The 57671-nt window shown below is 56.4% G+C and carries 48 protein-coding genes, 1 tRNA gene and 1 pseudogene (2 of these 50 cut by a window edge); 28 read left to right on the top strand and 22 right to left on the bottom strand.

What is annotated here, in order from left to right; translation table 11 throughout:
* On the top strand, window positions 1-204 hold the 3' end of the coding sequence (locus tag FHR87_RS00765) for a sigma-54 dependent transcriptional regulator (RefSeq protein ID WP_183164790.1). The gene continues 1266 nt to the left of window position 1, outside the view; only the last 204 of its 1470 coding nucleotides appear in the window; the start codon falls outside the window, past its left edge; it ends in the stop codon at window positions 202-204.
* Between the two features lie 102 nt (window positions 205-306).
* Here the strand turns inward: FHR87_RS00765 and FHR87_RS00760 are convergent, their stop codons facing one another.
* Window positions 307-750, bottom strand: coding sequence for a MarR family transcriptional regulator (locus tag FHR87_RS00760; RefSeq protein WP_183164789.1), 444 nt, complete (start codon window positions 748-750; stop codon window positions 307-309).
* 195 nt (window positions 751-945) lie between these two features.
* On the opposite strand from FHR87_RS00760, the gene FHR87_RS00755 reads away from it, so the two are divergent.
* Window positions 946-1572, top strand: coding sequence for a glutathione S-transferase family protein (locus FHR87_RS00755; RefSeq protein WP_183164788.1), 627 nt, complete (start codon window positions 946-948; stop codon window positions 1570-1572).
* An 86-nt stretch (window positions 1573-1658) separates the two neighbouring features.
* Here the strand turns inward: FHR87_RS00755 and folE are convergent, their stop codons facing one another.
* From folE to FHR87_RS00735, 4 genes are all read right to left on the bottom strand, one after another.
* Window positions 1659-2204, bottom strand: a complete 546-nt coding sequence (gene folE, locus FHR87_RS00750) for a GTP cyclohydrolase I FolE (RefSeq protein ID WP_183164787.1) — start codon at window positions 2202-2204, stop codon at window positions 1659-1661.
* Between the two features lie 109 nt (window positions 2205-2313).
* Window positions 2314-2874 (bottom strand): Smr/MutS family protein, encoded by a 561-nt coding sequence (locus FHR87_RS00745; protein WP_183164786.1) that lies wholly within the window; start codon window positions 2872-2874, stop codon window positions 2314-2316.
* A gap of 37 nt (window positions 2875-2911) precedes the next feature.
* On the bottom strand, window positions 2912-3235 hold the full coding sequence (locus FHR87_RS00740; RefSeq protein ID WP_183164785.1) for a hypothetical protein: 324 nt from the start codon (window positions 3233-3235) through the stop codon (window positions 2912-2914).
* A 138-nt stretch (window positions 3236-3373) separates the two neighbouring features.
* Entirely contained in the window at window positions 3374-3967 is a 594-nt protein-coding gene (locus tag FHR87_RS00735; protein ID WP_183164784.1) for a cysteine hydrolase family protein, read from the bottom strand.
* Between the two features lie 150 nt (window positions 3968-4117).
* Between FHR87_RS00735 and prmB the strand changes: the two genes are divergently transcribed.
* Window positions 4118-5041, top strand: a complete 924-nt coding sequence (gene prmB / locus FHR87_RS00730; RefSeq protein WP_183164783.1) for a 50S ribosomal protein L3 N(5)-glutamine methyltransferase — start codon at window positions 4118-4120, stop codon at window positions 5039-5041.
* Window positions 5042-5048: 7 nt separating this feature from the next.
* On the opposite strand, the gene FHR87_RS00725 is transcribed toward prmB, so the two are convergent.
* Entirely contained in the window at window positions 5049-5810 is a 762-nt protein-coding gene (locus FHR87_RS00725) for a hypothetical protein (RefSeq protein ID WP_183164782.1), read from the bottom strand.
* 174 nt (window positions 5811-5984) lie between these two features.
* Entirely contained in the window at window positions 5985-7463 is a 1479-nt protein-coding gene (murJ, locus tag FHR87_RS00720) for a murein biosynthesis integral membrane protein MurJ (RefSeq protein ID WP_183164781.1), read from the bottom strand.
* A 217-nt stretch (window positions 7464-7680) separates the two neighbouring features.
* On the opposite strand from murJ, the gene FHR87_RS00715 reads away from it, so the two are divergent.
* From FHR87_RS00715 to FHR87_RS00695, 5 genes are all read left to right on the top strand, one after another.
* Window positions 7681-9018, top strand: coding sequence for an MdtA/MuxA family multidrug efflux RND transporter periplasmic adaptor subunit (locus tag FHR87_RS00715; protein WP_183164780.1), 1338 nt, complete (start codon window positions 7681-7683; stop codon window positions 9016-9018).
* The gene (locus FHR87_RS00710) at window positions 9015-12155 is read left to right on the top strand and encodes an MdtB/MuxB family multidrug efflux RND transporter permease subunit (protein ID WP_183164779.1); all 3141 of its coding nucleotides are present in this window, start codon (window positions 9015-9017) and stop codon (window positions 12153-12155) included. The genes FHR87_RS00715 and FHR87_RS00710 overlap by 4 nt, the downstream gene beginning before the upstream one ends.
* 34 nt (window positions 12156-12189) lie before the next feature.
* Window positions 12190-15297 (top strand): efflux RND transporter permease subunit, encoded by a 3108-nt coding sequence (locus FHR87_RS00705; protein ID WP_183164778.1) that lies wholly within the window; start codon window positions 12190-12192, stop codon window positions 15295-15297.
* Window positions 15294-16868 (top strand): efflux transporter outer membrane subunit, encoded by a 1575-nt coding sequence (locus FHR87_RS00700; protein ID WP_183164777.1) that lies wholly within the window; start codon window positions 15294-15296, stop codon window positions 16866-16868. Before FHR87_RS00705 ends, FHR87_RS00700 begins: the two co-directional genes overlap by 4 nt.
* Window positions 16869-17006: 138 nt before the next feature.
* Complete coding sequence (locus FHR87_RS00695) at window positions 17007-17864, top strand: SDR family oxidoreductase (protein ID WP_183164776.1); 858 nt, start codon at window positions 17007-17009, stop codon at window positions 17862-17864.
* Window positions 17865-17904: 40 nt separating this feature from the next.
* Here the strand turns inward: FHR87_RS00695 and FHR87_RS00690 are convergent, their stop codons facing one another.
* The 3 genes from FHR87_RS00690 to dmeF form a co-directional block, all read right to left on the bottom strand.
* Complete coding sequence (locus tag FHR87_RS00690) at window positions 17905-19044, bottom strand: MFS transporter (RefSeq protein WP_183164775.1); 1140 nt, start codon at window positions 19042-19044, stop codon at window positions 17905-17907.
* A gap of 160 nt (window positions 19045-19204) precedes the next feature.
* On the bottom strand, window positions 19205-19369 hold the full coding sequence (locus FHR87_RS00685; protein WP_183164774.1) for a hypothetical protein: 165 nt from the start codon (window positions 19367-19369) through the stop codon (window positions 19205-19207).
* An 81-nt stretch (window positions 19370-19450) separates the two neighbouring features.
* A complete protein-coding gene (gene dmeF / locus FHR87_RS00680; RefSeq protein ID WP_183164773.1) occupies window positions 19451-20404 on the bottom strand; it encodes a CDF family Co(II)/Ni(II) efflux transporter DmeF in 954 nt (317 codons plus the stop codon).
* 71 nt (window positions 20405-20475) lie between these two features.
* On the opposite strand from dmeF, the gene FHR87_RS00675 reads away from it, so the two are divergent.
* From FHR87_RS00675 to FHR87_RS00655, 5 genes are all read left to right on the top strand, one after another.
* The gene (locus tag FHR87_RS00675) at window positions 20476-20751 is read left to right on the top strand and encodes a metal/formaldehyde-sensitive transcriptional repressor (protein WP_183164772.1); all 276 of its coding nucleotides are present in this window, start codon (window positions 20476-20478) and stop codon (window positions 20749-20751) included.
* A gap of 227 nt (window positions 20752-20978) precedes the next feature.
* A complete protein-coding gene (locus FHR87_RS00670) occupies window positions 20979-23000 on the top strand; it encodes an alpha-1,4-glucan--maltose-1-phosphate maltosyltransferase (RefSeq protein ID WP_183164771.1) in 2022 nt (673 codons plus the stop codon).
* A gap of 56 nt (window positions 23001-23056) precedes the next feature.
* Window positions 23057-26386: a maltose alpha-D-glucosyltransferase gene (gene treS, locus FHR87_RS00665; RefSeq protein ID WP_183164770.1), complete on the top strand. Its 3330-nt coding sequence runs from the start codon at window positions 23057-23059 to the stop codon at window positions 26384-26386.
* Entirely contained in the window at window positions 26379-28589 is a 2211-nt protein-coding gene (gene glgB, locus FHR87_RS00660) for a 1,4-alpha-glucan branching protein GlgB (RefSeq protein ID WP_183164769.1), read from the top strand. The genes treS and glgB overlap by 8 nt, the downstream gene beginning before the upstream one ends.
* 131 nt (window positions 28590-28720) lie before the next feature.
* Window positions 28721-29140 (top strand): hypothetical protein, encoded by a 420-nt coding sequence (locus FHR87_RS00655; protein WP_183164768.1) that lies wholly within the window; start codon window positions 28721-28723, stop codon window positions 29138-29140.
* 58 nt (window positions 29141-29198) lie between these two features.
* On the opposite strand, the gene FHR87_RS00650 is transcribed toward FHR87_RS00655, so the two are convergent.
* Together FHR87_RS00650 and FHR87_RS00645 are read right to left on the bottom strand one after the other, a co-directional pair.
* On the bottom strand, window positions 29199-29432 hold the full coding sequence (locus FHR87_RS00650) for a YgdI/YgdR family lipoprotein (protein WP_183164767.1): 234 nt from the start codon (window positions 29430-29432) through the stop codon (window positions 29199-29201).
* A gap of 221 nt (window positions 29433-29653) precedes the next feature.
* Window positions 29654-30073: a PH domain-containing protein gene (locus FHR87_RS00645; protein ID WP_183164766.1), complete on the bottom strand. Its 420-nt coding sequence runs from the start codon at window positions 30071-30073 to the stop codon at window positions 29654-29656.
* Between the two features lie 542 nt (window positions 30074-30615).
* On the opposite strand from FHR87_RS00645, the gene FHR87_RS00640 reads away from it, so the two are divergent.
* From FHR87_RS00640 to FHR87_RS00620, 5 genes are all read left to right on the top strand, one after another.
* Window positions 30616-31227 (top strand): paraquat-inducible protein A, encoded by a 612-nt coding sequence (locus tag FHR87_RS00640; protein ID WP_183164765.1) that lies wholly within the window; start codon window positions 30616-30618, stop codon window positions 31225-31227.
* A complete protein-coding gene (locus tag FHR87_RS00635) occupies window positions 31224-31841 on the top strand; it encodes a paraquat-inducible protein A (RefSeq protein ID WP_183164764.1) in 618 nt (205 codons plus the stop codon). Before FHR87_RS00640 ends, FHR87_RS00635 begins: the two co-directional genes overlap by 4 nt.
* Window positions 31831-33489: a PqiB family protein gene (locus tag FHR87_RS00630; RefSeq protein ID WP_183164763.1), complete on the top strand. Its 1659-nt coding sequence runs from the start codon at window positions 31831-31833 to the stop codon at window positions 33487-33489. Before FHR87_RS00635 ends, FHR87_RS00630 begins: the two co-directional genes overlap by 11 nt.
* Entirely contained in the window at window positions 33486-34097 is a 612-nt protein-coding gene (locus FHR87_RS00625) for a PqiC family protein (protein WP_183164762.1), read from the top strand. The genes FHR87_RS00630 and FHR87_RS00625 overlap by 4 nt, the downstream gene beginning before the upstream one ends.
* 625 nt (window positions 34098-34722) lie before the next feature.
* Window positions 34723-36027, top strand: a complete 1305-nt coding sequence (locus tag FHR87_RS00620; protein ID WP_183164761.1) for an NAD(P)/FAD-dependent oxidoreductase — start codon at window positions 34723-34725, stop codon at window positions 36025-36027.
* A 411-nt stretch (window positions 36028-36438) separates the two neighbouring features.
* On the opposite strand, the gene FHR87_RS00615 is transcribed toward FHR87_RS00620, so the two are convergent.
* Entirely contained in the window at window positions 36439-37161 is a 723-nt protein-coding gene (locus tag FHR87_RS00615; protein WP_183164760.1) for a carbonic anhydrase, read from the bottom strand.
* A gap of 889 nt (window positions 37162-38050) precedes the next feature.
* On the opposite strand from FHR87_RS00615, the gene FHR87_RS00610 reads away from it, so the two are divergent.
* Window positions 38051-38392 carry a YajD family HNH nuclease gene (locus tag FHR87_RS00610; protein ID WP_183164759.1) on the top strand — a complete coding sequence of 114 codons (342 nt, stop codon included), beginning with the start codon at window positions 38051-38053 and terminating at the stop codon, window positions 38390-38392.
* A 377-nt stretch (window positions 38393-38769) separates the two neighbouring features.
* Here FHR87_RS00610 and FHR87_RS00605 read toward each other — a convergent pair whose 3' ends face one another.
* The 6 genes from FHR87_RS00605 to FHR87_RS00580 all read right to left on the bottom strand — a co-directional run bounded on the left by FHR87_RS00605 (window position 38770) and on the right by FHR87_RS00580 (window position 43040).
* Entirely contained in the window at window positions 38770-39069 is a 300-nt protein-coding gene (locus FHR87_RS00605) for a cyd operon YbgE family protein (protein WP_183164758.1), read from the bottom strand.
* A 3-nt stretch (window positions 39070-39072) separates the two neighbouring features.
* Window positions 39073-39174, bottom strand: coding sequence for a cytochrome bd-I oxidase subunit CydX (gene cydX / locus FHR87_RS00600; RefSeq protein ID WP_183164757.1), 102 nt, complete (start codon window positions 39172-39174; stop codon window positions 39073-39075).
* Between the two features lie 77 nt (window positions 39175-39251).
* Entirely contained in the window at window positions 39252-40391 is a 1140-nt protein-coding gene (gene cydB / locus FHR87_RS00595) for a cytochrome d ubiquinol oxidase subunit II (protein ID WP_183164756.1), read from the bottom strand.
* A 10-nt stretch (window positions 40392-40401) separates the two neighbouring features.
* A complete protein-coding gene (locus tag FHR87_RS00590) occupies window positions 40402-42024 on the bottom strand; it encodes a cytochrome ubiquinol oxidase subunit I (protein ID WP_183164755.1) in 1623 nt (540 codons plus the stop codon).
* Window positions 42021-42245: a cytochrome oxidase putative small subunit CydP gene (gene cydP, locus FHR87_RS00585; protein ID WP_183164754.1), complete on the bottom strand. Its 225-nt coding sequence runs from the start codon at window positions 42243-42245 to the stop codon at window positions 42021-42023. The genes FHR87_RS00590 and cydP overlap by 4 nt, the downstream gene beginning before the upstream one ends.
* Before the next feature lie 705 nt (window positions 42246-42950).
* Window positions 42951-43040, bottom strand: a tRNA-Ser gene (locus tag FHR87_RS00580).
* 454 nt (window positions 43041-43494) lie between these two features.
* Here FHR87_RS00580 and FHR87_RS00575 point away from each other — a divergent pair.
* Window positions 43495-44715: an aspartate aminotransferase family protein gene (locus FHR87_RS00575; protein ID WP_183164753.1), complete on the top strand. Its 1221-nt coding sequence runs from the start codon at window positions 43495-43497 to the stop codon at window positions 44713-44715.
* 81 nt (window positions 44716-44796) lie between these two features.
* Window positions 44797-45075: a topoisomerase II gene (locus tag FHR87_RS00570; RefSeq protein WP_183164752.1), complete on the top strand. Its 279-nt coding sequence runs from the start codon at window positions 44797-44799 to the stop codon at window positions 45073-45075.
* Between the two features lie 376 nt (window positions 45076-45451).
* On the opposite strand, the pseudogene FHR87_RS19055 reads toward FHR87_RS00570, so the two are convergent.
* Window positions 45452-45658 (bottom strand): annotated as a pseudogene (locus tag FHR87_RS19055) (DUF2892 domain-containing protein); the annotation flags it as partial.
* Between the two features lie 94 nt (window positions 45659-45752).
* Window positions 45753-47789 (bottom strand): S9 family peptidase, encoded by a 2037-nt coding sequence (locus FHR87_RS00560; protein ID WP_183164750.1) that lies wholly within the window; start codon window positions 47787-47789, stop codon window positions 45753-45755.
* A 390-nt stretch (window positions 47790-48179) separates the two neighbouring features.
* On the opposite strand from FHR87_RS00560, the gene fadB reads away from it, so the two are divergent.
* The 5 genes from fadB (at window position 48180) to FHR87_RS00535 (ending at window position 55435) form a co-directional block, all read left to right on the top strand.
* The gene (gene fadB / locus FHR87_RS00555) at window positions 48180-50348 is read left to right on the top strand and encodes a fatty acid oxidation complex subunit alpha FadB (protein ID WP_183164749.1); all 2169 of its coding nucleotides are present in this window, start codon (window positions 48180-48182) and stop codon (window positions 50346-50348) included.
* Window positions 50345-51520 carry an acetyl-CoA C-acyltransferase FadA gene (gene fadA, locus FHR87_RS00550; protein ID WP_183164748.1) on the top strand — a complete coding sequence of 392 codons (1176 nt, stop codon included), beginning with the start codon at window positions 50345-50347 and terminating at the stop codon, window positions 51518-51520. The genes fadB and fadA overlap by 4 nt, the downstream gene beginning before the upstream one ends.
* Window positions 51521-51833: 313 nt before the next feature.
* Window positions 51834-54437, top strand: a complete 2604-nt coding sequence (gene topA / locus FHR87_RS00545) for a type I DNA topoisomerase (RefSeq protein ID WP_183164747.1) — start codon at window positions 51834-51836, stop codon at window positions 54435-54437.
* Window positions 54438-54527: 90 nt separating this feature from the next.
* Window positions 54528-55052 carry a DUF6586 family protein gene (locus tag FHR87_RS00540; protein ID WP_183164746.1) on the top strand — a complete coding sequence of 175 codons (525 nt, stop codon included), beginning with the start codon at window positions 54528-54530 and terminating at the stop codon, window positions 55050-55052.
* A 140-nt stretch (window positions 55053-55192) separates the two neighbouring features.
* The gene (locus tag FHR87_RS00535; protein ID WP_183164745.1) at window positions 55193-55435 is read left to right on the top strand and encodes a hypothetical protein; all 243 of its coding nucleotides are present in this window, start codon (window positions 55193-55195) and stop codon (window positions 55433-55435) included.
* A gap of 141 nt (window positions 55436-55576) precedes the next feature.
* On the opposite strand, the gene lexA is transcribed toward FHR87_RS00535, so the two are convergent.
* Entirely contained in the window at window positions 55577-56188 is a 612-nt protein-coding gene (lexA, locus tag FHR87_RS00530; protein WP_183165106.1) for a transcriptional repressor LexA, read from the bottom strand.
* A 225-nt stretch (window positions 56189-56413) separates the two neighbouring features.
* On the opposite strand from lexA, the gene FHR87_RS00525 reads away from it, so the two are divergent.
* A complete protein-coding gene (locus tag FHR87_RS00525; protein WP_183164744.1) occupies window positions 56414-57265 on the top strand; it encodes a Kdo hydroxylase KdoO in 852 nt (283 codons plus the stop codon).
* A gap of 130 nt (window positions 57266-57395) precedes the next feature.
* A protein-coding gene (locus FHR87_RS00520; protein WP_183164743.1) for a TetR/AcrR family transcriptional regulator crosses the window boundary here: on the top strand, window positions 57396-57671 show its beginning. Its footprint extends 432 nt past the window's final position; 276 of the gene's 708 nt are visible here — the first part of the coding sequence; it begins with the start codon at window positions 57396-57398; the stop codon falls past the right edge of the window.

Below are 57671 nucleotides of genomic sequence, written 5' to 3'. Positions count from 1 at the left end.
GCTACCCAACTGCCCGAGGAGGGCCTGGATCTGAAGGAGTATCTCGGCAATCTCGAGCAGAGCCTGATCCAGCAGGCTCTCGATGATGCCGGTGGTGTGGTTGCCCGTGCTGCTGAGCGCCTGCGCATTCGTCGTACCACGCTCGTAGAGAAGATGCGTAAGTACGGCATAAGCCGGCGTGACGGCGAAGACCATTTCGATTGATTTTTCCTCCATGCTTGCTGTGTCTATCTTGTATGTGCAGTGAGTGAATGGCGGAAGACCACTCTGCTCGATGGGTTCGTTACCGTCTGATCTTTTTCTGTTCTATTTCGTGGACTCCGCGAACGCCAAGGCGGCGTTTACCGCTATCCAGCCTTCCACTGCGGTTTCTCCGGCCTCGACAAAAGCCCGTTTGAGTAATCGAACCTGTTCGCGATGCAGCATCTGCTCGAGCCTGCCGCCTTGGGCAGTCAGGCGCAGCAGGCGCTTGCGCTTGTCTTCGGTGCCGGGAATGCTTTCTACCAGCTGCATATCCATCAACTGGCGCAATGGGTGATTCAATGCCTGTTTGCTCACCCCTAGGTAGCCAAGAAGGTCTTTGACACTCAGGCCCGGATAACTGGCAATGAAAAACAGCACCCGATGATGGACGCGAGATAATCCACGATATGCCAGCATCTCATCGGGTTTGGCAGTGAAGGCGCGATAGCCGAAAAAAAAGGCTTCCATCGTCGGGCGCCGGACGGTACTTCTCTTGATGTTGTTCATGTTGACGTATTTGCCGTGTCGAACTGGAGATGGCCGAGCAGTCTGCAATAGTTTCCCGGCTATGCGTTTCACTATAGACCGGAGATTGGCCTTCGATCCGTTTTCGACCGACTTTGTACAATTGATATATTAAGATATATAAGTATCGGGATTTATATCTGGATTTATCGACTTTACCGTAAGAGGACGAGTGTCATGTACAGGGTCCATGGAGATTACCGGTCAGGCAACTGCTACAAGGTGAGGCTGATGCTGCACCTGTTGGGCAGCTCATACGCCTGGGTGCCGGTGGATCCGCTACGTGGAGAAACCCGCTCCGCCGATTTTTTGCAAAAGAATCCGAACGGCAAGATTCCGGTGCTGGAGCTGGATGATGGCAGTTATCTCTGGGAGTCCAATGCAATTCTCAATTACCTGGCTGAAGGCAGTGAGTTTTTACCGAACGATCCGCGCCTGCGTACCCAGGTTCTGCAATGGCAGTTCTTCGAACAATTCAGTCACGAGCCTTATGTTGCGGTTGCCCGCCAGATAAAGATGCAGGGTTTGCTGGAAGCGCGTGGCCATGAATATGAAGGGCTGCGCAAGGAGGGCTACCGTGCCTTGTCCGTCATGGAGCAGCAGTTGCAACGAACTCCTTATCTGGTGGGAGACCGCTATTCCATCGCGGATGTGGCCTTGTATGCCTATACCCATGTGGCGGACGAGGGGGGATTTGAACTGGAACGCTATCCGGCCATCGTCGCCTGGCTGGCACGAGTCGCCAGCCACTTACGGCACGTTGGGATGCTTGAACTCGTGCCGCTTGGCGATGCGAAAACCTGAAGCGCGCGGTTGCACACTATTGCTCTGCCCGGGCTGCAATGGTTGACCGTCGAGTGGGGGCGGTTGTCCTTGCGCCAGGCCGGATCTCAGCGTACCAATGTCAGGAATTCGCTGCGAGTCGAAGGGTTGTCGCGGAACTGACCGAGCATCACCGAGGTGACCATCGAGGAGTTCTGCTTCTCCACGCCACGCATCATCATGCACATGTGCTGGGCTTCGATGACTACGGCAACTCCGGCGGCTTCAGTGACTTGCTGGATCGCTTCGGCAATCTCGCGGGTGAGATTTTCCTGGATTTGCAAGCGGCGGGCATACATGTCAACGATGCGGGCGATCTTGGACAAGCCCAATACTTTGCCATTGGGTAAATAGGCTACATGCGCCTTGCCGATGAACGGCAGCATATGGTGCTCGCAGAGCGAATATAGCTCGATGTTCCTGACCAGCACCATTTCGCTGTTGTCCGAGCTGAACAGTGCGCCGTTGGTGACTTCATCCAGGGTTTGCGAGTAGCCCTTGCACAGGTACTGCATGGCTTTCGCTGCGCGTTTCGGGGTATCCAGCAGGCCCTCACGGGTAACGTCCTCGCCGAGTTGCTCGAGTATCGCTGTGTAATGTTGTTCAAGGGCCATGTGTCGAACCTTTAAGACTACCTGAAAGCATTGGACCAGCAGGGTAGGGGGCTGGCGCCATGCTGGCAAGTATTTGGAAGATCGTCAGCCGTCGAGCAGGAGACAAACGTCATTCGTCACGGCCTTCCAGCATGGTGCGCTTGAGCATTACATAAACGGCCCCGGTGCCACCGTGCTTTGGCAGGCACGAAGCAAAGCCGAGTACCTGTGGATGCTGGCGCAGCCAGGTATTGACATGACTTTTGATCAATGGCCGACGGCCGTCGATACGTGCGGCTTTGCCGTGGGTGATACGGACACAGCGTATTTCATAGCGGCAGGCTTCGGCGATAAAGGCCCAGAGTTGTTCGCGAGCCTTTTCCACGGTAAGACCATGCAGATCGAGACTACCTTCGAAGGCGACTTGTCCGGCCTTGAGCTTGCGTATCTGGCTTTCCTGTACGCCGTCGCGTACCCAGTGCAGTGGATCTTCAGCACCTACATCGATCACGAACTGGTCAGATAGTCCGTCGACCTTCGTTTCGTTCGTCGCGCTTGTTGCATTGGTGCGCTGCTCGGTAATACGCCGGATATCGAGGCGCGGCTTGCCAGTATCGGCACGATCATGACCGATTGGTCTGGCTCCGCGTACCGCTGCCTGGAACAGGGATGAATCGTCGTCGTTTTGCATAGGGTCTCCGCGTCGAGGCCGTTGGCTATGGCAGGCTTCAGTTGCGTCTTTTCAATAAGTGGGGAGACAGGGTCAACTCATCGGAGTGGCACCGCAAACGGTACCTGCAACGCCGCCAACTGAAGATGCCGCCTGCTATCGGGATGACACAGCAGATCAGCAAAGCGATGGCGGCGCCATGGCCGATGGATAGGTTGCCGAGCGATTGGGCCTCGCCCAGCAGCGAGGAGACGCCGATCACGGCCAGGAACATGCCCAGAGCGACCAACAACGCGCCGCAGAACGTGCCCAGGTGTAGATGCCAGTTCTTGCGGGTGCGGGGACGCAGACGACGGGCATCGAAGCCATTGGATGATTTCATTCCGGTACCTCACGATGGACGGGATGTGACCGGAACCTGCAGTCCAGGTTCTCCTGCCGACCGGATGGGTCGATGATCGACAGGTGGCCTTGTTGAATCGAAACCTCCCTTGGGAAATTCCAACAGCGTATACCCATATCAGCAAAGCGCTTTGCTGTCCTGAACGCACACTGCAAAGTTGTCCGCCAAAATGGCCATTTCCATGCGGTGTATCTGCTGGGCATCGAGAACATCGTCGCCGATTGGCAGGTCGCGGGTGGCACAGGCGCTATCCACCAGTGTACAGCGATAACCATAATCCTTTGCTGCGCGCACGGTAGTACTAATGCTGGAGTGGGTCATGAAACCGCAGACGATAAGGTCGAGCCGGCCTAGCTGCTGCAGGCGTTCGTGCAGGTCGGTACCGGAGAAGGCATTGGGCATGCGTTTGGCAATCACCGTTTCGCCGGGCAGTGGCGCAGCCTCGGGCATGATTTGGCCACGTGGCGCCTGCGGGTCGAAAAGGCCTCCACTGATCCCTAGGTGATGGACGTGAACGATGGGCGTTCCGGCCTGGCGGGCCGCATTCAGCAGGCAGGCAATCTCTTCTAGTGCTTTTCCCAGGCCTGGCAGAGCAAGTACTCCGCTTCTATATTCCTCCTGGACATCAATGATCAGCAGTGTGGCATTGGCCAGTTGCGCCGGTGCATAGCCACGGCCACTGAGCTGAAGCATGGTCTGGATCTTAGACATTACTCGCTCCTTGGTCTGAGTTAGGGCTGGATTGTGGCGTTAGATGACGAAGTTGTGAACTACTTGCAAAAACTCACCCGCCTCAGCGGTTGGCGAAAGGAAAGAAACTCACCTATCGGCTAGACTCGCGATTTTACCGGAGTAGCCCTCTTGAGTGCCTTGACCTCTCGTCTGCAAACATTGCGCGATTATATCCGCTGGGCCGTTAGCCGTTTCCACGGCGAGCAGCTGTTTTTCGGCCATGGCACTGATAATGCCTGGGACGACGCCCGTCAACTGGTTCTCGGGGCTCTCTACCTGCCCTGGGAAATGTCCGATGCCTATCTGGACTGCCAGTTGGAAGACGACGAGCGAGAGTATTTGCATGATCTGTTGCGTCGACGCATCGAAGAGCGGATCCCCACCGCTTATCTGCTCGGTCAGGCTTGGTTCTGCGATTTGCCTTTCGTGGTCGATGAGCGCGTGCTGATCCCGCGTTCACCGATTGCGGAGTTGATCAAGCAGCGTTTCAGTCCCTGGCTGGATGTGGAGCCTGCACGAATCCTCGACCTGTGTACCGGTTCCGGGTGCATCGGTATCGCTTGTGCATACGAATTTTCCCAGGCGGAGGCCGTGCTCGCCGATATTTCCTTCGCTGCGCTGGAGGTGGCCAATCGGAATATCGAGCAGCACGAACTGGAAGATCGCGTATACAGCGTACAGAGCGATATTTTCGCAGGTTTGCCGGGGCAGCGTTTCAATCTGATCGTCTCGAACCCACCTTATGTGGATGCCGAGGATTTCGCCGATATGCCACGCGAATACGGCCACGAACCGGCGTTGGCGCTGGCGTGTGGTGACGATGGCCTGGATCTGGTCCGGCGGATTCTGGCCGAAGCGGCGGATCACCTGGAGGAGCAGGGTATATTGATCGTCGAGGTAGGCAACAGTCAGGTGCACGTCAGTGCACTGTATCCTGAAGTGGATTTCACCTGGCTGGATCTGCTTAACGGCGGCCATGGAATATTTCTGCTCACCGCCAGGCAGTGTCGGGAGCACCAGGCACTGTTTCGCGAGCGCCTGGAGAGACGCTGAGCTTTGCTCAGCGCGTGGCGATCCAGATCAACAGCCCGGCCTGGAACACGACAAAGACCACCAGGCAGATGATGGCGAAGCGTAGGGCGCCATCTTCCCGGCGCAGCAGGCCGAGGCGCTCTTCCAGCCGCAGGATGCTGGCCTGCTGTTCGTTCAGGCTACGCTCGGCCTGTTCCAGCAGGTTGGCTGCTTCCAGGGTATCGACGATCTGTACCCGACCGATATTCCAGTTCGCATCCAGCGCGCCGACCCGTGTCGCGCCATAGCGGACCTGGTTTTCCTGGCCTTCTTCGTAGTCGATCTGAAAACCCTGGCTGTGCAGGACATGATCACGGCGCTGGCGGGATTCTTCGGTAGAGGCGTCCCTGGGAGGCAGTTCACCACCTTCGACTGCATAGCTGGCCCAGCGCCGTTGCGCCCAGGCGATACCCTGGGCGAGCAGAAAGCGCCCCAGGCCACGATTCTGTGGTTCCACCACCAGAGGATATTTGCCGAAACGGATGGCTTTGCGCTGGTGATCGACCTGCACGTCCAATCTATTCATCTCGCCATGGGCTGTTTGGCCGGGTAGCCGGATGTCCAGGTGCAACAGGCTTTGCCGAACGTTATTGCACTCTGCCCGGCCAAAGCGGGCAAAGTGCAACGGGCGCTGACCGGTCGAGCGCTCGATGGGCAGTGGCGCCAGACGCAGCAGTTCGAAATGTTCCGGAGCGAGATCGGGCCAGGGATCGATGGCTTCGGGTTCTTCAGGCGGTGGAGTCTGATTCATGGCGATGCCTGCAACTGGGTGCATGTTTACGTTCGGCAAGGCTATCGGCAGTTGGGGGTGGGTCTGTAGGGCTGCAGCTTCAGTGTTTTTCTTGCAACGATCTTTGCAAGAGACATCGATTCATACAACGGCAAGATCGCTGTCGATACAGCGATCTTGTACGTCAAGTGTGCTTCAGGCGCTTTTCATCGACCAGTAACTACGGTTGAACAGATCCTTTTCGCCCAGGATCTTCAGGAGTGCGGCGAAGCTCAGGATGACCAAGGGAATGTAGATGCATAAATCCAGGAGACCATGGGGTTCAGGCAGGTAGTGCAGAGTTGCGGCAATAGCGACGGCGGCCACTCCCCAGCGCAGCAACAAGGCCAGGCCGAGGCCCTGCGGGGTTACCCAATAAATGCCGATCCCCATCAGCAATGCCTGTAGTGAGATGCCGGCAGAAAAGGAAAGCGCCAGGCCTTGTGCACCCAATGGACGATAGAGCAGGGCATCCAGGGCGATAGTCACGGCCGAGCTGGTCAGCGTGATTATCAGAAACAGCCGTGACTGGTGCTGGGCGAGCAGGGCGCGTCCCCACAACATTGCCATACCGGCGGCGGGCAGGCTGATGGCATAGGCAATCAGCAGGACCGATGTGGCTTCGCTCTGCTGCGGGCCGAACTGGCCACGTTCGAGCAGGACAGAAACCACCGCTTCGGGAAAGGCGCTGAGCACGACGGCGGCCGGTACCAGGAACAGCAGCGTGGCGAGCAGGCCTTTGCGGATGGCGGCGTTGTGTGCCGTGTGATCGTTGTTGTTCCAGCTCTCGGTAAAGTGGGGGAACAGTACTGTGAGTACTGACATGGCGTACAGCGTCAGGGGGATAGTGACGATGCGATAGGCGAAGGACAGCATGGTGATGCTGCCTTCGGCCAGGAACGAAGCGAACATCCGCTCGGCGAGGATGCAGGCTTGCTGGGCGGCGGCGGCCAGCAGCATCGGGGCGAGAACCTTGATGAACTCGGTGCCATGTCCCTTGGCTTCGGCCGGTGCCTGGGCCCGGTGTGAAAGCTGTACATAATTGAGCCGGTGATGCTGAACCAGGATCAGCCCGAGCTGGGGTAGCAGCATGCCCAGGAAGATCACCGTGCCGCTTGGCTCGAACAGCAGGATGCCGATGATGGCACCGGCGTTGAGCATGACGGTACGGGTCATCGGCAGCAGAAAAACCTTATCCATGTTCAGGAGCGCGCTCTGGCAATAGAGTGCGCCCTGCACGGCAAGCAGCAGGGAGCCGACGCAGAAGGTCAGGCGACCCAGTTCGATCTGTTCGGTCGACCAGCCAGGGGCCAGGGCATGCATGATCCAGTAACTGATGGCCATTATCAGGATGGTAATGGCTATGGCTGCCCACAGGACTCGCCAGTAGATCCAGCGTGCAACATTCTGGAACAGTTCTTCCGACTGGCTGCGCAGCTTTTGCAGATAGGGAATCATCGCATCGCGCAAGGCGAGGGCAAGGAAATTCTCGAAAAATAGCGGCAATATCAGCGAGACGAAGATGAGGTCCGCTTGCCAGCTCAGTCCAAAAGATCTGGCAATGAACAAGTCACGGAGAAAACCAAGAAGGAAACTGGCGACAGTCAGTACCAGGATAATAAGAGATGTGCTCATTCCGTAATCCATAGAATGCAGGCGGCAGGCTTATCCGATGTGCTGCCGGAAAATAATCCCCTGATAGACTGGGGTTGGCCATCTTGGTTCCGGGAGTGTCACTGCTTATGTAAAGTTCAGTGGATTATCAACGTAAAGTAAAAATGCCGTAAATCCGCTTTGCGGAAAGTTCCTGGCTGCTTAAGGTTCACATTCTTATTTTCATCGATGTATTTCCATGTCCGAGTTAAAGGTTTCATCGACCCGTTCCGGCCGCCGCTGGATCTTGGTCGGTCTCGTCGTGGCTGGCCTGGTGGTTCTGCTCTGGTGGTTCTGGCCTACGATCATCAGCAAGCTGCAAGGCGGAGGAGCTTCTGCCGGGGCGTCTTCCGACAGCCTGAATGCGCCACCCGGCCGGCCTCGTTTCGGTGGTGCAGGGGAAAGCACGCCGGTACGGGTCGCCACCGTACAGCGAGGGCGTTTCGACGTTTTCAACAAGGCGCTAGGTACGGTTACACCACTGAAAACGGTTAACGTCCGTAGCCGGGTCGCTGGTGAAATCGTCGAGCTGCGCTTTCAGGAGGGCCAGAAGGTCAACGCTGGCGATCTGCTGGCGGTAGTCGATCCGCGTTCTTACAAAATCGCCCTCAACCAGGCGCGAGGTACGTTGATGCAGAATCGGGCCCTGTTGAAAAACTCCGAACTGGATTTGCAGCGGTACCAGACTCTGTATGACGAAGACAGCGTCGCGCGGCAGATCCTCGACACTCAGCGAGCCGACGTGAACCAGTACAAGGGGCTCATCGCGACCAATGAAGCGGCGGTCGAGGATGCCCAACTGAACTTGGAATATACCCAGATCAAGGCGCCGATCGATGGTCGGCTCGGTCTGCGTCAGCTCGATCTGGGCAACATTGTCACGGCCAACGACACCACTACCATTGTGGTGATTACCCAGACGCAACCCATCACGATTGCGTTCACGTTGCCCGAAGCCGATCTGGTGCCAGTACTGACCCGCTTTCGCAAGGGCGAGAAACTACTGGTTCAGGCCTGGGACCGCTCCGATCGCCAACAACTCGCTGAAGGTGTGCTGCAAAGTCTGGACAACCAGATTGATCTGACCACCGGTACCCTGAAACTCAAGGCGCAGTTCGATAACCAGGATGAGCTGCTGTTGCCCAACCAGTTCGTCAATGTCCGCCTGCGGGTCGAGACCATGGCCGATGCGCTGCTGGTGCCTTCGGCAGCGGTGCAATACGGTACGCGCGGCACCTTTGTCTATGTGGTCAATGACCGGAACACGGCTGAGCTGCGTGTGCTGGAGCTCGGTCCGACCAATGGTGTTCAAACTGTCGTGAAGAACGGCTTGGTACAAGGCGAAAAGGTGGTGCTGGAAGGTACGGATCGTTTGCGCGATGGCGCCAAGGTAGAAGTGGTCGGTGCCGATGGCGAGGTACTCAACGTTCCCGTCAAGGAGAATGCGCCGGCAGCCGGCGCCGAAGGCCGGTCGGCAGGCGAGCGCCCGGCAGGGAACCGGGCACAGCATCCCGCCAGGGAGCGTCCGGCACAATGAATATCTCTCGCGTCTTCATCCTGCGGCCGGTTGCCACCACGCTGGTGATGGTCGCGATTTTCATCGCCGGTCTGATCGCCTATCGCCTGTTACCGGTGTCGGCGTTGCCGCAGGTGGATTACCCGACCATCCGGGTGCTGACGCTATATCCGGGAGCCAGCCCGGAGGTCATGACCAGCGCAGTCACTGCGCCGTTGGAAAAACAGTTTGGCCAGATGCCCGGTCTCAGCCAACTGGCATCCACCAGTTCGGGCGGTGCTTCGGTCATCACCCTGCGTTTCAACCTGGATGTCTCGCTGGATGTGGCCGAGCAATCGGTCCAGGCTGCGATCAATGCGGCTGACAATTTATTGCCCCAGGATCTGCCCGCGCCACCGGTCTATAACAAGGTCAATCCGGCAGATACGCCGATCATGACCCTGGCGATCACCTCGCCCACCCTCTCGCTACCCAAGCTCTACGACTTGGTCGATACCCGCATGGCGCAGAAATTGGCGCAGATCAATGGGGTTGGCATGGTCAGCATCGCTGGCGGTCAGCGCCCGGCCGTGCGGATCAAGGTCAATGCCGAGGCGCTGGCCTCGAATGGCCTGTCCCTGGCCGATGTGCGCAGTCTCATCGGTGAGTCCAACGTCAACCAGCCCAAAGGCAGTTTCGACGGACCGACCCGCGTCTCGACCCTGGATGCCAACGACCAGCTGCGCTCGCCCGAGGAATACGCGCAACTGATTCTGTCTTATCTGAACGGTGCCACCTTGCGTTTGCAGGATATCGCGACCATCACCGATGGTGCGGAAAACGACCGGCTGGCGGCCTGGGCCAATGAGAACCATGCGGTATTGCTGAATATCCAGCGCCAGCCGGGCGCCAACGTGATTCAGACGGTGCAAGGCATCAAGCGGTTGCTGCCACAAGTGGTCGCCAGCATGCCGTCCGGTCTGGATGTGCAGATCCTGACCGACCGGACCCAGACCATCAGTGCGGCGATCAACGATGTGCAGCACGAAATGATGCTGGCCGTCGGGCTGGTGGTGCTGGTGACCTTCATCTTTCTGAAGCGCCTGTCGGCGACGCTGATTCCTTCCATCGCGGTGCCGCTGTCGCTGGTTGGCACCTTTGCGATCATGCATCTGGCTGGTTATTCGTTGAATAACCTGACGCTGATGGCTCTGACCATCGCTACTGGCTTCGTGGTGGACGATGCCATCGTCATGCTGGAAAACATCGCCCGCCATATCGAGGAAGGGGAGACGCCATTGCAGGCGGCGCTCAAAGGTGCCAGCCAGATCGGCTTTACCTTGGTTTCGCTGACCTTTTCCCTGATCGCCGTGCTGATTCCGTTGTTGTTCATGCAGGATGTGGTCGGGCGCCTGTTCCGCGAATTCGCCATCACCCTGGCGGTCTCCATTCTGATTTCGCTGGTGGTTTCCCTCACCCTGACGCCGATGATGTGCGGGCGTCTGCTCAAGGTTGCAGCCCACGATCATGACAACGACTGGGTCAGTCGCCTGATCAAGGGCTACGCCCATTGCCTGCGCTGGGTCTTGCGGCATCAGCCACTGACGCTGCTGATCGCGGTGCTTACCCTGGGCTTGACCGTGGTGCTTTATCTGGCAGTGCCCAAGGGTTTTTTCCCGAGTCAGGATACCGGTGCGATCCAGGGCATCACTGAGGCACCGCAGTCGATTTCCTTCGCCGCCATGAGCGTGCGCCAGCAGGAGGTGGCCCGGATCGTACTGGCCGATCCGGCGGTGCAAAGCCTGACCTCCTATATCGGAGTGGACGGTGACAACACCACCCTCAACAGCGGGCGCTTGCTGATCAACCTCAAACCCTATGCCGAGCGCGATGTGGCGGCCAGCGAGGTGATCGAGCGCTTGCGCCCGCAAGTCGCGGCACTGCCGGGCATCGCCTTGTATATGCAGCCGGTACAGGATCTGAGCGTCGAAGACCGGGTCAGCCGCACTCAGTACCAGTTCACCCTGGAAACCCCGGATAACGACCTGCTCGAAGAATGGGTACCGAAACTGGTGCAGGCGCTGAAAGCGCGACCGGAATTGTCCGACGTGGCCAGCGATCTGCAGAACCAGGGGCTGCAAGCCTATCTGGTGATCGATCGCGATGCGGCTTCACGCCTGGGCGTGCCGATCTCCAGCATCACCAATGCCTTGTATGACGCCTTCGGCCAGCGGCAGATTTCCACCATCTATACCCAGGCCAGCCAGTATCGCGTGGTGCTGGAGCTGGCCGGCGGCAACGAAATCGGTCCGGAGGCGCTGGAGAAGATTTTCGTCAGCGGCAATCTGGACAGTAGCGGTACGACCACGACCAGTACGACGAACACCAATACCAGCACGACGAGCACCGTCAATCAACCGATCCGGTTATCCAACCTGGCGCGGATCGAACAGCGTTCGGCACCGCTGGTGATCAACCACATCGGCCAATTTCCGGCGGTGACGCTTTCCTTCAATCTGACCAAGGGCGTGTCCCTGGGGCAGGCGGTGGAAATCATCGAGCAGACGGAACAGGAGATCGATCTGCCGTTGGGTATCCAGAGTCGTTTCCAGGGGGCCGCCGAAGCTTTCCGGGCATCGCTGTCCAGTACGCTGCTGCTGATCCTGGCGGCTGTCGTGACCATGTACATCGTGCTGGGCGTCCTTTATGAGAGCTATATCCATCCGATCACCATCCTCTCGACGCTACCCTCGGCAGCGGTCGGGGCGTTGCTGGCGCTGCTGATTTCCGGGCGCGATCTGGACCTGATCGCCATCATCGGCATCATCCTGCTGATCGGTATCGTCAAGAAGAACGCGATCATGATGATCGACTTCGCGCTGGATGCCGAACGCAACCAGGGCATGCCACCGGAACAAGCCATCTATCAGGCCGCGTTGCTGCGTTTCCGGCCGATTCTGATGACGACCCTGGCGGCGCTGTTCGGTGCCATTCCGCTGATGCTGTCCAGTGGCGCCGGAGCGGAACTGCGTCAACCTCTGGGGCTGACACTGGTCGGTGGCTTGCTGCTCAGTCAGGTCCTCACGCTATTCACCACACCGGTGATTTATCTGTTCTTCGATCGTCTGGGCGAGCGTTTCGGCCATCGCCGCGAGCCGGCCGTGGAGAGTCAGGCATGAAAAACGGGTTGCTCTCGTGGCGGATTGCGCTTTCATGAATCTCTCGGCCCCGTTCATCGCCCGTCCGGTGGCGACCATGCTGCTGAGCATTGCCATTCTGCTGTTGGGCGCGGTGAGTTTTGGCTTGTTGCCCGTCTCGCCGTTACCGCGGATGGACTTTCCGGTCATCACCGTGGACGCTGCGTTGGCTGGCGCCAGCCCGGAAACCATGGCCTCCAGTGTGGCTACGCCGCTCGAGCGAGCGCTGGGTACGATTGCCGGGGTCAACCAGATGAGCAGCCGCAGCACGCTGGGTTCGACGCGGATCATCGTTCAGTTCGACATGGATCGTGACATCAACACGGCCGCGCGCGAGGTCCAGGCGGCTATCAATGCGTCGCGTAACCTGTTGCCCAGTGGTATGCGCAGCATGCCGACCTACCGCAAGATCAACCCGGCCCAATCGCCGGTCATGGTGCTGGCCGTGACCTCGAGCATCCTGGACCGTGGCAAGCTCTACGATCTGGCGTCCAGTATTCTGGCGCAGAAGCTTTCCCAGGTTTCCGGGGTCGGGCAAATTCAGGTGGGTGGCAGCTCGCTGCCGGCAGTGCGGGTCGAATTGCAACCCAAGCAATTGGAGCAGTACGGCGTTTCTTTGGAGGAGGTGCGTCAGACCATTGCCGATGCCAATGTGCGCCAGCCCAAGGGTATGCTGGAAAACGCCGAATTGCATTGGCAGATCGGTGCCAGCGAGCAACTGTACAAGGCGGCGGATTATCGGCCATTGATCATTCGCCAGCAGGACGGCAGCATTCTGCGTCTGGGCGATGTAGCCAAAATCAGCGATTCCACGGAGGATCGCTACAACGCTGGGCTGTTCAACAACGATCAGGCGGTGCTGTTGGTTGTCAGCCGGCAGGCCGATGCCAATATCATCGAGACCATCGAGGCGATCAAGGCCGAACTGCCCGCATTACAAGCGATCATGCCGGCGTCGATGGAAATGAAAATTGCGATGGATCGTTCTCCGTCGATCCGCGCCACGCTACACGAAGCGGAAATCACGCTGCTGATCTCCGTGGGGCTGGTGATGCTACTGGTGCTGCTGTTTCTTGGCCGTCTGCGCAGTGCCCTGATTCCCGCGCTGGCCGTGCCGATTTCCCTGGTGGGTACGTTCGCCGTGATGTATCTGCTGGATTTTTCGCTCAACACGCTTTCGCTGATGGCGCTTATTCTGGCTGCCGGCCTGGTGGTGGACGACGCCATCGTGGTGCTGGAAAACATCGCCCGGCATATCGACGATGGCGTACCGCCCTTGCGCGCAGCGTATCGCGGCAGCCAGGAAGTGGGCTTCACCCTATTGTCGATGAATATCTCTCTGGTTGCCGTGTTCGTTTCCATTCTGTTCATGGGCGGGATCGTCGAGCGGCTGTTCTTCGAGTTTTCCATCACCCTGGCGGCGGCGATCATCGTTTCCCTGCTGGTTTCCCTGACATTGACCCCGATGCTCTGTGCCCGCTGGCTGACGCCGCATGACCCGGCTCACGAGAATCGCCTGCAGCACTGGAGCCAGGTTTCCCATGAATGGTTATTGAAGTATTACGAGCGCAGTCTGAATTGGGTGTTGCGGCACCGTCGGCTGACCCTGGCCATTCTACTGGCTACTATCGTCTGCAACGTCGTGCTCTATGTAAAGGTGCCCAAGACCTTCCTGCCGCAGCAGGACACTGGCCAGATCACCGGCTTCGCCCGGGGCGACAACGGGCTCTCCTTCCAGATCATGCAGCCCAAGATGGAGCTGTTCCGCCAGGCCATCATGGCCGACCCGGCCGTGGAGGGCGTGGGGGCTTATCTGGGTGGACAGAGCGGCGTCAACAACGCTTTCATGATCGTGCGGTTGAAGCCGCTGGCCGAGCGCGAGGGGGTTTCGGCGCAGCAGGTCATCGAACGTATCCGTCGCAACCAGCCAAAGATTCCCGGGGCGCGAATATTCCTGATGGCTGATCAGGACCTGCAACTGGGAGGCGGGCGGCAGAGTAGTTCCCCGTACGCCTACAACTTGCTGTCTGACGATCTGGACGCCTTGCGAAGCTGGCTCCCCAAAGTCATCCAGGCGTTGAAGCAACTACCGCAGCTGACCAGCATCGATGCCAACGACGGCGAAGGTGCTCAGCAGATCACTCTGCGGGTGGATCGCGATGCCGCCAAGCGGATGGGGATCGACATGAGTACGCTGACCACGCTGTTGAACAATTCCTACAGCCAGCGGCAAGTCTCCACCATTTACGAAAGCCTGAACCAGTACAAGGTGGTAATGGAGATCGATCCGGCGTTCGCCCAGTACGTGACAGCGTTGGATAGCCTCTATGTGATTACCGATAGCGGCAGCAAAGTGCCGGTTACTTCGTTCACCCGCTACGAGTCCACCCTGGAGGAAGATCGGGTCAACCATGAAGGTCAGTTCGCTGCCGAAAACATCGACTTTGATTTGGCTCCAGGCGTCAGCCTGGAGGAAGCCACCCAGGCCATCGAGCGAGCCGTGGCTGCCATCGGCCTGCCCAGTTCGGTGCAGGGGCGCATGGGCGGCACCGCCAGCGCTTTTCAGAGCACTCAGCAAGGGCAGCCGCTGATGATTTTCGGTGCGCTGATCGTGGTGTACATCACTCTTGGTATTCTGTACGAAAGCTATATCCACCCACTGACTATCCTCTCTACACTGCCTTCGGCCGGGGTCGGCGCCTTGCTGGCGATCATGGTCACCGGCCAGCAGTTCAGCCTGATTTCGTTGCTGGGGCTGTTTCTTCTGATCGGCGTGGTAAAGAAAAACGCCATCATGATGATCGACCTGGCGTTGCAACTGGAGCGGGGCGAAAAGCTCTCGACCACCGAATCCATCCGTCAGGCTTGCCTGCTGCGCTTCCGTCCGATCCTGATGACCACGCTAGCCGCGATCCTGGGTGCGTTGCCGCTGCTGATCGGTGGCGCCGAGGGCTCGGAGATGCGTCAGCCGCTGGGGCTGGCAATCATTGGTGGGCTGTTTCTGAGCCAGATTCTCACGCTTTACACCACGCCGGTGGTGTACCTGTATTTCGATACACTGCGCCATCGGTTCAGCCGCTGGCGTGGCACTCGCATCGATGCTGCCCTGGAACGTCCACTATGATTCTGCTTCACGCCTTTATCCCGCGTTTGCTGGTTCTCGGTATCGCGGTGCTGAGTCTGGCAGGTTGCACGCTGGGGCCGGACTATGAGCGCCCGGAAGTCGCTCAGTCCGACTATTTTGTGGAAGCGCCGCCGGGTTGGAAGGACGCGATGCCGGCCGATGGATTTCGCGACGATAAGTGGTGGGAGTTGTATAACGATCCTGAGTTGAATGCGCTGATCGAGCGGTTGAATACCTCCAACCAGAACATCATTGTGGCGGAAGCGCAGTACCGCCAGGCTGCTGGGTTGCGTCGCACGACCTGGGCTGCGTTGTTTCCCACGTTGCAATCGAGTTCCGACTACACCCGTTCCGGGCGCGGTTCCAGCGGTGGTCGGGCCGCGACCAGCGGCGGTGGTTACTATTACATTCAGGACAGCGGCAGTAGTAACAGCAGCAGTAGTAGCAGTAGTAGTGATGATAGTGATGGCGATAGTTCGAGTAGTAATAACAACAGTAGCGGCAATAGTACTGTCATCACCAAGAATTACGACATCGGGCTGAATACATCCTGGGAGGCCGATATCTGGGGACGGTTGCGGCGCAGCCTGGAAAATGGTCGAGCCAATGCCAAAGCCAGCGCTGCCGACTGGGCGGCCGTGCGTTTGAGCCAGCAGTCCGAGCTGGTTCAGGCCTATATGCAATTGCGCGTTACCGATGCCCAGCAGCAACTGCTGGATCGCACTGTCCAGGCATACGCTCGTTCGTTGCGCCTGACGGAAAATCAGTACCGGGTCGGGATCGTACCGAGATCGGACGTGACCCAGGCGCAAGCTCAGCTCAAAAGTGCCGAATCGGATGCCATCGATCTGCACTGGCAGCGTGCCCAGTATGAACACGCAATTGCGATGTTGATTGGTGTCGCGCCGTCAGAAATGAGCATCGCTGCGCGGGAAACCCTGCCGGTATTACCGGATGTCCCACCGAGCCTGCCTTCCGTCTTGCTGGAGCGGCGCCCGGATGTGGCTGCAGCAGAACGGCGAGTCAAAGCTGCCAACGCTTCTATCGGCACCGCCAAGGCAGCTTGGTTCCCTACATTGAACGTGACTGCCAATGGTGGTTATTCCAGCAGTGTGACCCAAGGGCTGCTTACCGTGCCTAACCGCTACTGGTCCATTGCCCCGCAGCTCAGTTGGACGCTCTTCGATTTCGGTACGCGCCTGGGCGAGTACGACCAGGCCAAGGCCAGTCATCAGGAGGCGGTCGCCACCTATCGGCAGACCGTGCTGACCAGCCTGCAGGAAGTCGAGGACTATATGGTCCAACTGCTGACCCTGAACCGGGAGGCGATAACTCGTCAGGAAGCGGTGGTAGCCGCGCAGGCATCCTCACGCATGATGGAAAACCAGTACCGGGCTGGCTTGGTCGACTATACGGACGTGGTCGTGCAGCAGACTGCTGCACTGAGCAGCGAACGTTCGGCCCTGACCGTGCTGGTCAACCGCCTGCTGGCCAGCGTTCAGTTGATCGCCGCGTTGGGAGGGGGCTGGGATGGCAATATGAAACTGGACCTGGCGGAGCTTGAGGATTGATCTGCCTGCCAACGCCGATTCTGTAAGATTGGCTTTTCGCTGAATTTCCAGCCTTTTCCGCTCATCTGGCCAGTAGAAACTTATCCCGTTCGGTCACCGTCCTTTTCAGAAGACCCACCAGAAAAGACGGAGGCGACCATGTCCGAGACCAAAAAAACACTTCCCCCCCAGCAACAGGCCGAACCGGGCAAAGAAAGCGAGATGAATCCACGTCCGGCATACAAGGGCGAGAACTACAAGGCCGCGGGCAAGCTGGAGGGTAAAGTGGCCATCATCAGTGGTGGCGATAGCGGCATTGGCCGTTCAGTCGCGGTGCTTTTCGCTCGCGAGGGTGCCGATGTGGTAGTGCTTTATCTCGATCAGAACCAGGATGCCGAAGAAACCTGTCAGGTCGTGCAAGAGCAGGGACATCGCTGTCTGGCCTATGCCGGCGATATCGCCGACGCGGATTTTTGCCGGAAAGTGGTTGCCGATACGGTGGCAAATCTGGGGCAGGTGGATATCGTGGTCAACAATGCCGGCGAACAGCATCCCCAGAAGGGCTTGGAAGATATCAGCGAGGAGCAGTGGGAGCGAACCTTTCGTACCAATATCTTCGGTATGTTCCAACTGACCAAGGCTGCTCTGCCGCATCTGGCCGAAGGCAGTTCGATCATCAATACCACCTCGGTCACTGCCTACAAGGGCAACCCGATGCTGATCGACTACTCCTCGACCAAGGGGGCGATCACCGCTTTCACCCGCTCACTGGCGCTCAATCTGGTGGAGCGCGGTATTCGGGTGAATGCCGTCGCGCCGGGGCCGATCTGGACTCCGCTGATTCCTTCGACTTTCCCCACGGAAAAGGTTGAGGAATTCGGCGCGCAAACACCGATGAAGCGTCCGGGACAACCGGAGGAAGTTGCAACGGCCTATGTCTATCTGGCCAGCAATGACTCGTCGTATGTCACCGGCCAGGTAATGCATGTCAACGGGGGATCGATCATTAATGGGTGATTGCGCAAGATGCCGCTACCGAGGCCTTGGAGCTTTTCGCTCAACGTTGTTTCGCCGAAAGCAGGATGACCAGCAGGCAACTGCAGGCCAGTAGCCCCATGGCAGATCTCAGGCCGTAATGTGTGGAAACCAGCCCCATGAGCGGTGGGCCTGCCAGTAGCCCCATATAGCCCATGGTCGCGGCCATCGACACGCCTATCGCTGGGGATGCGGCCCGTTGGCCGCAGAGGCTGAAGGCTATCGGCACGACGTTGGACAGGCCCAGGCCCGCTAGGGCAAAGCCGCTAATGGCCAGCGCGGGGTAGCCCGCCATCACGACCAGCAAGAGGCCCAGGCCGGCCAGCAGGGCACCCAGGCTGAGGATGCGGACTCGGCCCTGGGCCTGAACGAGTCTGTCGCCGGTCAGCCGGCCGGCCAGCATGGTCAGCGAAAAGGCGGCGAATCCTGTTGCGGCCGCGGCAGTCGAAACCTGAAGTATGTCCTTCAGGTACACCCCGCTCCAGTCCGTGATGGCTCCTTCGATCATCAGCGACAAGAGGGCGATGACGCCTATACTCAGTATCTGTCGATCCGGCCAACGTAGGCCATGGCCGCCTTCACTTTCTTCCTGATCCGGGCGCAGCCAGGGTGAGACGCCAAGGGTGCACAGGCCAACCAGGAGCGTGTCGGTAAGCAGCAGCCAGGACACGGACATACCCTGATGCAGTAACAGGCCGGATAACGAAGCTCCGATCAGCCCGCCCAGGCTCCAGGCCGCATGAAATGACGACATGATTGGTCTTGCCCAGTGCTTTTCGAGGCTGCTGGCGTAAGCGTTCATCGAAACATCGAGCAGGCCGTTGCTGGCGCCAAGCAGGAATGCCGCTCCTGTCAACATGGCCAGCGAGCCGGACAAGCCTGGAAGAGCCAGGGCGACGGCGAACAGGATGCCGGCATAGCGTACCAGCACACCGGGACCGCCCAGCCGTGGTGCCAGCAGGCCCGTCAGCGGCATGAGGAGCATGGCACCCACGGTCATGGCCAGCAGTACCAGGCTCAGTTGGCCGTCCGTCAAGGCGAATGCGGTCTTGATGCCGGGAATGGCAGCGGCCCACGAGCCAATGCCTACCCCATTGACCAGGAAAATAGCGCTGGTCGCCCAGCGGGATGAAGTCAATTCCCTGGATAAAGAAGCCTGCATGCAGTTGTCTCGATCGGATTGGGGGCCGATCAGACATGCTTCATAAAAATCGCTTACCTGTCCAATCTGGCGAGCGGTTCGATAGCGCTGTCACCGCCTGATCAGGAAGTACTGGTGCTGTCGCTTGCTTGATCCACTACGTCGGGGATGGAGAAGCGCTTCAGCTTTCCTTCATTTCATCGTCGGCCACCGTCTGGTCGGCATGTGGCACGCCTGGCACGGAATCATCCGCTTCGCCAGGGCAGGGGACCTGGCGCAGGTCACCCGGCTTGTCGTGCACGATCGGATCGGGCTGTGGGACATCAGGGCGGGCATGGCTGGGCATGATAGCCTCCGGGATTGTTTCGGGTAGCCTGCTAGGTGGAGGCCGGGGAGGAACGGGAGTTCCATGCCCAGCGACAGGTGGCTAGGCGCCTGATCGGTTCACCTCCACGGTGATGTGTGCCAGCTCTTCGTGGATGCTCAGCTGGCGCCGGAAGTCATCGGCCGTGGCTGTCCCACGGACAGCCAGCGCCAGGATGCAGGCATACTTGCCCTTGCCGACTCGCCAGACATGCAGGTCCGTGATCTGTGCTTGGACCGGGCTGGCTGCGATCACTTCGTGGATTTCAGCGACTACGGGGGCATCCATTTCGGCATCGAGCAGCACGCGGCCGCTGTCGCGCAGCAGTCCGAACGCCCAGACCGCCACCAATCCGGCTCCCACGATCCCCATCAGCGGATCGAGCCAGTCGGCTCCCCACAGTTTGCCGCCGAACAGCGCCAGGATGGCCAGGACAGACGTGGCGGCGTCAGCTACTACATGCAGGTAGGCCGAGCGCAGGTTCAGGTCATGGTGATGTTTGTGTTCGTGTTCGTGCTCATGGTGATGGTGTTCGTGATGATGATGGTGATGACCATCCTTGAGCAGCCAGGCACAGGCGAGGTTGACCAGTAGGCCAAGCAGGGCGATGGCGATGGCCTGGTCGTAATGGATGGGGCTCGGTGCGATCAGCCGTGCGACGGACTGGTAGAGCATCAGACCAGCCACGCCCATGAGCAGGATCGCGCTGGTATAGCCGCCCAGCACTTCGATCTTCCAGGTCCCGAAGGCGAAACGCCGGTCCCGGGCGAAGCGGCGTGCGGCCGCGTAGGCGAAAACCGACAGGCCGAGCGCCAGAGCATGTGAGCTCATATGCCAGCCGTCGGCCAGCAGCGCCATCGAATTGAACGCCCAGCCGCCAGCGATTTCGAGCACCATCATTAGCGCGGTCAAGACTACGGCCCAGCGTGTGTTTCGCTCGGCCAGCGGATTGCCTTCATCGAAGACGTGCGAGTGATGCCAGTCTTGATTTTGATTTTCGGTCGTGGAGATTTCCATCAGTAAAAAATTCCCGAATGAGCTTTCCATATACTATACCCCAGTATAGTTACAGCGAGAAAAGGGGCACTATGGCGCATACGATCAAGGGTAAAAAATCGCTGCTCGTCCGGGTACGACGTATCAGGGGCCAGAGCGAGGCATTGGAAAAAGCGCTGGATCAGGAAGCGGACTGCGCGGCCATCCTGCAGCAGATCGCCGCCATCCGTGGGGCGGTGAACGGCCTGATGACGGAGGTGCTGGAAGGCCATATCCGCGGTCACCTGGGGGCAGACGACGCCTCGCCCCAGCAGCGTCAGGAAGATCTGGAGGTGGTGGTGACCGCATTGCGCTCCTATCTCAAGTGACAAGGCGCAAATGAGAGGAGGCAATCGAAGCGAGACGAGTCCTGGCGGCCGGTGAAAACATCCCCGGCCTCGCTTGAAGGCATGGTTTTAGCGTGGACGGCGAACCTGGCGAAGCCAATCGTGGAGAGGAACTTTTTTCCAGCCGCTTGGCTCGGAAAACAGAGCCTTTCGTCCCCGGTCACTCGCACCGGAAGGACGTTGCCGCGCCGTTCCAAGGAGCCGTTTTCATGCCTGACAGCCCGCACCAGTCTGATCTTCAGCCGCTTTCGCTCGAACAGGCCCTACGCCTGCCGCGTATCGCCATCGAATCGACCGAGCCGGTCCTGGATGGCGGCCGTTTCGCTGCCAAGGCTGCTATCGGCCATACGGTAAACGTGCGCAGCCGTATCTTTACCGATGGCCACGAACAACTGGCTGCTGCTATCTGCTGGCGGCAGAAAGGCGAGGTGAGCTGGCGTCGCGCCCGGCTCAGGTTGGTGGGTAACGATTACTGGGAAGGCCAGTTCACCCCGACCCAGGTAGCTGCCCATGAATTTTTCGTCGAAGCCTGGTGGGATACCTATGAAACCTATCGGCTTGAACTGTCGAAGAAGCATGCGGCCGGTGTGCCGGTGGCGCTCGAGCTGGAGGAGGGACGCCAGCTTTTGCAGCATACGGCCGAACGGATTCAAGGCGAGCCCAGGGCGATCCTCGAGGATGTGCTGAGCCAGTTGGCCGGTTGTCACCTGCTCGAAGAGCGCGTCTCTGTCATGCTCGCCAACGAGGTCGCAGTGGTCATGGCTATTGCCGATCAACATCTGCATCGCGGCGCCAGCCCGGTCTACCCGCTGGATGTGGAGCGGACCCGGGCGCAGTTCGCCAGCTGGTACGAGCTGTTTCCACGCTCGCAAACCGATAACACCGCGCATCATGGCACCTTCCGCGATGTGCTGCGGCGCCTGCCGATGATCCGCGACATGGGCTTTGATGTGCTGTATTTCCCGCCGATCCATCCAATCGGCCACACGCACCGCAAGGGCCGTAACAACAGCCTGCAAGCCGGCCCGGACGATCCGGGCAGCCCGTATGCCATCGGCAGTGAAGAAGGCGGACACGATGCCATCCATCCGCAGCTTGGCAGTTTCGACGATTTCCGCGAACTGGTGGTTGCGGCCGCCGGGCATGGTCTGGAAATCGCGTTGGATTTTGCCATCCAGTGCTCACCCGACCATCCCTGGCTGAAAGAGCATCCTGGCTGGTTTTCGTGGCGCCCGGATGGCTCGATCAAATACGCCGAGAACCCGCCAAAAAAATACCAGGACATCGTCAACGTGGATTTCTATGCCCGCGATGCCATCCCCGATCTCTGGCTGGCACTGCGTGATGTGGTCTGGCTGTGGGTCGAACAGGGGGTGAAGATCTTCCGGGTCGACAATCCGCACACCAAACCGCTGCCGTTCTGGGAATGGCTGATCGCCGATATTCGCGGGCGCGATTCGGACGTGATGTTCCTGGCCGAAGCCTTCACCCGTCCGGCAGTGATGGCGCGCTTGGGCAAGCTCGGTTTCAACCAGAGCTACACCTATTTCACCTGGCGCAACAACAAGAGCGAGCTGGCGACCTATCTCAACGAATTGAACGAGCCGCCGCTGCGTGATTGTTACCGGCCAAACTTCTTCGTCAATACACCAGACATCAATCCGTTTTTCCTGCAGACCTCCGGACGCGCCGGTTTTCTCATCCGGGCTGCGCTGGCCACCATGGGCTCGGGTTTGTGGGGTATGTATTCCGGCTTCGAGCTGTGCGAGGCGGCACCTGTGCCGGGCAAGGAGGAATACCTGGATTCGGAGAAATACGAGTTACGCCCGCGCAATTACTATGCGCCGGGCAATATCGTCGCCGAGATCGCCCAGCTCAATCGCATCCGCCGGCAGAATCCGGCACTGCAGACCCATCTGGGCTTTCATGCCTATCACGCCTTCAACGACAACATTCTCTATTTTGGCAAGCGTACCCCCGATCTTGCCAATTTCATCCTGGTGGCAGTCAGCCTCGATCCCTACAACGCCCAGGAAGCCCATTTCGAATTGCCTTTGTGGGAATTCGGCCTGCCCGATGATGCCCAGACCCAGGGCGAAGACCTGATGAACGGTCATCGCTGGACTTGGTACGGCAAAACCCAGTGGATGCGGATCGAACCGTGGCACCTGCCATTCGGTATCTGGCGCCTGACGCTGCCATCGAGCGATCCGGATATGCAAGTCAAATAATTCGCAATTCGCTGCAAAGCAAGAAGTCAGGGCTTGTGTCCAGAAGGGAAAATGCAATGGCAAAATCGCGTAAATCCGCCGCCTTCATCACCGACCCGCTCTGGTACAAGGATGCGGTGATCTATCAGGTTCACCTGAAATCCTTTTTCGACTCCAATAACGACGGAGTCGGTGATTTTCCCGGCTTGATCCAGAAGCTGGATTACATTGCTGATCTGGGGGTCAATACCATCTGGCTGCTGCCATTCTATCCTTCGCCACGCCGCGACGATGGCTATGACATCGCTGAATACCGAGGTGTGCATCAGGATTATGGCAGCATGGCCGATGCCAAGCGCTTCATCGCCGAAGCGCACAAGCGCGGCCTGCGGGTAATCACCGAGCTGGTCATCAACCACACGTCCGACCAGCACCCCTGGTTCCAGCGGGCCCGGCTGGCAAAGAAGGGTTCGGCGGCGCGCAATTTCTACGTCTGGTCGGATACCGACGATAAATACCAGGGCACCCGGATCATCTTCCTGGATACCGAAAAATCCAACTGGACCTGGGACCCGCTGGCCCAGCAGTTCTTCTGGCACCGTTTCTACTCGCATCAGCCGGACCTGAACTTCGACAATCCGCAGGTGATGAAGGCGGTGATCGGCATCATGCGCTACTGGCTGGATCTGGGCATCGACGGCCTGCGTCTGGACGCCATTCCCTACCTGGTCGAGCGCGACGGCACCAACAACGAGAACCTGGCGGAAACCCATATGGTGCTCAAGCGTATCCGTGCCGAGATCGATGCCAATTATCCCGATCGCATGCTGCTGGCCGAGGCCAATCAGTGGCCAGAAGACACCCAGCTGTACTTTGGCGGCATCGATGGTGGGCCGGGCGATGAATGCCACATGGCTTTCCATTTCCCCCTGATGCCGCGCATGTACATGGCCATCGCCCAGGAAGACCGTTTCCCGATCACCGATATCCTGCGCCAGACGCCGGACATTCCGGACAATTGCCAGTGGGCGATCTTCCTGCGCAACCACGACGAATTGACCCTGGAGATGGTCACCGACCGCGAGCGCGACTATCTCTGGAACTATTACGCTTCGGACAAGCGGGCCCGTATCAACCTGGGCATCCGCCGCCGCTTGACGCCGTTACTGGAACGTGATCGGCGGCGCATCGAATTGCTCAATAGCCTGCTGTTGTCGATGCCGGGCACACCAGTGATCTACTACGGCGATGAAATCGGCATGGGTGACAACATCTATCTGGGCGACCGCGACGGCGTGCGCACGCCGATGCAGTGGTCGAGCGACCGCAATGGCGGTTTTTCCCGGGCCGATCCGGCGAGCCTGGTGCTGCCCTCGGTCATGGACCCGCTCTACGGCTATCAGGCGATCAATGTCGAGGCTCAGCAGCGCGATCCCTATTCGCTGCTCAACTGGATGCGCCGCCTGCTGACCATTCGCAAGCAGTTCAAGGCGTTCGGACGTGGCAGCATGAAAATCATCGCGCCGACCAACCGCCGTATCCTGGCCTATCTACGCGAATTCGATGCCGGTGATGGTGGTCCTGAGATCATTTTCTGCGTGGTCAACGTTTCTCGCTCGGCCCAGGCTGCCGAGCTGGATCTGTCTCATTACGCTGGCATGGTGCCGGTGGAAATCATCGGTGGCAGCGCCTTTCCACCGATCGGCCAGCTATTTTATCTGCTGACCTTACCGCCTTACGGCTTCTACTGGTTCCAACTGGTCAGCAGCGACCATATGCCCAGCTGGCACAAGCATCCGGTGGAAACCATGCCGGAATTCCGCACCCTGGTGATCAAACGGCTGGATGAGCTGGATCCGACAGCCAAACAGATTCTGGAAAAAGAAATCCTGCCGACCTACCTGCCCAAGCGCCGTTGGTTCGCCAGCAAGGATTCGCCCATCGAGTCACTGAGCATCTGCTATACCTTACCGTTCGGCAATCGGGAGCGGCCAATGGTACTCAGCGAGATTGCGGTCAAATCCAAGGGACATACCGATTTCTACCAGTTACCGCTGGGTTTCCTGGCCGAGGCTGATTTCGGTACCGCCGTACTGGCCCAGCAACTGGCGATGGCACGCGTGCGGCGTGGTTCCCGGATTGGTCTGGTGACGGATGCCTTTACCCTGGATTCCTGCGTGCTTTACGTTTTGCGCGCCCTGCGCGAGCGACTGGTATTGCCGTGCAACGATGGCGAGGTTCGTTTCGAGCCAATGCCGCAGTTGGAAGAGTTGGATATTCCAGCCAATGCCGAGGTGAGCTATCCCACCGGCGAGCAGTCCAACAGTTCGGTGATCGTGCATGACGACATCATGCTCAAACTGCTGCGGCGGGTTACCGCTGGTGTGCATCCTGAACTTGAAATGGGCGCATTCCTGACCCGGCAGGGCTTCAAGAATATTTCGACCATGCTGGGCCAGGTCAATCGCTTTGATGCTGACGGCACGCCCCATGCCCTGATGGTGATCCAGCGCTTCCTGCATAACCAGGGCGATGCCTGGACCTGGACCCTGAACAATCTGGACCGTGCCGTGCGGGATGAAATCAGTGGTGGCCAGTCCGAAATGGCCAACCAGCACAGCACTCTGGAAGAAATAGATATCTTCAACCGCCTACTTGGCCAGCGCCTGGGCGAGCTGCATGTCGCCTTGGCCGCACCGACCGACGATCCGGCCTTTGCCAGTGAGATCACCGAGAAAAAAGACGTGATTGCCTGGAAAACCAGCATTCGCGACCAGGTTGACCGAGCGCTGGAAGCGCTGGAACAGAAGCGCGATACACTCGACCCGGACGATGCGGCGCTGGTGGACAAGCTGTTGAACCGGCCCAAGACTTTGCTGGCGGCGGTGGATCGCCTGGCGCAACACTGTCTGGGTGGCTTGCGTATCCGCGTCCATGGCGACCTGCATCTCGGCCAGGTACTGGTGGTGCAGGGCGATGCCTGCTTCATCGATTTCGAAGGTGAGCCCGCGCGGCCACTGGAAGAGCGTCGAGCCAAGCTCAGCCCACTCAAGGACGTGTCCGGCATCCTGCGTTCTTTCGACTACGCCGCCGCCATGACCCTGCGTGGCACACAGACCAGCGACAGTTCTATTGAAGCCGACGAAGCCCGCCGTCGGATTGCCGTCGATTATCGCAAACGTGCGATCGCCGTCTTTGTCGAAGCTTACCAGAAGGCAGCCGCTTCGCTGCCTCATGCCTGGAAGGACCCGACGGGAGCGGAGGCTGCACTAACGCTTTTCACCCTGGAAAAAACCGCCTACGAGGTGGTCTACGAAGCTGAAAACCGACCTGCCTGGCTGCCGGTCCCTCTGGTGGGGTTGGCCGCACTGGCTCAACAGTTGATCGATGGAGACAGCCATGAGTAATCGTCCGGCTTTGACGTTGTCCGGAGAGGCCCTGCTGCCCAGCGATGCCGATGTCGAGGCACTGGTGCGGGCCGAACACGGTAATCCGTTTGCCGTGCTCGGTCCGCACCCTGACGGTACCGGCGTGACGGTCCGTGCCTACCTGCCGCGTGCTCTGAGGGTTGATCTGATTGCACGCGACAGTGATCAGGTACTGTCATCGATGGACCAGGGACAAGTGCCCGGCTTCTTCTTCACGCGCATGGACAAGCCGCAGCCTTACCGATTGCGCATCCGCTGGGCGAGTGGCGAGCAGATTACTGAAGACCCTTACAGCTTCGGCGAATTGCTGGGCGAAATGGATCTCTATTTGTTCGCCGAAGGCAATCATCGCCACCTGGGACGCTGTTTCGGCGCACAAGTGATGGAAATCGGCGGTGTGCCCGGTGTGCGCTTCGCAGTATGGGCGCCCAATGCCCGACGGGTATCGGTGGTTGGCAGCTTCAATAGCTGGGATGGCCGCCGCCATCCGATGCGCCTGCGTATTCCATCCGGCGTCTGGGAGATATTCATCCCGCGCCTGGAGCCAGGCGAAACCTATAAATACGAGATTCTCGGTCAGCATGGCCTCTTGCCGCAGCGCGCCGATCCGCTTGCCCTGGCTACCGAATTGCCGCCGGGCACTGCCTCGAAAATCGCCAAACCCTTGCAGCACCAGTGGCGAGACGAGGCCTGGATGCAACAGCGAGCGGCGCGCCAGGCGGTCGATGCGCCGATGTCCATCTACGAAGTGCATGCCGGTTCCTGGCGCCGTGACAATGGCCGCCTGTACAGTTGGCACGAACTGGCCGAGCGACTGATTCCCTACGTGGTGGAAATGGGCTTCACCCATATCGAGTTGATGCCGATCATGGAACATCCGTTCGGTGGTTCCTGGGGCTATCAGCCACTATCGCAATTCGCCCCCAGTGCCCGCTACGGCACCCCTCAGGATTTCGCCAATTTCATCGATGCCTGTCACAACGCCAACATCGGCGTGATTCTCGACTGGGTGCCGGCGCATTTCCCTACCGATGCCCACGGCTTGGGGGATTTCGATGGTACGGCACTCTACGAATATGCCCATCCCTTCGAAGGCTTTCACCAAGACTGGGATACCTTCATCTACAACCTGGGACGCACGGAAGTACACGGTTTCATGCTGGCCTCGGCATTGCACTGGCTGCGGGAGTTTCATGTCGATGGTCTACGGGTGGATGCGGTGGCATCAATGCTTTACCGCGACTATTCGCGTCAGGAAGGCGAATGGATTCCCAATCGCTATGGCGGCCGGGAGAACCTCGAAGCCATCGATTTCTTACGTCATCTCAACGACGTTGTGGCCCAGGATGCGCCGGGTGCAATGGTGATCGCCGAAGAATCCACGGCCTTTCCCCAGGTGAGCGGGCCGACCCATGAAGGCGGGCTGGGGTTTTCCTACAAATGGAACATGGGTTGGATGCACGATACCCTGGAGTATATCCAGGAAGATCCCATCCATCGCAGTTACCACCATGATCGAATGACTTTTGGCCTGATCTACGCTTTTTCCGAAAAATTCGTCTTGCCGATTTCCCATGACGAAGTAGTGCATGGCAAGCGGGCGCTGCTCGATAAAATGCCCGGCGACCGCTGGCAGAAATTTGCCAATCTGCGTGCCTACCTCAGTTTCATGTGGACACATCCAGGCAAGAAATTATTGTTCATGGGGTGCGAATTCGGTCAGTGGCGTGAGTGGAGCCACGATCATGAATTGGACTGGTTTCTCTTGAACGAAGCCGATCATGAGGGAGCCCGGGTGCTGGTGCGCGATCTCAATCGCCTGTATCGACAGGAGCCCGCACTCTACGAGCGTGACAGCGAGCCGGGTGGTTTCCAGTGGCTGATCGGCGACGATCGGGCCAACAGCGTCTTCTCTTGGCTGCGCTGGAGTGCCAGTGGCCAACCGCTGCTGATAATGGCCAATTTCACGCCGGTGGTCCGGAAGAACTATCGGATCGGCGTGCCGATTGCCGGGCCTTGGCAGGAGGTGCTAAACAGTGATGCCGCCTGCTATGGCGGTTCCAACGTCGGCAATGGTGGCCAGGTGGAAGCCGAACAGTTGGCAAGCCACGGCCAGCCGGTTTCGCTCAATCTGACCTTGCCCCCGCTAGCGGTCATCGCCTTGCGGCCTGTAGAGGGGTAATACGAACCAAAGCGACGCTCGGGATCGCGTTGGTTTTTTTAGAGAAACTTCCGACGAATACCGTCTCGCTGATACACGATCGTCATGATCGCTCGCTAAGGTCGTACTGAGCCCTAATCAAGAGAGCGATCATGAAACTGCAAGGCAAAGAACCCTCATCCGGCATGGATACGCCTATCGGTAAATCCGACTGGTTCATCCAGAACCTGGTTTTTCTGGCCAAGAGCGGCATCGAGCTTCCCGTTACCTTGAATACCACCGGCGGGATCGTCAGCGGCACCATTATCTCGGGAGAAAATTATCTGGATCTGCTCAGTGCCAGGGCTCGGGAGGCTGGAATCGACAACCCTGCTTATCGTGAGCTGGGCGATTGGTTCGACCAGTATATGGATGTACTGGCCAACGACGATGCGGAAGGTGACGGTCCCCATTTCATCCACTTGCGCGACGCGACCCTGGTCACGCCTACCGGTATCACATCGTTTGGCAGCGATTCGGTCTGGCGTGGCCGTATCCGGGCAATCACTGGCCTGACTTTCAGCCGGCTGTGAGGTTTTCGCCTGGCCTGTTTTTCAGTGGCATCCGAGTATCCACTTCAGGCGCAACGCCTCAATTCATGGCCTTGATACTCAAGACTTTATCCTTGTTGATGCGTACCAGTTTTCCGTCGATTTGCTCGAATTCGTAGAAACCGCTTTCTTCATCGTATTCGGGGGTATCGACGGCATGCAACTCGCGCCCATCGATCAACTGAATGGCAGTCGGTGTCGAACAGCCGCTCAGTGCTCCGCCGCATAAGCATAAAAGAGCGACAGTGCCCGCCAGTATGTGGGAGTTGCTCATGCCTGTACCTCCGATAATCACGCGTTTCGATCCTGAAGTTCGACCTGTTCGGGGACCTGATCGTTACCAGTAGTCCAGGTCCGGATGCGTGTATCTACAAAGGTAACCGACAAGTGGCAAGTGCGCCGTGCGGCTGAAAGGGGCGTTGCGGGTTGGCAAAAGCTGCTGCAAGGCGAGTGGACAGCAAAACCGGCTTTCACCATCCACTCGCTTGTCAGTAATCAGGCCGTTGCGGGACGGCGTTCCTGCAGATCCTTGAGGAACTGGTCGCGGTTTTCCGGGGAAACCAGCAGGGTCTTGTCATCGGCGTATTCGATGCGCAGCCGATCCAGCGACAAGGCCGGGCTGTAAGAGGAGCAACGGGCGCGAACAGGGGCGACATCCTTGATCTGGCTGAACGGAACAGTCCAGCGGAAAGGGCCGCTGACGATCAGCAGTGCATCGTTATTTATCGAGTAACGGGTAGCGCGCAGAACCCAGAGAGGCAGGACGGCACCGAGAAACAGGGTAACGGTCGGGATGAACCACAGTGGTGGGTTAGGCGCCTGGGTGAGCAGCCAGGTGATATACAGGCTGACAATCGCAATTACCAGCAGAATTGCTGCGAATCCAGTATCGACTTTAGATTTATAGGTACTCATGTTCATATCCCTTAATAATCCAGCGAGTTGATTCAGTAGGTGGCAGAAGACATCTGGGCAATCGGTGTTTCATTCAGGGCCAGGAACGCAAGGCAGAACGCGTTGGTGGCTCTTCGATCCATCGGCGGGCAGCCAATGCATTGCTTTGAGGACGGCTGTCCGTAGGCAGGCATTCTACTGGAATGCCATTTTTTCTCACGACTCTTAATTCTAAAAGCCTGTTCACGATCTCGCGAGCTAGAGCCAGACAAGGCGAAAATGGCTGAGTAAGCGGACCGGGCTCGCGCACAAGGTTACGGGTGGTAAATGAGCATTTCGAAGCCGGTTTCAACGCCGTTTGGCCGACGCGCAGCAGATCGTGAACAGGTTCTAAGGCATATTCCTGCCATTTCTCGTTTCGGCTCGCATGTGAATTGAGCTATTCAACAAGGCATCGACATGGACAAGCGGCTCGGACATCATCGGTTATTCGTTTCGACCGTTCGCGCGGGCAGCGCTCGGAAACTTTCAACCAGACTACGGCAAGCAAATCCGGAGCGAGCATGGCTGTTCATTCCGATCTGATCATCTGCGAGCACTGCGACTCGCTTTACCAGCGATTGCCACTGAAGCGGGGCGACGTTGCTCGCTGCGTACGTTGCGGTGCAGTACTCGAACGCGGGCAGCGTTTCAATCTCGAACAGTTGCTGGCACTGACCATTGCTGCGGGCATTCTGTTTATCTTTGCCAATGTGTTTCCGGTCATTCACATCAGTATGCAGGGGCTGAGCAACGAGGCAACGCTCTGGCAGTCAGTGGATGCTCTGGCACAAGGGCGTATCACACTGATCGCTCTAGTGGCTGGTCTGGCCATCATTTTTGCGCCAATGCTGCAGATCGCGTTGCTGAGCTGGGTGTTGGCCTATGCCTATGCAGGGCGTATCGCTCCTGGATTCAAGCTGTGTATGCGCTCGCTGGAACAGTTGCGGCCATGGAGCATGCTTGAGGTTTGCTTGCTCGGTATCCTGGTTTCCATCATCAAGCTGGCCGGTATGGTCAAGGTTGTGCCAGGTGTCGGGTTGTGGGCTATCGCCATGCTGACGGTGCTGATTATCCTGATTGCCGGCAAGGGCATTCAGCGTCTCTGGGACGAGTTGGGAGTTCCAGTCGAATGAACCTACCGCCTTACGCCAGCGAATTGCAGCTCTGTCTTTGCCATACCTGCGGTTATGCCTGCCCAGTCGATGCCCATCGGTGTCCACGCTGTGATTCGATGATCCACCGCCGCAAGCCTGACAGTATTTCCCGAACCTGGGCCTTTCTGGTCGCCAGCCTGATTTTCTATATCCCGGCCAATCTGTTACCGGTGATGTTCACTGACATACTCGGTCACGGTAGCGAAAACACCATCATGAGTGGTGTTCTCGAATTCTGGGAGGCCGGTTCCTGGGATATCGCGTTGGTGATCTTCATTGCCAGCGTGGTCGTGCCGTGCATGAAATTTTCTCTGCTGGCGCTGTTGCTGATTACGTGCCAGCGCCGTAGTCGCTGGGCCATGCGCGAGCGCTCCCGGTTGTTCCGCTTTGTCGAGCTGGTCGGCTACTGGTCGATGCTCGATGTTCTGGTTGTCGCGCTGGTCGCGGCGCTGGTGCAGTTCCGCGCCCTGAGCACCATCGAACCGCGCCTGGGTATTTTATTCTTTGGCCTGGTTGTCGTGCTAACGATGTTCGCCGCCATGAGTTTCGATCCCCGCCTTATCTGGGACGCCGAGGTAGACGATGTCCGATAAATCCCATTCCGATCAGTCACTCGTACCCGGTACGCCGCACATCAGCTCGCGCCGTTTCAGCGCTTCGCTGGTTTGGCTGGTACCGATCGCAGCAGCTTTGATCGGCCTGTCCATGGTAATTCACAGCTGGCTGTCTGCCGGCCCGAAGATCACCGTCAGCTTCGAGACGGCCGAAGGGCTGGAGGCCAACAAAACCAGAGTCAAGTACAAGAACGTCATTATCGGCACGGTAACCGGAATCGGTTTGAGCGATGACCGCAGTCAGGTTAACGCAACCATCGAGCTGGATGCTGCAGCCAAGCCGTTCACGACCGAGGATACGTTGTTCTGGGTGGTGCGCCCGCGTATCGGCGCCAGTGGCGTATCGGGTGTGGATACGCTGTTTTCCGGTGCTTTCATCGGCGCCGATGCCGGGCACTCGGCACAGACCACGAACAAGTTCGTCGGCCTGGAAAGTCCGCCGCCGGTCACTTATGGCGAAAAGGGCAAGCACTTCTTCCTGCATACCGACGACCTGGGGTCGCTGGATATCGGTTCGCCGGTCTACTACCGACGTATCCAGGTCGGTCAGGTGATTTCCTATCAGTTGTCGCCGGACGGCAAGGGAGTCGACCTGCAGATTTTCATCAATTCGCCGAATGATGCCTTTGTCTTCGACGATACCCGCTTCTGGAACGCCAGTGGGATAGATGTCACTGTCGGTGCCAGCGGAGTCAAGGTCGATACTGAGTCGCTTTCCTCGATTCTGGCAGGCGGTATTGCTTTTCGCGAGCCTAACTACACTCCGAACGCGAAGCTGGCCGACGCGAATCAGAAATTCGCCCTGTTCGACGATCAGAAGACCGCGTTGGCCCCTCCGGACGGACCAGCACATTACATTCGCATGCGCTTCGATCAATCCTTGCGTGGGCTCAGCATCAATGCGCCGGTAGAGTTCCTCGGGGTCGAGATCGGCAAGGTCGTGTCGATCGACATGGACTACGACGACAAGACCCAGCATTTTCCCGCTGTGGTTGGTGCGCTGATCTACCCGCAACGTCTGGGCTCCGCTCACGAGAAACTGGTGCGCAAGTTCGGTAAAGATAATGAAGAGCGTTCGGCCCGGTTGCTCCAGTCGTTGATCGAACATGGCCTGCGGGCGCAAGCACGAACCGGCAACGTGCTGACCGGACAGCTCTATATCTCCCTGGATTTCGATTCGACAGCCAAAAAAGTCAAATTCGATGTTGCCGCCAGACCGCTGGAAGTCCCGACAGTCCCTGGCAGTTTCGACAAACTGCAGGAGCAATTGCAGGCGATGGTCGACAAGATCAGCAAGATTCCTATCGATTCCATCGCCAACAACCTGGACGGCAGCCTAAAAGAACTGCAACGGACCATAAAGCAATTCAACAGCGATACGTTGCCACAAATAAACGTGACGCTCGATCAAGCCCGCAAAGCGCTGGAGCGGGCCAGCGAAACTTTTTCGGACCGTTCGCCGGAGCGCCAGCAACTCGGCCAGGCTATGGATGAAGTTCAACGTACTGCCCGTTCTGTGCGCTTGCTGACCGATTTTCTCAGCCGTCATCCTGAATCGCTTATTCGCGGGCGCTCCGCAGACCGTACAACGGAGCCTTTCGATATCCAGATGGAGCCGCAGCAATGACATTTCGATCCGGTTTCATGCTGGTTGCCATCCTGCTGGGTCTGCTGGGTTGCAGTTCGGTAAGCACGCATTACTACACCTTGCTTCCGGCAGCGACAGGAAATTCACCAAAAAATGGCGAAGCAGCCCCATTCCAACTGGAAATATTGCCGGTCCGTGTACCGGTCCAGGTGGATCAACCGCAGATGGTGATCCGCCAGAACAATGGTCGCCTGGCGATTCTGGATAACGATCGCTGGAGCTCGGCGTTGGCGGATGAATTCCAGAGTGCGCTTTCTGATCGGCTGGAGCAGCAACTGGGAATACGCAACCTTTCCGGCCTGCCCAGAGACCCGGATAAACCGGTCATGAGCCTGCGGGCCGATGTAAGGCGCTTTGAGTCGGTTCCTGGTTACTACGCGCTGGTGGATATGGTCTGGAATCTGACTCTGAGCACTTCGGGAGAAAAGCGCCGTAGTCTGAATTGCAGCAGTGTGGTTCGTGAGACAGCCGGGATTGAGCTGAATAGCCTGGTACTGGCTCACCAGCGGGCAATCGAATCACTTGCACAGAGTATTGCCGTTACGGCACGGGCTTGGGCCAGGAATCCGGCGGCAGGCTGTCCTTGACCTTTAATAGTGCAAACCCGCCTGGTCTGGCATCAGCATCAGGCAGCTACTGTACGTTCAGGCGGAGTAACCGCTGCTAACACAGGGATAGGATAGAACCGAACTGACAGAGCTGGTGTTATGCCTGACTTTGCTGTAGCCGTGTGAAGCAAGTGGCAGGTTGAAGACAAAATGTCACACCCAGGGCGAGCATAGTGTATTGTAGGTACCCATAAATTTTTTCCTGATTCGACCTTTTTTACATGGCATCAGGAAAAAGTGCTCAAGTAATCGGAAGCCAAACACGAAATAATATAAAAAACATTAAATATCAAATACTTAAAATCAAAATATATCTTATTAAATAGTGTGAACGTTCAGTCTTGACAGCTGCTATGCGGCTAATTCATGCCTGATATGTAGAAAAGCAACGACAAAAAATAGAAAAGCGAAACGGTCTGAAAATTGCTTTTGGATGCGTAATTTAAAAATTGAAGGCTCGAGCTAAATATGTACTGAGGTGCTGTTTCCAGCATGAGCCTTTTATGGAATCTTTCGAGTACTCACTTTTTCGTGTCGCGACCTATTGCTGTGCGACAAAAGTTTTTAACCCTCCAAACCCTCTATACAAGGAAAATTTAAACTCATGGCTCATCGAATTCTAATCGTTGGCGGTGGAGCTGGCGGGCTGGAACTGGCAACTCGACTTGGCCGCACTCTTGGCAAGCACGGCAAGGCCAAGGTCACTCTGGTCGACAGAGAGCTCACCCACATCTGGAAACCTCTCCTTCATGAAGTGGCTGCCGGTTCGCTGAACACATCGGAAAACGAGCTCAATTACGTTGCTCAAGCCAAGTGGAATAATTTTGAATTCGAGATCGGTACTCTTTGCGGTCTTGATCGGGATGCCAAGCAGATCCACCTTGCTTCCGTGAAAGACGACAAGGGTAATGAGATAGTCGCCAAGCGTGCTTTGGACTATGACACCCTGGTTCTCTCGGTTGGCAGCAGAACCAACGATTTCAACACTCCGGGCGCTGCCGAAAACTGTATTTTCCTGGATAGCCTGGAGCAGGCGATCAACTTCCATAAACTACTGCTCAATCACTATCTCAGTGCTCACTCCAGCCAATCCACCGATGGCAAGATCAGCGTCGCTATCGTCGGTGCTGGCGCAACCGGGGTAGAATTGGCAGCAGAATTACATAATGCAGCGCGCGAACTGGCTGCCTATGGCTTGAAGGGCATTCAGCCTCAGAATATGGATATCACTATCATCGAGGCCGGCCCGAAAGTACTTCCGGCTCTTTCTGATCGCATCAGTAAACCGGTTCACGAAACCCTGGAGAAGCTGGGTATTACTGTACTGACATCCTCTCCAGTAAAAGAAGTCACACCTGAGGGCATGAATACTGTCGATGGCCGGAGCATTCCTGCCAGCCTTAAAGTCTGGGCGGCAGGTGTTCGTGGCCATGAGTTCATGAAAGAATTCGGTGGTTTGGAAACCAATCGAATCGATCAGTTGGTCGTACAGCAGAATCTGCAAACTACCCGCGATGAGAACATCTTTGCCTTTGGCGACTGCGCCGCCTGCCCGTTAGGTGACGGTAGCGAACGCACTGTACCTCCGCGCGCTCAAGCGGCCCATCAACAGGCGTCCCTGCTGGTCAAGTCGATCACCATACGGGTGGAAGGTAAAACCACTCCTTTACCCAACTACAAGTACAAAGACAATGGTTCACTGGTTTCACTTTCGCTCTTCAGTGCAGTAGGTAACCTGATGGGTAACCTCATGGGCGATATCCATGTAGAGGGTTGGCTGGCACGCATGTTCTACATGTCCCTGTACCGCATGCACCAGATGGCCCTTTATGGTGTCATTCGGACAGGCTTGTTGATGGTCAGCGATCGCGTTGGTCGTAGTACAGTGCCTCGTTTGAAGCTGCACTGATTTCATCGCATGTCACGAGCATCGTTCGACGGTGCTCGTGAACGGTAGGGAGGCTAATAGCTGCTACAGCAAAGGTTCTTTCCTTATCATAATCATAAGAAAAACCCTCTAGTGCACTTTATCCGGAAAACGGTAGCTGAGTGGCACAGAGAACATGTCTTGCTATTGGTGGTGCCTGTGGAAACAGGCACCACCGTTCATCTTTCTTCAGCGCTGGTTGAGCCTGGCACAGGACTTGCTCAAAGCTGGATGTCCTGCAAGCAGACCTCACCATAATTGCTGTGTGCATCGCACCATGGTAGCCGGGCCAGCATCGACTTCGGCTACGAAGGTAAAAATAAATTTTCTTGTATTTTTGTAGCAGCAGGTGAGTTCAGTTCACTCCGCTGAAGTTTGTCTTATAACTTAACTTCATAGAGCACTTAAACGTGGACGCGGCGTCGCGACTGGTTGCGGGTCATCGCCATCAAGCGGGAGGAAACGCCCCCGTTCTGCGTCGTAAGCCTTGATCTCACTGGTTTCTATCGAGTAAACCCAGCCATGGATGAATAATTGGCCACTGGATATACGTGAAGCCACGGAAGGGTGAGTACGCAGGTGATCCAACTGAGCGACTACATTTTCCTCGGTCAGAAATCCGAGCTGGCTCTCATGCCCGCATTCATGGTAGTCGTGCTGCGCAACGACCGTTTTGGCCACTTCGGCATGGCGTAGCCAGGCCTTGACGGTTGGCATTCCATCCAGTGACTCTGGGTGAAGGACAGCTTTCATCGCACCGCAATCCGAATGGCCGCAGATAATGATGTGTTTGACGCCGAGCGCCAGTACTGCGTACTCAATGGCAGTTGAAACACCGCCATTCATTTGCCCATAAGGAGGCACTACGTTACCGACGTTACGAGTAACGAACAGATCGCCTGGCGAGCTTTGGGTGATCAATTCGGGAACGATGCGTGAATCGGCACAGGTGATGAACATGGCGCGAGGCGATTGTGCCTTGGCCAGTTTCTTGAACAGTTCCTCCTGCCCAGGAAAGACATCCTGCCGAAAACGTTTGAAGCCATCGATAATCTGCTGCAGATCTCTGGCTGCCGCTTTGTCATCGGAAATAACTCGGGTTTTTTCATCATTCATTGCCTATCCCTCCTCAACCATGGATGGGCCGGTAGTCGGCTTCATCCAGGAGACTGTTTACGTTACGTTTGGATACTTTCCTGGTAATGCCCAAGGGCTGTTATTGCAACAAGCCATACTGTATCCACATTTGACCTTAACCCTAGGTAGCGCACATTAACCCAGGATGAATAAGCCTTTACCGAACAAATGCTTTGAAGATATTTCCAAATTTGAACGAAAATTATTCAGCGAATTTCGGAAATTTGTTTTTCTACAAAAAAAGGAATCGGGACGTTGTAAAAGGCACTATGAAAACATAGCGGCTGCCTAGGGATATCGCTTGTTTGGCAACAAATGACAATATCTTCGAATAGCTTTGATGCTGTATTTTTCGCGAATCTATGCATGAAAAATGCCATTATATTGGCGTCAGGTTAGAAATATTTTCAAATAATAAATAATCCTCCTCCTTCCTGTACGAGGTGGGAGAGTGATACGACAGGAAAACTTTCAAGTGATAGCCTGCTTTATCGAAGGCAGCAAGTTTCGCAATATATTGAAAGCATGACGAAGATTTAGGCAGGTGATCATGAATCTGCGTGAGCAAGAAGGCAGTATGAGCTGAGAATGGTTACCAGGCTTACCGTTTAGCTTGGCCGTGCAGGATCATCTGGCTGCCATACAGCTCAACTGATCGAGCTGTTGTTCGATATCGATGCGAGCGGTCAAGATCTGCTGCTATTGGAAGGGCATATCCAGTGACCGATTGGATTATGCTGCAAGCAAGATCCGGAAAAGGTTGAGCGCTAGTTCCTGAAGGGCTATCTAACCCTTACCGTTTGCCCCAAAGATGAAAGCACTCTTCTGTGGTCGAGTGAACGAGCTCCCTGAAACATAGGTGGATTTCATGAGTAAAAATAAACCTAATGTTCCTTATAGCCAGCGTGAGCAGGGTTATCGGGAAAAAGCATTGAAAATGTATCCCTGGGTCTGCGGCCGTTGCAGCCGAGAATTTTCCGGTAAACGACTCAGTGAATTGACAGTGCATCATAAAGATCACAACCACGATAACAATCCAGCAGACGGATCGAACTGGGAATTACTCTGCCTGTATTGCCATGACAACGAACATTCGCGTTATACGGATAACCAGTATTTTGGTGAAATTAAACCGGGTAGTGACCAGGGGCCGAAAACGGTGTTCAAGGCATTTGCCGGACTTGGAGATTTGCTCAAGAAAAGCGAATAAACGAGTAGAAACAGCGTCACCTGATTAGATTGGTTTCTGGTGATTGCAGGTGCTGGTGCAATACGGTATCAGGTTGGAATAGACATATGATCGAATTATTCGCCGCCAGGCTTGGGCATTTCCCTTGTGCGAGAGAGATGCAGTGCTTTTATTAAGTACAAGCACTGAATTGCGCTGAATCTTCGTAGTGAGGCGGATTGCGGTTCAGGCTGGCAAGCAGTACTGAGCTAGCTCGTGCCAAGAGATCACAGTATTTTGCTGAAACGCTCAGGCGTTGTATCTGGTTATTGTAATCGCTGGGTATCGGGGATAGGTCTTTGCCCCGGGAGGCCCGGGGCAAAGATATTATTACTACTGAGGAAGTGAATGCTTGTTGATCAACCTAGTAGCAGCTGAGTTCGAAAAATTATTCCGTAGCCCAGAGCCATGAGTAGCCAGCCTAACAGCGGGTGGAACACCAGCCGCCAGATTAGAGCAAGTGGATCGAAACCGAGTCCATGGATGAATCCGCTGGAAATGCCAAGCATCACCAGCATCAGAAGGCCGTGGCTGTAAGAGCCATCGGCATTCAACATAGATGCTGGATGAAGTAGCAGAACCAGTGCCAAAGGCGTGGCCAGTAATAGCGATAGAGCGCGACTCCAGCGGCTTTTCAGCAGGCGGCTGTCAACTATCACCCCTTATTCCTCGTCAAGTTTACCGTTGGTTTCTTGCCAGAGAGCATTCATGACACCCATGCTGCAGGCAAACAGAATGCCGAGAACCCAAGCTAAATACCACATTATCTATTCCTTGGCCCCTTGAAGGAGCAGTAGATGAAAGGGGCCGGTGTGTGAATTACTCCACACACCGGCTCAGCTCAATAGAGGCTGTGTGAGTTGGCTTCGATGTTCTTGTTGGTGAGTCTGCCCCACATGCTCATGTAGCACCATGCGGTATAACCGAGAACGATCGGCACCCAGATGATAGCGGCTACTGTCATAACACCCAGGGTCTTTTTACTGGACACCGCATCCCACATGGTGAGACTGGAGGCCGGATCGATAGACGATGGGAATATGAAGGGGAACAGCGCAAAGCCGGCGGTACAAATAGTGCCTGTAATCGCCAAGCTGGTGCCAGCGAAAGTCAGATTGGCACGGTTCAGATGAGCACCTACGAAGGCTAGTACACCGCCTGCCAGACCCGCCAGCGGAGCGAGCTGAGTAATGGGATAGCGCACGTAGTTTGCTTGCCAGCCACCATTATCCGCAGTGACAGTCTTGCTTAGAGGGTTCAATACGCCGTTGGGATCGAAGCTGCTGCTAATGTTATAGCCGTCTACGCCCAGCACCAGCCACAGGCCGGCAAGGAAGAAGCAGGCTACGAACACTGCCGAACAAATTTTGACTGCTTGGCGCGAACGCTCATGCAGGGCTTCATCCGTACGTAACATCAGCCAGGATCCGCCGTGAGCGCTGAGCATGCTCAGGCTAACTACACCGGCGATCAGGGCAAAGGGATGCAGCAGGCTAAAGAAGGAACCTTCGAAGGACGTGCGCATTGTTTCGTCAAGACGGAACGGCAGTCCGAGGAAGAGGTTGCCGAACGCTACGCCGAACAACAAGGCAGGCAGAGCTCCACCGACGAATAGTGCCCAATCCCATATGTCACGCCATTTCTTGTTTTCCAGTTTGCTACGGTAGTCGAAGCCGACCGGCCGGAAGAACAAGCCGAACAATACCAGGAGCATGGCCCAGTACAAGCCGGAGAAGGCTGTAGCATAGGCCATAGGCCAGGCAGCAAACAGGGCTCCACCCGCAGTAATGAGCCATACTTGGTTGCCATCCCAGTGGGGAGCGATGGTATTGATGGCTACGCGGCGCTCATTGTCGGTTTTACCAACGAAAGGCATCAGGGCCATGGCCCCCATGTCAAAACCATCGGTAAGGGCAAGGCCAATCAGCAACACACCGACCAGCACCCACCAGATCACTTTTAATGTTTCGTAATCGAACATGGTTGCTTCCTCAAGCGTTGGCTGGTTGTTCGCTGTTTTTATCCAGCGGATTGGTGGTTGATTCGCCATGACCGGTTGAGCCGGCAAGCTTCTCGAAGTGGTAACGACCAGTATGGAGGCTGGATGGGCCAAGCTTCGAGAAGCGAATCATCAGGTACATTTCAACCACGAGCAGAGCGGTGTAGAACGCAATCAGTGCGATGAGCGAGCCCCACAGATCACCAGTAGAAAGGCTGGAAGCCGACAGATGGGTAGGTAGTACTTCACCGATGGTCCAGGGTTGACGGCCGTGCTCGGCTACGAACCAGCCGGTCTGGGTAGCAACCCAGGGTAGTGGCAGGCTGTAAAAGGCAAATCTAAGCAACCATGGCTTATGCTCCATATCGCCACGAGCCGAGGCCCAGATAGCGCAGATAAACAGAACCAGCATGATTACACCGGAGCCGACCATGGCACGGAAAGCCCAGAACATGCTCGGGACATGCGGAACAGTATCCAGCGAGGCCTTCTTGATTTGCTCTTCGTTGGCGTCTACCACCTTGGAAGTGTACTTTTTCAACAGCAGACCATAGCCAAGGTCTTTCTTGACGTCGTCGAATGCAGCAATGGTTTGCTCGCTCTTGTCTCCAGCGCGAATTTGCTCCAGGAGACCATAAGCGACCATGCCATTACGGATACGACCCTCGTTTTCGGCGATCAGATCTTTGAGACCAGGAACTTGCTCGTCTATCGAGCGAGTGGCGATCAGACCCAGTGCCCATGGGATTCTTACCGCATAGTCAGTGCGTTGTTCTGCTTCATTCGGAAAGCCAAACAGAGTGAAGGAAGCAGGAGCCGGATGGGTTTCCCATTCGGATTCGATCGCTGCGAGTTTGACTTTTTGCACTTCACCCACTTCGTAGCCAGATTCATCACCTAGCAGCAGCACGGAGAGAACGGACGCCATGCCGAAACCAGCAGCAATGGTGAAAGAGCGACGAGCAAATCCCAGATCACGTTTCTTCAGCATGTAGTAGCTGGAGATAGCCAGTACGAATACGGCACCCGTTACGTAGCCGGAAGCAACTGTGTGAACGAATTTTACTTGGGCAACTGGGTTGAACAGCAGGGCGCCAAAGTCGACCAACTCCATCCGCATGGTCTCGAAGTTGAACTCTGCGCCAACCGGATGTTGCATCCAGCCATTAGCGATAAGAATCCAGAGAGCGGAGAGGTTGGAACCAAGAGCCACCAGCCAGGTAACGGCCAAATGTTGACCCTTCGACAGACGATCCCAACCGAAGAAGAACAGACCGATGAAGGTGGACTCCAGGAAGAAGGCCATCAATCCCTCAATCGCCAACGGAGCACCAAAGATGTCGCCGACATAGTGGGAATAATAGGCCCAGTTGGTTCCGAATTGGAACTCCATGGTCAGTCCGGTGGTCACACCTAGGGCAAAGTTGATACCAAACAGCTTACCCCAGAACTTGACCATGTCTTTGTAGACCTGTTTTCCGGTCATTACATAGACGGTTTCCATGGTTGCAAGAATAAAGGTCATCCCAAGGGTAAGCGGGACGAATAAAAAGTGGTAAAGCGCTGTCATCGCGAACTGTAGTCGCGATAAATCAACTACATCTTCCGAAATCATTTCGGTGGCTCCTCATCATCAACACGCAGGGGCTGTGATTGTGGTTCGATTGTCCCGAGCAGCCGTTCGTTTACCCGTACACTTCCATTCACCGGTGAAGTTGGCTCAGTGAACCAGATCATTTTGATGGCAATCAAAATGACCAGTTTTATTGCCAGAACAATCGCTAATTCCCGGACCAGGGGAATTCGCCAGTGCGAGGTCGTGCTGGGTTTCGACATCTCGGCATACTCCTGACTTTCGAACAGTAATCACAATTCGTAGCAACGACATCAAACTTTATTGACGCAGATCATGCTAGTGACGCATGGTCGCAGGTCTCTTCGTTTACTTCCTTGACGCTGGGGTTCTTCAGGTTCTCTTATTGTCTGTTGGATAATCGTTATAGCAGTCTCTGGATTTGCGCCAGCCGCCCCAATTTAGGGCAATTAATCCCCTGATACATCTGGGCGTTATTGTTAGGCAAGTTTTAGGCCGATATTCATGTATTCATGATCAATGCATGTGCCTTGCTGGGCGGATGTATCCATTCTTGGCTGGCGCTCTTGCAGTGAGGGTGCGATTGATCGCTAACCTCTGGCTATGAGAAGACTCCAGAATGATTTGGGGTGACGCAAAGGATTTTCTTAATGGCCCACAAAAGCGCATCGACGAACTGTTGTCGTTCTTTCGCGGGGAAGCTTAGCGATGCCGCTTCGTATGTCTGTAGTGGGGTTTTATGTTGAGTTTGAATAATGTGGCATTTCTGCTTGCCGAAATGCTCAAGGTGGGGAATACGTAGCAGAGGAATATCGCCATAATGGCTGGCTTGCACTTTCTACCTAAGGCACTTGTGCTGTTTTTGTACGCGAGAGATAAGCGAACTCGATTAGGGGGGGAGCGATAAGCCCTGGGAATGCGTCGAGTAATCAAAAGATTGCAAAAACTGGCGGTGAGGGAGGGATTCGAACCCTCGATACGGTTTCCCGTATACACGCTTTCCAGGCGTGCTCCTTCAACCGCTCGGACACCTCACCAGTCTCGAAGAGCATCTGGCCCTCCGAGGCGCGCCAATATAGTGGAATGGGCTCTTGAAAGCAAAATATTTTTTAGCCTTTTCATGTGTTTATTAAATGCAACATAAAAATAGATAGTGATGGCACGGTAGTAGTCCTTTCATGTGGGAAATATATGCCATTCACTTGGGTACCCCAGCCGACTGCATATACATCAAAGGCCCGATGTTTTTTCAATGAATCCGATCTGTTGAATGCTTTGTGATTCAGCATGGATGCGCAGTTGTACTTTCTGCTTGCAGTTCGAGAGCACGAAACTCTCAAAGCTTCACATTGGCTGCTCATGCTTCTTGGGGCGACAAATTTTTCTTGGGTCGTCCATTCCCGATTGCACAGGGTTTACACTGGATAACCTGCCGCACCATGGTGCGTGTTTCTCTTAATTTCAATCAGTGCCGCATTTCAGGAGACCCTGATGTCCGCTTCGAATATCCCGGTAGAACGGGCCGATTTCGACAAGGTGATCGTTCCCACTTTCGCTCCCGCTGCCTTTATTCCGGTTCGAGGGCTGGGTTCCCGGGTCTGGGACCAGGGTGGTCGTGAACTGGTGGATCTCACTAGCGGTATTGCAGTGAATGCGCTTGGTCATGCTCATCCGGCGTTGATCGAGGCATTGACCGAGCAGGCCGGCAAGCTCTGGCATATTTCCAATATCTTTACCAACGAGCCGGCACTGCGTTTGGCGACGAAGCTGGTCGCCGCGACGTTTGCCGAGCGGGTGTTCTTCGCCAATTCGGGAGCTGAAGCCAATGAAGCGGCATTCAAGTTGGCGCGGCGCTATGCACATAATCTCTATGGCCCAGAGAAATACGAAATCATTTCGGCCCTGAATAGCTTTCATGGCCGTACGCTTTTTACTGTGACAATTGGTGGTCAAGCCAAGTATTCCGATGGTTTCGGGCCGAAGATCCAGGGTATAACCCATGTGCCTTACAACGATCTTGCAGCCCTGAAGGCGGTAATTTCGGACAAGACCTGTGCCGTGGTGCTCGAGCCGATCCAGGGTGAGGGGGGAGTGCTACCGGCCGAGCGCGCCTATCTGGAGGGTGCCCGCGAGCTGTGTGATGCGAATAATGCACTATTGATTTTCGATGAAGTGCAGTGTGGCATGGGGCGTAGCGGTTCGCTATTTGCCTATATGGATTACGGTGTGACACCGGATATTCTGACCAGTGCCAAGGGCCTGGGCGGTGGTTTTCCTATCGGCGCGATGCTAACTACTGAAGCTGCGGCGAAGCAGTTCAGTGTCGGTGTCCATGGTACGACGTTCGGTGGCAATCCCCTTGCTTGTGCCGTTGCCGAGAGGGTTCTGGATATCGTCAATACACCCGAAATCTTGCAGGGTGTTAAAGCCAGGCATGAGCGCTTTAAATCGCATCTGAATACACTTAATGAGCGCTATGGCATTTTCACTCAGATTCGTGGTGCGGGCCTGTTGATCGGTTGCGTACTGGCCGATGCATGGAAGGGGCGCGCCAAGGATTTCTTCGATGCTGCCGAGAAGGAAGCCCTGATGATCCTGCAGGCCGGGCCTGATGTGCTGCGTTTTACGCCCAGCCTGACCATTGATGAAGCTGATATCGACGAGGGTATGATGCGTTTCGAGCGGGCCGTCGCACGTGTAGTGAATGGCTGAGTAGTGGAAATCGATTGGCACGAGCGGTGGGTTCGTGCCGTATATCATGTGTTGTCCTGTATCTGCATGGGGAGTCGCGAGATGAGTGATGATTTGCAACTGATCGTGGAGCATGACGACGGAAGCGAAGAGCACCTGAGTTGCAGCCGTATGGCGATTGTCTGGCAAGGGCGCGAGCTCTGGATCCAGCAGGGCGACTTTGATCAATTGCTGATCGGAGTGGATGACGAGCAGGGCGATGTCGAATATGCCAATCTGCTGATGCGCCCCATGGCTACCAATCTGGTCAGTCTACAGTTGGAGTTCGAGCCGCACGAGGATGAGCATGTTCATGGGGCGGACTGTGATCACGAGCACTGATTGGGTTAACGAATGCACTTTGCTGAAGGTGCCTGGCTGTCGTCCTTTTTCGTAGGCTAGAGAAGACGACAGCCTGACAAGGCCTTCAGCTATTGGTGCGACCGTTTCCGCTGTTGCGGCCTGGGTTGACGTCCTGCCTTACGGGGTTAGTGACTGGAGTCGTACCTGGCAAGGTTTCCAGAGCGGAAAGCGGATCAGTGATGATTCCGGATTCTGCATGGGTCTCCGGGTTTCTTATCCGTCCCTTGGTGTTTGCGCCAATGCCGGTATCAATACTGCTGCGCGCCGGATTCTGCTGCAGACCAAGACCATGTTCGGCGTCCATCGAGCCGACTCCCAGATACTCGGGTTCGAGTGTCTGGTTGCGTCGGCCACGCAGTTCGTTGAGTGCCTGCTTGGCTCTACAGTGACCGGTCAAGCCACGTGTCAGTGCAGCACCGCCCAGTGCCAGCTCCAACAGTCCCCCCAAGCCACCGCGTCGTAGTCCTTTACCGATGAACAGTAGACCACCGGCGAGTGAAGCGGTACGTTCCCAGCCATGTACATTGTGTTCGGTAGCGTTGTTGGAAAGTGGATTTTTCATCGAATTTCCTCCTGCGTTTCATTAGCTGACTGTCCGCAAGCGAATTCCGTTCACGCCGCAGGTCGGATAGGGTGTGGTCTTGCAAGGTATTGATTCAACTATTATCTAGCGCAAGCACTTTAAGCAGAAATGCATATTCCAGTGCCACGTCGTGCAGGGCCTGGTAGCGACCACTCATCCCGCCGTGACCAGCGGAGAATTCAGTCTTGAGTAGCATTGACTTGCCATTGCTACGAGTGGCTCGCAGTTTGGCTATCCACTTCGCTGCCTCCCAGTACTGCACCCTACTGTCGTGATAGCCAGCTACAGCAAGCAGGGCTGGATAAGCCTGGGCGCGGACATTTTCGTAGGGGGCATAGGACTTGATGCGTTCGCGAGCTTCGGGTTGGTTCGGATCACCCCATTCGTCGTATTCGGTGACAGTCAATGGCAGATCGGGATTTTCCATGGTGTTAAGCACGTCGACGAAGGGTACTTCAGCGATTGCCGCACCGAACAGTTCCGGGCGCATATTGATTACCGCGCCGATCAACAAGCCGCCAGCACTGCCACCACTGATGGCCAGGCATTCAGGGGCAGTGTAGCCCGCTTCGATCAAGGCTTCGGCACAGGCGATGAAATCCTTGAAGGTATTCGGTTTGTGTTCCAGTTTGCCGGCGCGATACCAAGCTTCACCCAGATCGCCGCCGCCGCGGACATGAGCGATGGCAAAGATGAATCCGCGCTCCAGCAATGACAGGCGTGCATGTGAAAACCAAGGGTCTAGGCTATGTCCGTAGGCACCGTAGCCATAGAGGTAGAGCGGGGCGGGTTTGCCGAAGGTCCCGCGGCGGGCGACTAGGCTGATGGGGACCTGGACACCATCCGGAGCGTTGATCCAGATACGTCGGCTCTCGTAATCATCGGCATTGAAAGGGCCTTCTACCGGTGTTTCCTTTAGCACTTGTTGAGCACCATCGGCCAAATTCAATTGGCGAATCTGGGCCGGACGGTTGAGCGATTCGTAGCGTAGGCGGATTACCGGGCTATCGAATTCCAGGTGGAGTGCCTGCAGACTGTAGACGGCATCCGGTAGCTGTACGCGATAGGGTGAGCCACTTTGCGGGCGAACTTCGATGATCGTCAGGCCATTTTCTCGTAGGGTAAGCGTGATGGCATTGGCATTCAGGCTTGCATCTTCCAGCATGACTTGCGGATTGTGTGCAAGCAGCTCCTGCCAATGACTGCGCTCGGGGTGTTGTTCTGGAGCCTTGTAGAGTGCGAAATTCATACCGGCCTGGTTGCTGCGGATCAGCCAGCACCATTGGCCCTCATGAAGGCCATGATCGGGCGCGTATTCGTGCTCTTCCTCGCGCGGTGCCAGGCAGATCCACTGATTCTGTGGCTGATCTGCCGCTAGCACCCAGGCTTCGCTGGTGGTCTTGCTACCGGACAATATCACCAGTTGGTGTTCGGAGCTGGTGCGGTAGCAATGCACGAAGAAGCGCCCATCTTCTTCATGAAAGACTTCCGTACTGCCGATTTCGCCCAGACAATGGCGATGGATGCGATGCGGGCGATGGGTTTCGTCCAGTTCGCCGAAGAAAAGCGTCTGGTTGTCATTGGCCCAGGTCATGCTTCCGTCGCAGTTTTCGAAAGGCAGTGCTTCGAGAGTGCCACGGTCGAGATCCTTGACGTACAGCCGATAAATTTCATCGCCCTGGGTATCGGTGCTGTAGGCAAGCTTGCTTTGGTCCGGGCTGATGCTGATGGTGCCAAGCGAGAGGAAGCCGCCCTGGGCCAGCTCGTTGAGATCCAGCAGTAGCTGTTCTGCTTTTTCGTCGACTGCCAGTGAACTGTCTGCCGGTTTGGGGCAACGGTAATAGCGAGGATACTCGTCGCCGGCCGTAGTACGTCGATAATAGAGCCAGAAACCTTTGGGCGAGGGTAGTGACAGGTCGGTCTCGCGGATACGTCCCTTGATTTCCTGGAACAGCGTCTCGCGCAGTTCGGCCTGCCCGGCGAGTTCGGCTTCGAGATAAGTGTTTTCCGCCCGGAGATAGGCGAGAACTTCGGGAGCGTCCCGCTGTTCCAGCCAACGGTACGGATCGTCCTGGCTGTCGTCGACTCGGGCGATGGGGGCTGCGGGCATACAGGTCTCCAGATGGGGCGGTGGATGGATTTCATGGCTGCCGCGGAGGCATTCTGGTTTCTGGTCGCGAATTTTCGAAAGTGCCGGGCAGTGTATAGATGTGTGCTGGGTTTTCGTCATTGACGTAGTACCTGCTCAGGCAGTTCCGTGCAGTAGGGTTGTCGCATTGGCTGGCTGTACTCGTAGCGATCCGGATCGCACTGTGGTCGATTGACAAGTGATGGCTTTTCACTGATGTTCTGCGGCTCATGAGTCAAACGGCCGTATGAATCGATTGTTCCCAAAGCGGTCGAGGCAAGTACAAGTACTATGCACGGTCACAGCGCTGTCGCATCGACAAGAAGGCGGGCGGCATGAAACATTCAGCTTCCATTTCGTGGAGATCGGTTGATGATTTACGCAGGTAAAGCCATCACGCTACAGGCCCTCGAAGGCGATATCGTCGAACTGAAGTTCGATCTCGAAGGCGTATCCGTGAACAAGTTCAGCCGGCTGGTGCTGGAAGAGCTGCGCCAAGCGGTCGATGTGCTCAAGAGCGAGGCTTCGATCAAGGGCGTGCTGCTCACCAGCGGTAAGGATATGTTCATCGTCGGTGCCGATATCACCGAATTCCTCGATGCCTTCAAATTGCCTGACGAGGAACTGAAGGCCAGCAACCTTGCCGTCAACGCGATCTTCAGTGACCTGGAGGACTTGAGCATACCCACGCTGGTCGCCATCAATGGCATGGCGTTGGGCGGGGGATTCGAAATCTGCCTGACTTGCGATTTCCGGGTCATGGCTAGCACAGCCAAGGTCGGGTTGCCGGAAACCAAGCTGGGTATCTACCCCGGCTGGGGTGGCACTGTGCGCCTGCCACGCCTGATTGGCGTGGATAATGCTGTAGAGTGGATCGCCTCGGGCAAGGAAAAAAATGCCGACGAAGCATTGAAGATGGCGGCAGTGGACGTGGTGGTTGTACCTGAATTGCTGCGTGAGGCTGCCTTGGATTTACTCAGCCGCGCCATCTCCGGTGAGTTCGATTACCGGGCCAGGCGCCAGCCGAAGCTGGAGAAGCTCAAGCTGAACCAGATCGAGCAGATGATGGCCTTCGAAAGCTGCAAGGGCTTTGTCGCTGCCCAGGCTGGTCCACATTATCCGGCACCACTGGAAGCGATCAAAACCATGCAGAAGGCTGCCGGTTTTGGGCGCGAGAAAGCCTTGGAAGTGGAGGCTGCAGGATTCGTCAAGTTAGCCAAGACTTCGGTAGCGGAAAGCTTGGTCGGCCTGTTTCTCAACGATCAGGAACTGAAGAAAAAAGCTAAAAAACTTGACAGCCTGGCCCACGAGGTCAAGTTGGCCGCAGTGCTTGGTGCCGGCATCATGGGGGGCGGTATCGCCTACCAGTCGGCGGCGAAGGGAACGCCAATCCTGCTGAAGGATCTTCGCGAAGAGGCTCTACAACTGGGGCTGTCGGAAGCAGCCAAGCTGTTGGACAAACGGGTCGAGAAAGGCCGCATGACATCTGCCCAGATGGCCGAAGCGCTTAATGGTATTCGGCCGACACTATCGTATGGTGATTTCGGTACTGTCGATATCGTGGTTGAAGCCGTGGTGGAGAACCCCAAGGTCAAGCAGGCGGTACTGGCCGAAGTCGAAATAAAGGTCAAGGACGACACCATTCTGGCCTCCAATACGTCGACCATTTCCATCACCCATCTGGCCAAGGCGCTCAAGCGCCCAGAAAACTTCTGCGGGATGCACTTCTTCAATCCGGTACACATGATGCCGCTGGTTGAAGTGATTCGTGGCGAAAAAAGTAGCGATGCAGCCATTGCAACCACCGTCGCCTATGCCCGGAAGATGGGCAAGAATCCTATTGTGGTCAATGATTGCCCCGGTTTTCTGGTCAACCGCATCCTGTTTCCGTACTTCGGTGGTTTCGCCAGGCTGGTTGGTTCCGGGATCGACTTCATCCGCATCGACCGTCTGATGGAGCGCTTCGGCTGGCCCATGGGGCCGGCCTACCTGCTGGATGTGGTTGGTATCGATACGGCCGTCCATGCCCGCAATGTGATGGCGCAGGGGTTTCCCGAACGCATGCAGGAGGAGCAGCCTTCCGCTATCGACGCACTGTACGAGGCCAATCGCCTGGGCCAGAAGAATGGCAAGGGGTTCTATGCCTATACCCTCGATAAGGGCGGCAAGCCGAAGAAAGCGCTCGATGAAAGTGTCAATGCCGTCCTGGCACCGGTCATCCATGAGGCGCGTGAATGGAGCGATGAGGATATCGTCAACCTGATGCTGTTGCCGCTGTGCCTGGAAGCTGTACGCTGTCTTGAAGAGGGAGTCGTCGAAACGGCCGCCGAAGTGGATATGGGCTTGGTTTACGGTATCGGTTTTCCGCCGTTCCGTGGGGGCGCCTTGCGCTACATCGACTCCATCGGCACGGCTGATTTCGTGGCTTTGGCCGACCGCTACGCCGAACTCGGCCCCTTGTACCAGCCGACTGCGAAGCTTCGTGAAATGGCCGCCAAGGGCCAGCGCTTCTACGGTCAATCGAGCGAGAATCAGATATGAGCCTGAATCCAAGAGATGTCGTCATAGTCGATTTCGGCCGGACGCCGATGGGCCGTTCCAAGGGCGGCATGCATCGCAACACGCGTGCCGAGACGCTATCGGCCACTTTGATCGACGCATTGCTTGAACGTAACCCCAAAGTCAATCCAGCCGAAATCGAGGATGTGATCTGGGGGTGCGTCAATCAGACCATGGAGCAGGGCTGGAACATCGCGCGCATGGCGGCCTTGATGACGCGCATTCCCCATGGTTGTGGTGCGCAGACCATCAGCCGGCTATGCGGATCGTCCATGAGTGCGCTGCATATTGCCGCCCAGGCGATCATGACCGGCAATGGTGATGTATTTGTTGTCGGTGGTGTCGAGCATATGGGCCATGTCGGCATGCTGCATGGCGTCGACCCCAATCCCCAGTTGTCTCTCTATACTGCCAAGGCCTCGGGCATGATGGGGTTGACGGCAGAGATGCTCGGCAAGATGCATGGAATCAGCCGCGAGCAACAGGACCTGTTCGGCCTGCGTTCTCACCAACGTGCCTGGCAAGCGACCCAGGAAGGGCATTTCGCGGATGAAATCATTCCTTGGCAGGGATATGACGAAAAAGGCTTTCTGAAAATTTTCGCACAGGACGAGACCATTCGTCCGGAGACGACCCTGGAAGGGTTGGCGGCGCTCAAGCCGGTGTTCGACCCCAAAAATGGTACGGTAACTGCCGGTACCTCGTCGCAGATCACCGATGGTGCATCCTGCATGATCGTGATGTCCGCCCAGCGCGCCCAGGATCTGGACATCCAGCCGCTGGCCAGGATTCGGGCCATGGCCGTGGCTGGTGTGGATCCGGCGATCATGGGGTACGGTCCGGTTCCTGCGACGCAAAAGGCGCTCAAGCGCGCCGGCCTGAATTTGGCAGATATCGACCATCTGGAGCTGAACGAAGCATTTGCGGCGCAGGCGCTGGCGGTGCTGAAAGATCTCAAGTTGCTCGATAAACTGGATGACAAAATCAATCTTCATGGTGGCGCAATTGCTTTGGGGCACCCATTCGGCTGCTCTGGCACGCGTATTTCCGGCACGCTGCTGAATGTGATGAAGCAGCATGGCGGAACCCTCGGCATCGCTACCATGTGCATAGGGCTGGGGCAGGGGATCAGCACAGTCTTCGAGCGTGTCTAGGTTAAATGATCGAGAGCTGCCAGATGTAGCTTCAGCCGGGGCGTTAGCGTCATTGCCCATGCCGCGAATATTGGGCTTGTGTCGTGATCTGGTATTGCGAGACGGAAATGCTGAGTACGATCTTTTTAGATACACCGTTGGCGATATTTATCGAGGCGATGGAGCCGGATGGCGAAGCCGGACAGGATTCTTTTCAGGTTCGTTTGTTGTGATGCAGAGCCAGCGCTACGCTTGACCTCTGCTCCATCGCCACTATATATAGCGGGGCTTCCGATATGTTCGCCTCAAATTCGATTCAGGAATATTCCGATCCATGGGTAAATCGCTGGTCATTGTGGAATCACCGGCCAAGGCCAAGACCATCAACAAATACTTGGGCAGCCAATATGTGGTGAAGTCCAGCGTCGGCCATATCCGCGACCTTCCAACCAGTGGTTCATCTACCACCCGGGAGCCGGTCAAGCGAACCAAGGCTGCCACCGAGAATGCGGTGCCACCCAAGGAAAAGGCTCGGCGACAGCTCTTCACCCGCATGGGGGTTGATCCAGAACATGACTGGAAGGCTCACTACGAGATCCTGCCGGGCAAGGAAAAGGTCATCGACGAGCTGCGCCGCCTGGCCCAGGAAGCCGATACCATTTATCTCGCAACCGACTTGGATCGCGAAGGCGAGGCTATTGCCTGGCACCTGCGGGAAGCTATCGGGGGTGACGATAGCCGCTACAAGCGCGTGGTCTTCAACGAAATCACCAAGAAAGCGATTCAGGATGCCTTTTCCCAGCCGGGCAATCTGGATATCAACCGGGTCAATGCGCAGCAGGCCAGGCGCTTCCTCGACCGGGTAGTGGGTTACATGGTCTCGCCACTGCTCTGGCAGAAGATCGCCCGGGGGCTGTCTGCTGGCCGGGTGCAATCGGTGACGGTGAAGCTGGTGGTCGAGCGGGAGCGGGAAATTCGTGCCTTCGTGCCGGAAGAGTACTGGGAGATTCACGCTGACCTTTCCACCCTACACAATGCCAAGGTGCGTTTCGAAGTGGCGCGGGAGAATGGCGAGCCATTCAAGCCACTGAGCGAAGCCCAGGCCAAGGCAGCTCTGGAAAAGCTCAAGGCGGCAAGCTATGTAGTTGCCAAGCGTGAAGACAAGCCCACCACCAGTAAACCGTCTGCGCCTTTTATCACCTCGACCCTGCAGCAGGCAGCCAGTACCCGCCTTGGTTTCGGTGTGAAGAAGACCATGATGATGGCTCAGCGTCTTTACGAAGCAGGTCACATCACTTATATGCGTACCGACTCCACCAATCTTTCGGCCGATGCCTTGGAGATGGCGCGCGGTTTCATCGAAGGCGAATTCGGCACCAAATACCTGCCCGGCAAGGCCAATGTCTATGCCAGCAAGGAAGGTGCGCAGGAAGCGCACGAGGCGATCCGGCCGTCCGATGTCAATCTCCGACCGGGGCAATTATCCGGTATGGAACGGGATGCCGAGCGTCTTTACGATTTGATCTGGCGCCAGTTCGTGGCTTGTCAGATGACCCCTGCCGAGTATCTGTCGACCAATGTCGCCGTAGCCGCTGGCGACTTCGAACTGCGCGCCAAAGGCCGCATCCTCAAGTTCGATGGTTACACCCGGGTTATGCCGCAACAGAGCAAAGCCGGGGAAGACGATGTACTGCCGGAGATGAACAAGGGTGAGCCAATGAAGCTGCTCAAACTTGATCCAAGCCAACATTTCACCAAGCCGCCGGCGCGCTATTCGGAAGCAAGCCTGGTCAAGGAGATGGAAAAGCGTGGCATAGGTCGACCATCGACCTATGCAGCGATCATCTCGACCATTCAGGATCGAGGTTACGTCTCCATCAATAATCGCCGTTTCTATGCGGAGCGAATGGGCGAGATCGTTACCGAGCGCTTGTCGGAAAGTTTCAATGACCTCATGGACTACGGCTTTACCGCCACCATGGAGGAAAATCTCGATGATGTCGCTCAGGGCGAGCGCGATTGGAAGAACCTGCTTGATGAATTCTATGGCGATTTTCGCAACAAGCTGGAGATTGCCGAATCCAGCGAGAAGGGCATGCGCGCCAACCAGCCGACTCTGACCGATATTCCCTGTAAGGTTTGTGGCCGGCCAATGATGATTCGAACGGCATCCACCGGTGTTTTCCTGGGCTGCTCTGGCTATAGCCTGCCGCCGAAGGAACGCTGCAAGGCCACCATCAACCTGGTTCCGGGTGGCGAAATTGCAGCCGACGACGAGGGCGAATCCGAATCGCGTGTTCTACTCGGCAAGCATCGCTGCCCTATCTGCAGCAGTGCGATGGAGCCTTATCTGCTGGACGAGAAACGCAAGTTGCATATCTGTGGCAACAACCCTGATTGTCCGGGTTTCGAAGTTGAGGAAGGGCAGTTCCGTATCAAGGGTTATGAAGGTCCGAGCCTTACCTGCGACAAATGCGGCAGTGAGATGCAGCTCAAGACAGGTCGTTTCGGTAAGTTTTTCGGCTGCACCAATGCTGATTGCAAGAACACCCGCAAGCTGTTGAAGAACGGCGAGCCGGCACCGCCAAAGATGGATGCTGTACCGATGCCCGAGCTGCGCTGCGAAAAGGTCGACGATACCTATGTGCTGCGCGATGGTGCTTCAGGTCTTTTCCTCGCGGCGAGCCAGTTTCCGAAGAATCGGGAAACCCGTGCGCCATTGATCAGCGAGTTGCTGCCGCATCGCGACGAGATTGATCCCAAGTATCATTATCTACTCGAGGCGCCACAGCAGGATCCTGAAGGTCGTCCGGCGGTCATCCGCTTCAGCCGCAAGACCAAGGAGCAGTACGTACAATCTGAAGTGGAAGGCAAGCCTACCGGTTGGCGGGCATTCTACACAGGCGGAGAGTGGAAGGTGACGGACAAGGATAAGTAGACGAACCGGTTGCGGCTTGCCGTAACCGGCTTTGCGTGTGTGTCCTGGCGACAACAGTACGCGTCGAGTCATTATTCCGGAGAGCTTTTCATGGCCCATGAGTTCTATACACGTACGAACCAGAAGATCTATTTCGCCGGTCTCTCCCTGGAAAACTGGCGCAAAGCTGCGACCGGTGGCTTGGTTGGTGACATGGGTAAAATCCAGGCCGAGCGGGAAGCCAGTCTCTTTCATCTCTATGGTGCCTTGCTCGGGCTCTGCCATGAAATTCTGGGCTTCTATCGTTCGCCGGCTATCAGCGCGAAGCGGGTCGAAAAGATCCTGACCCGCTCGACCCTGGAAACGACACCCTGCCCAGAGCTTTCCGAGCTATTGGAGTTGTCGCGCAATCCGACGACATGGCTGGCCAACCTGCTGACACAGCATGCCCAGCTTTACCAGCCGCCGCATGCTTCGCGTGAGCCCAAGAGCAACCCCGATATGGAAATAATCGAGGCAGTGAACTTGGCCGAAGAGGCGTTGGTCATCCTTAATGAATACGAGGAAATGGAAAGCTGGCGCAAGCAGCTCAAAGAGTTGACGTTGCGTTTCCGTGAGTCGATGACCGAATGGTAGATAAAGGCATGTAATGGAATCCCTGAAATGCGTCGATAGGATGGTATGACAGAAATATGCACCTGATTTTTCAATTGGGCAAAAACCTGTTCCAATACCAGTCGACTGTTACAATACCTGCCTTGATAGGGAGATGACTCATGCCTACGTCTTTTCTTGAAATTGTCGAATTACCGGACGGACGCTTGGTGCTCCGCCGCGCCGAAGACGAAGCTGTGCTGGTCACGCTGGATTTCTCCGATCAGGCCAAACAGTTTCTGCAAGGGCAGCATGTTGAAGTTGCCAAAGCCATGTTCAGTACGGGCGTGCAGATGGCCGGACGTATGACCGATGGCGAACAGGATGAGCTCGAGGGAGAAGACGAGCCACGCGTATTGCACTGAAGGCCGAAATCATTAGTTGCATATGCCGGGAGAGAAGCCGGCAGGTTCAGTTTCATCCAGTCAATTACCCAGGAGAGGACAAAAATCAGCCGGCATTGGCGCTAGTTCATCACTACGGCATAAGCTGGGCGCCAGTCACGTTCAGCGTCGAATGACACCAACGCTTAATCCTTCGATCACCAGATCCTGAGTCTTCAGGTCTACTACGATCGGATCGAACTCTGGATTTTCCGCCAACAACATGACCTTGTCACCGTCGCGCTTGAAGCGCTTGACCGTAACGTCGTTATCCAACCTGGCCACGACAATCTGGCCATTGCGGGCTTCGTTGGTCGCATGCACGGCAAGCAGATCGCCATCGAGAATGCCGGCATCCTTCATGCTCATGCCTTTTACTCTAAGCAGGAAATCCGCCCGCGGATGAAACAGACCCGGATCTATCTGGCAGGATTGCTCGATATGTTGCTGCGCCAGGATTGGCGAACCTGCGGCAACGCGGCCGATAATGGGCAGGCCCTGATCTTTTACAGCAGCAGATTCGAGCTCTGGGATGCGAATCCCACGTGAAGCCCCGGGGGTGATTTCGATCGCACCTTTGCGGGCCAGTGCCTTGAGATGATCTTCGGCAGCATTGGGAGATTTGAAACCGAGCTTTTGGGCAATTTCCGCACGGGTGGGTGGATAGCCGTTTTCTTCAAGGCTGCACCTGATGAATGCAAGGATTTCGGATTGTCGGGGCGTCAGCTTGATCATTGTCTGAAACTTCTGTTTCTTATGAAAGTATGCCTGTGATTGTATACAGTATTTCTGTCTTGACAACGCGTATTCGCTGAATCGGGTAAGGGCCTCACTGGACCAGGCCGTGCCGTTATGCCGCAATCGTTGAAAGTCAGACGCAGAAATTATAAATGCTGATGGGTTACAATTTATTGCATCACGCGAAATGGGACGATTATGAATCCTGTCGAAAATATCCATATGAGTAATTGGAACTCGGGGTTGACACCGGAGACCGCCGCACGGGCTCTGGATGCCTTGGAATCCGGCAGCGTTCTGCGTTTGCAACTACCATTTCCATTGCTCGATCAGGAAAGTGACCTGTTGTCGCCGGGGCTGCTCAGCGGTGCTCGCAAGAACATCAGCTACAATTCCGACGACGGTAGCCTGAAAGGATGTGTGAACGATCCGCAGTTGGAGTTGTGTGTTCGCGGGCTGCTCGAACGTTACAACAGCCTTACCCGGCAACTTGCCGATACGCTGTTCGTTCCCTATCGCGGACACTTGCAGGTTGGGCGTACCAGCTATCGTCCTGCCGAGATCGCTGGACGTAAATCCAGTTCATGGCGACGCGACGATACCCGGCTGCATATTGACGCTTTCCCGGCTACTCCGGTCAGTGGCCGTCGATTGCTGCGTTTCTTCCACAACCTGAATCCGCATGACTCTCGCCGCTGGATTGTCGGCGAGCCTTTTCCAGAGCTGGCGCGGCACTTTTTCTCGCTTATGCCGAAGCCGAGTGTCTTACAGGCGCGTTTGCTGGCGTTCATGCAGGTTACTCGATCGCTGCGCAGCAGTTATGACCATTACATGCTGCAATTGCATGATCGAATGAAAGCCGATCTTGACTATCAGGCCAAAGTGCCAAAGATCCCGGTCGAATTCGCTCCCGGGGAAACCTGGATCGTTTATTCGGATCAAGCATCGCATGCGGTTCTCAGTGGCCGTTTCATGTTGGAGCAGACGTTTTATCTACCTGTGGACAACATGGCTTATCCGGAGCGTTCACCGTTGCGTGTCCTTGAAGGTCTGGCAGGACATACTCTGGTCTGAATTTCAACAACGTGGCCGAGTACAAGGTTGTGCCCGACAATTTCGGTAGTCGGAACAGGGTTTGGGTGACGTTGACTCGAATGAAGCCGGACGATAGTTTTAAACGGCTGTTCGCTTCCTGGGGAGAGTCATGGCGCAGTCTGAAACCGTGCGGCGCATTTTGGATGCTGCCGAACAGCTGTTCGCCGAGAAAGGTTTCGCTGAAACTTCGCTGCGTTCGATCACCAGCAAGGCAAATGTAAATCTTGCGGCAGTGAACTATCACTTCGGCTCGAAGAAGGCGCTGATCCAGGCGGTCTTTTCACGCTTTCTCAACCCCTTTTGTGCCAGTCTCGAGCGCGAACTGGATCGTCGCGAAACGCTGCGACCCACAAAAATCGCCTCGATCGAGGAGTTGCTCGAGATG

This window comes from Azomonas macrocytogenes, assembly GCF_014191985.1.
Lineage (GTDB): Bacteria > Pseudomonadota > Gammaproteobacteria > Pseudomonadales > Pseudomonadaceae > Azomonas > Azomonas macrocytogenes.
Note: the sequence above shows the minus strand (reverse complement) of the source record. Positions and strands in the feature narration are given on the sequence as shown.

Coding starts and splice junctions, on each gene's coding strand:
- FHR87_RS00760 (WP_183164789.1), bottom strand. CDS start 750: ATGAACAACATCAAGAGAAGTACCGTCCGGCGCCCGACGATGGAAGCC.
- FHR87_RS00755 (WP_183164788.1), top strand. CDS start 946: ATGTACAGGGTCCATGGAGATTACCGGTCAGGCAACTGCTACAAGGTG.
- folE (WP_183164787.1), bottom strand. CDS start 2,204: ATGGCCCTTGAACAACATTACACAGCGATACTCGAGCAACTCGGCGAG.
- FHR87_RS00745 (WP_183164786.1), bottom strand. CDS start 2,874: ATGCAAAACGACGACGATTCATCCCTGTTCCAGGCAGCGGTACGCGGA.
- FHR87_RS00740 (WP_183164785.1), bottom strand. CDS start 3,235: ATGAAATCATCCAATGGCTTCGATGCCCGTCGTCTGCGTCCCCGCACC.
- FHR87_RS00735 (WP_183164784.1), bottom strand. CDS start 3,967: ATGTCTAAGATCCAGACCATGCTTCAGCTCAGTGGCCGTGGCTATGCA.
- FHR87_RS00725 (WP_183164782.1), bottom strand. CDS start 5,810: ATGAATCAGACTCCACCGCCTGAAGAACCCGAAGCCATCGATCCCTGG.
- murJ (WP_183164781.1), bottom strand. CDS start 7,463: ATGAGCACATCTCTTATTATCCTGGTACTGACTGTCGCCAGTTTCCTT.
- FHR87_RS00715 (WP_183164780.1), top strand. CDS start 7,681: ATGTCCGAGTTAAAGGTTTCATCGACCCGTTCCGGCCGCCGCTGGATC.
- FHR87_RS00710 (WP_183164779.1), top strand. CDS start 9,015: ATGAATATCTCTCGCGTCTTCATCCTGCGGCCGGTTGCCACCACGCTG.
- FHR87_RS00705 (WP_183164778.1), top strand. CDS start 12,190: ATGAATCTCTCGGCCCCGTTCATCGCCCGTCCGGTGGCGACCATGCTG.
- FHR87_RS00700 (WP_183164777.1), top strand. CDS start 15,294: ATGATTCTGCTTCACGCCTTTATCCCGCGTTTGCTGGTTCTCGGTATC.
- FHR87_RS00695 (WP_183164776.1), top strand. CDS start 17,007: ATGTCCGAGACCAAAAAAACACTTCCCCCCCAGCAACAGGCCGAACCG.
- FHR87_RS00690 (WP_183164775.1), bottom strand. CDS start 19,044: ATGCAGGCTTCTTTATCCAGGGAATTGACTTCATCCCGCTGGGCGACC.
- FHR87_RS00685 (WP_183164774.1), bottom strand. CDS start 19,369: ATGCCCAGCCATGCCCGCCCTGATGTCCCACAGCCCGATCCGATCGTG.
- dmeF (WP_183164773.1), bottom strand. CDS start 20,404: ATGGAAATCTCCACGACCGAAAATCAAAATCAAGACTGGCATCACTCG.
- FHR87_RS00675 (WP_183164772.1), top strand. CDS start 20,476: ATGGCGCATACGATCAAGGGTAAAAAATCGCTGCTCGTCCGGGTACGA.
- FHR87_RS00670 (WP_183164771.1), top strand. CDS start 20,979: ATGCCTGACAGCCCGCACCAGTCTGATCTTCAGCCGCTTTCGCTCGAA.
- treS (WP_183164770.1), top strand. CDS start 23,057: ATGGCAAAATCGCGTAAATCCGCCGCCTTCATCACCGACCCGCTCTGG.
- glgB (WP_183164769.1), top strand. CDS start 26,379: ATGAGTAATCGTCCGGCTTTGACGTTGTCCGGAGAGGCCCTGCTGCCC.
- FHR87_RS00655 (WP_183164768.1), top strand. CDS start 28,721: ATGAAACTGCAAGGCAAAGAACCCTCATCCGGCATGGATACGCCTATC.
- FHR87_RS00650 (WP_183164767.1), bottom strand. CDS start 29,432: ATGAGCAACTCCCACATACTGGCGGGCACTGTCGCTCTTTTATGCTTA.
- FHR87_RS00645 (WP_183164766.1), bottom strand. CDS start 30,073: ATGAGTACCTATAAATCTAAAGTCGATACTGGATTCGCAGCAATTCTG.
- FHR87_RS00640 (WP_183164765.1), top strand. CDS start 30,616: ATGGCTGTTCATTCCGATCTGATCATCTGCGAGCACTGCGACTCGCTT.
- FHR87_RS00635 (WP_183164764.1), top strand. CDS start 31,224: ATGAACCTACCGCCTTACGCCAGCGAATTGCAGCTCTGTCTTTGCCAT.
- FHR87_RS00630 (WP_183164763.1), top strand. CDS start 31,831: ATGTCCGATAAATCCCATTCCGATCAGTCACTCGTACCCGGTACGCCG.
- FHR87_RS00625 (WP_183164762.1), top strand. CDS start 33,486: ATGACATTTCGATCCGGTTTCATGCTGGTTGCCATCCTGCTGGGTCTG.
- FHR87_RS00620 (WP_183164761.1), top strand. CDS start 34,723: ATGGCTCATCGAATTCTAATCGTTGGCGGTGGAGCTGGCGGGCTGGAA.
- FHR87_RS00615 (WP_183164760.1), bottom strand. CDS start 37,161: ATGAATGATGAAAAAACCCGAGTTATTTCCGATGACAAAGCGGCAGCC.
- FHR87_RS00610 (WP_183164759.1), top strand. CDS start 38,051: ATGAGTAAAAATAAACCTAATGTTCCTTATAGCCAGCGTGAGCAGGGT.
- cydX (WP_183164757.1), bottom strand. CDS start 39,174: ATGTGGTATTTAGCTTGGGTTCTCGGCATTCTGTTTGCCTGCAGCATG.
- cydB (WP_183164756.1), bottom strand. CDS start 40,391: ATGTTCGATTACGAAACATTAAAAGTGATCTGGTGGGTGCTGGTCGGT.
- FHR87_RS00590 (WP_183164755.1), bottom strand. CDS start 42,024: ATGATTTCGGAAGATGTAGTTGATTTATCGCGACTACAGTTCGCGATG.
- cydP (WP_183164754.1), bottom strand. CDS start 42,245: ATGTCGAAACCCAGCACGACCTCGCACTGGCGAATTCCCCTGGTCCGG.
- FHR87_RS00575 (WP_183164753.1), top strand. CDS start 43,495: ATGTCCGCTTCGAATATCCCGGTAGAACGGGCCGATTTCGACAAGGTG.
- FHR87_RS00570 (WP_183164752.1), top strand. CDS start 44,797: ATGAGTGATGATTTGCAACTGATCGTGGAGCATGACGACGGAAGCGAA.
- FHR87_RS00560 (WP_183164750.1), bottom strand. CDS start 47,789: ATGCCCGCAGCCCCCATCGCCCGAGTCGACGACAGCCAGGACGATCCG.
- fadB (WP_183164749.1), top strand. CDS start 48,180: ATGATTTACGCAGGTAAAGCCATCACGCTACAGGCCCTCGAAGGCGAT.
- fadA (WP_183164748.1), top strand. CDS start 50,345: ATGAGCCTGAATCCAAGAGATGTCGTCATAGTCGATTTCGGCCGGACG.
- topA (WP_183164747.1), top strand. CDS start 51,834: ATGGGTAAATCGCTGGTCATTGTGGAATCACCGGCCAAGGCCAAGACC.
- FHR87_RS00540 (WP_183164746.1), top strand. CDS start 54,528: ATGGCCCATGAGTTCTATACACGTACGAACCAGAAGATCTATTTCGCC.
- FHR87_RS00535 (WP_183164745.1), top strand. CDS start 55,193: ATGCCTACGTCTTTTCTTGAAATTGTCGAATTACCGGACGGACGCTTG.
- lexA (WP_183165106.1), bottom strand. CDS start 56,188: ATGATCAAGCTGACGCCCCGACAATCCGAAATCCTTGCATTCATCAGG.
- FHR87_RS00525 (WP_183164744.1), top strand. CDS start 56,414: ATGAGTAATTGGAACTCGGGGTTGACACCGGAGACCGCCGCACGGGCT.